This is a genomic window from Polynucleobacter parvulilacunae (assembly GCF_018881715.1).
Lineage (GTDB): Bacteria > Pseudomonadota > Gammaproteobacteria > Burkholderiales > Burkholderiaceae > Polynucleobacter > Polynucleobacter parvulilacunae.
Map to the genome: position 1 here is coordinate 1 of NZ_JACVPW010000001.1, position 56140 is coordinate 56140.

Annotated in this window: 63 protein-coding genes (1 of these 63 cut by a window edge); 22 read left to right on the forward strand and 41 right to left on the reverse strand. The window is 45.7% G+C overall.

Annotated elements, in window-relative coordinates; all coding sequences use genetic code 11:
- Positions 1 to 565 precede the first annotated feature (565 nt).
- Positions 566 to 775, forward strand: coding sequence for a helix-turn-helix transcriptional regulator (locus ICN18_RS00005; RefSeq protein WP_216188518.1), 210 nt, complete (start codon positions 566 to 568; stop codon positions 773 to 775).
- A gap of 346 nt (positions 776 to 1121) precedes the next feature.
- Here the strand turns inward: ICN18_RS00005 and ICN18_RS00010 are convergent, their stop codons facing one another.
- The 8 genes from ICN18_RS00010 to ICN18_RS00045 all read right to left on the reverse strand — a co-directional run bounded on the left by ICN18_RS00010 (position 1122) and on the right by ICN18_RS00045 (position 8308).
- On the reverse strand, positions 1122 to 1304 hold the full coding sequence (locus tag ICN18_RS00010) for a hypothetical protein (protein ID WP_216188519.1): 183 nt from the start codon (positions 1302 to 1304) through the stop codon (positions 1122 to 1124).
- A gap of 270 nt (positions 1305 to 1574) precedes the next feature.
- Complete coding sequence (locus ICN18_RS00015; RefSeq protein ID WP_216188520.1) at positions 1575 to 3653, reverse strand: TonB-dependent receptor family protein; 2079 nt, start codon at positions 3651 to 3653, stop codon at positions 1575 to 1577.
- Positions 3654 to 3737: 84 nt separating this feature from the next.
- Positions 3738 to 3917, reverse strand: a complete 180-nt coding sequence (gene hemP / locus ICN18_RS00020) for a hemin uptake protein HemP (protein ID WP_216188521.1) — start codon at positions 3915 to 3917, stop codon at positions 3738 to 3740.
- 3 nt (positions 3918 to 3920) lie between these two features.
- Positions 3921 to 4307, reverse strand: coding sequence for an energy transducer TonB (locus ICN18_RS00025; protein WP_216188522.1), 387 nt, complete (start codon positions 4305 to 4307; stop codon positions 3921 to 3923).
- Between the two features lie 339 nt (positions 4308 to 4646).
- A complete protein-coding gene (locus tag ICN18_RS00030) occupies positions 4647 to 5819 on the reverse strand; it encodes a methyltransferase (RefSeq protein ID WP_216188523.1) in 1173 nt (390 codons plus the stop codon).
- A complete protein-coding gene (locus ICN18_RS00035) occupies positions 5820 to 6674 on the reverse strand; it encodes a pirin family protein (protein ID WP_216188524.1) in 855 nt (284 codons plus the stop codon). It abuts the gene before it with no gap.
- Positions 6675 to 6695: 21 nt separating this feature from the next.
- Positions 6696 to 7247, reverse strand: coding sequence for a carboxymuconolactone decarboxylase family protein (locus ICN18_RS00040; RefSeq protein ID WP_216188525.1), 552 nt, complete (start codon positions 7245 to 7247; stop codon positions 6696 to 6698).
- Positions 7248 to 7294: 47 nt separating this feature from the next.
- Positions 7295 to 8308 carry a tripartite tricarboxylate transporter substrate binding protein gene (locus tag ICN18_RS00045; protein ID WP_216188526.1) on the reverse strand — a complete coding sequence of 338 codons (1014 nt, stop codon included), beginning with the start codon at positions 8306 to 8308 and terminating at the stop codon, positions 7295 to 7297.
- A gap of 88 nt (positions 8309 to 8396) precedes the next feature.
- On the opposite strand from ICN18_RS00045, the gene ICN18_RS00050 reads away from it, so the two are divergent.
- The 7 genes from ICN18_RS00050 (at position 8397) to ICN18_RS00080 (ending at position 14784) form a co-directional block, all read left to right on the forward strand.
- Positions 8397 to 9173 (forward strand): sulfurtransferase, encoded by a 777-nt coding sequence (locus tag ICN18_RS00050; RefSeq protein WP_216188527.1) that lies wholly within the window; start codon positions 8397 to 8399, stop codon positions 9171 to 9173.
- Between the two features lie 157 nt (positions 9174 to 9330).
- Positions 9331 to 10263 (forward strand): Bug family tripartite tricarboxylate transporter substrate binding protein, encoded by a 933-nt coding sequence (locus ICN18_RS00055; RefSeq protein WP_255532021.1) that lies wholly within the window; start codon positions 9331 to 9333, stop codon positions 10261 to 10263.
- 52 nt (positions 10264 to 10315) lie between these two features.
- Positions 10316 to 11689 carry an MmgE/PrpD family protein gene (locus ICN18_RS00060; protein ID WP_216188529.1) on the forward strand — a complete coding sequence of 458 codons (1374 nt, stop codon included), beginning with the start codon at positions 10316 to 10318 and terminating at the stop codon, positions 11687 to 11689.
- Positions 11690 to 11711: 22 nt separating this feature from the next.
- Complete coding sequence (locus ICN18_RS00065) at positions 11712 to 12689, forward strand: D-2-hydroxyacid dehydrogenase family protein (protein ID WP_216188530.1); 978 nt, start codon at positions 11712 to 11714, stop codon at positions 12687 to 12689.
- Positions 12690 to 12711: 22 nt separating this feature from the next.
- On the forward strand, positions 12712 to 13254 hold the full coding sequence (locus ICN18_RS00070) for a chromate transporter (protein ID WP_216188531.1): 543 nt from the start codon (positions 12712 to 12714) through the stop codon (positions 13252 to 13254).
- Entirely contained in the window at positions 13251 to 13775 is a 525-nt protein-coding gene (locus tag ICN18_RS00075) for a chromate transporter (RefSeq protein WP_216188532.1), read from the forward strand. The genes ICN18_RS00070 and ICN18_RS00075 overlap by 4 nt, the downstream gene beginning before the upstream one ends.
- A 31-nt stretch (positions 13776 to 13806) precedes the next feature.
- Positions 13807 to 14784: a Bug family tripartite tricarboxylate transporter substrate binding protein gene (locus ICN18_RS00080; protein ID WP_216188533.1), complete on the forward strand. Its 978-nt coding sequence runs from the start codon at positions 13807 to 13809 to the stop codon at positions 14782 to 14784.
- Between the two features lie 99 nt (positions 14785 to 14883).
- Here the strand turns inward: ICN18_RS00080 and crcB are convergent, their stop codons facing one another.
- Genes crcB through ICN18_RS00100 form a run of 4 tightly spaced genes read right to left on the reverse strand, consistent with a single transcriptional unit; the run spans position 14884 to position 16410 of the window.
- Positions 14884 to 15261, reverse strand: a complete 378-nt coding sequence (crcB, locus tag ICN18_RS00085) for a fluoride efflux transporter CrcB (protein WP_216188534.1) — start codon at positions 15259 to 15261, stop codon at positions 14884 to 14886.
- Positions 15262 to 15271: 10 nt separating this feature from the next.
- The gene (ygiD, locus tag ICN18_RS00090; protein WP_216188535.1) at positions 15272 to 16051 is read right to left on the reverse strand and encodes a 4,5-DOPA-extradiol-dioxygenase; all 780 of its coding nucleotides are present in this window, start codon (positions 16049 to 16051) and stop codon (positions 15272 to 15274) included.
- Positions 16052 to 16060: 9 nt separating this feature from the next.
- Positions 16061 to 16198, reverse strand: coding sequence for a hypothetical protein (locus ICN18_RS00095; protein ID WP_174221028.1), 138 nt, complete (start codon positions 16196 to 16198; stop codon positions 16061 to 16063).
- A gap of 44 nt (positions 16199 to 16242) precedes the next feature.
- The gene (locus ICN18_RS00100) at positions 16243 to 16410 is read right to left on the reverse strand and encodes a hypothetical protein (RefSeq protein ID WP_161484716.1); all 168 of its coding nucleotides are present in this window, start codon (positions 16408 to 16410) and stop codon (positions 16243 to 16245) included.
- Between the two features lie 28 nt (positions 16411 to 16438).
- Between ICN18_RS00100 and ICN18_RS00105 the strand changes: the two genes are divergently transcribed.
- Together ICN18_RS00105 and ICN18_RS00110 are read left to right on the forward strand one after the other, a co-directional pair.
- A complete protein-coding gene (locus ICN18_RS00105) occupies positions 16439 to 17101 on the forward strand; it encodes a site-2 protease family protein (protein WP_216188536.1) in 663 nt (220 codons plus the stop codon).
- Between the two features lie 69 nt (positions 17102 to 17170).
- Entirely contained in the window at positions 17171 to 17623 is a 453-nt protein-coding gene (locus ICN18_RS00110) for a c-type cytochrome (protein ID WP_216188537.1), read from the forward strand.
- Positions 17624 to 17640: 17 nt separating this feature from the next.
- On the opposite strand, the gene ICN18_RS00115 is transcribed toward ICN18_RS00110, so the two are convergent.
- On the reverse strand, positions 17641 to 18321 hold the full coding sequence (locus ICN18_RS00115) for a cytochrome b/b6 domain-containing protein (RefSeq protein WP_216188538.1): 681 nt from the start codon (positions 18319 to 18321) through the stop codon (positions 17641 to 17643).
- A gap of 43 nt (positions 18322 to 18364) precedes the next feature.
- Between ICN18_RS00115 and ICN18_RS00120 the strand changes: the two genes are divergently transcribed.
- Entirely contained in the window at positions 18365 to 19570 is a 1206-nt protein-coding gene (locus ICN18_RS00120) for an MFS transporter (RefSeq protein ID WP_216188539.1), read from the forward strand.
- 12 nt (positions 19571 to 19582) lie between these two features.
- Here ICN18_RS00120 and ICN18_RS00125 read toward each other — a convergent pair whose 3' ends face one another.
- Positions 19583 to 20524, reverse strand: a complete 942-nt coding sequence (locus tag ICN18_RS00125; RefSeq protein WP_216188540.1) for a 3-hydroxyacyl-CoA dehydrogenase family protein — start codon at positions 20522 to 20524, stop codon at positions 19583 to 19585.
- Positions 20525 to 20609: 85 nt separating this feature from the next.
- Between ICN18_RS00125 and ICN18_RS00130 the strand changes: the two genes are divergently transcribed.
- From ICN18_RS00130 to ICN18_RS00145, 4 genes are all read left to right on the forward strand, one after another.
- On the forward strand, positions 20610 to 21539 hold the full coding sequence (locus ICN18_RS00130) for a 2-hydroxyacid dehydrogenase (RefSeq protein ID WP_216188541.1): 930 nt from the start codon (positions 20610 to 20612) through the stop codon (positions 21537 to 21539).
- A gap of 17 nt (positions 21540 to 21556) precedes the next feature.
- Positions 21557 to 22483: a dihydrodipicolinate synthase family protein gene (locus ICN18_RS00135; RefSeq protein WP_216188542.1), complete on the forward strand. Its 927-nt coding sequence runs from the start codon at positions 21557 to 21559 to the stop codon at positions 22481 to 22483.
- A gap of 34 nt (positions 22484 to 22517) precedes the next feature.
- Entirely contained in the window at positions 22518 to 23468 is a 951-nt protein-coding gene (locus ICN18_RS00140) for a TAXI family TRAP transporter solute-binding subunit (protein ID WP_216188543.1), read from the forward strand.
- Between the two features lie 97 nt (positions 23469 to 23565).
- The gene (locus ICN18_RS00145) at positions 23566 to 25578 is read left to right on the forward strand and encodes a TRAP transporter permease (RefSeq protein ID WP_216188544.1); all 2013 of its coding nucleotides are present in this window, start codon (positions 23566 to 23568) and stop codon (positions 25576 to 25578) included.
- An 84-nt stretch (positions 25579 to 25662) separates the two neighbouring features.
- On the opposite strand, the gene ICN18_RS00150 is transcribed toward ICN18_RS00145, so the two are convergent.
- Positions 25663 to 26796: a mandelate racemase/muconate lactonizing enzyme family protein gene (locus ICN18_RS00150; RefSeq protein WP_216188545.1), complete on the reverse strand. Its 1134-nt coding sequence runs from the start codon at positions 26794 to 26796 to the stop codon at positions 25663 to 25665.
- 24 nt (positions 26797 to 26820) lie between these two features.
- On the opposite strand from ICN18_RS00150, the gene ICN18_RS00155 reads away from it, so the two are divergent.
- Both ICN18_RS00155 and ICN18_RS00160 read left to right on the forward strand, forming a co-directional pair.
- Positions 26821 to 27828 (forward strand): 3-hydroxyacyl-CoA dehydrogenase NAD-binding domain-containing protein, encoded by a 1008-nt coding sequence (locus tag ICN18_RS00155; protein ID WP_255532023.1) that lies wholly within the window; start codon positions 26821 to 26823, stop codon positions 27826 to 27828.
- Between the two features lie 81 nt (positions 27829 to 27909).
- A complete protein-coding gene (locus tag ICN18_RS00160) occupies positions 27910 to 29358 on the forward strand; it encodes a M23 family metallopeptidase (RefSeq protein WP_369411842.1) in 1449 nt (482 codons plus the stop codon).
- 100 nt (positions 29359 to 29458) lie between these two features.
- Here ICN18_RS00160 and ICN18_RS00165 read toward each other — a convergent pair whose 3' ends face one another.
- The gene (locus ICN18_RS00165; protein ID WP_216188547.1) at positions 29459 to 29899 is read right to left on the reverse strand and encodes a universal stress protein; all 441 of its coding nucleotides are present in this window, start codon (positions 29897 to 29899) and stop codon (positions 29459 to 29461) included.
- Between the two features lie 86 nt (positions 29900 to 29985).
- Here ICN18_RS00165 and ICN18_RS00170 point away from each other — a divergent pair, with 86 nt between their 5' ends.
- Positions 29986 to 30387, forward strand: a complete 402-nt coding sequence (locus ICN18_RS00170; RefSeq protein ID WP_216188548.1) for a DUF2177 family protein — start codon at positions 29986 to 29988, stop codon at positions 30385 to 30387.
- Positions 30388 to 30422: 35 nt separating this feature from the next.
- A complete protein-coding gene (locus tag ICN18_RS00175) occupies positions 30423 to 32048 on the forward strand; it encodes a SulP family inorganic anion transporter (RefSeq protein ID WP_216188549.1) in 1626 nt (541 codons plus the stop codon).
- A gap of 7 nt (positions 32049 to 32055) precedes the next feature.
- Here the strand turns inward: ICN18_RS00175 and ICN18_RS00180 are convergent, their stop codons facing one another.
- Positions 32056 to 32775, reverse strand: coding sequence for a sulfite exporter TauE/SafE family protein (locus tag ICN18_RS00180; protein ID WP_216188550.1), 720 nt, complete (start codon positions 32773 to 32775; stop codon positions 32056 to 32058).
- A gap of 76 nt (positions 32776 to 32851) precedes the next feature.
- On the opposite strand from ICN18_RS00180, the gene fnr reads away from it, so the two are divergent.
- Positions 32852 to 33622 (forward strand): fumarate/nitrate reduction transcriptional regulator Fnr, encoded by a 771-nt coding sequence (fnr, locus tag ICN18_RS00185; RefSeq protein WP_216188551.1) that lies wholly within the window; start codon positions 32852 to 32854, stop codon positions 33620 to 33622.
- On the opposite strand, the gene ICN18_RS00190 is transcribed toward fnr, so the two are convergent.
- The 10 genes from ICN18_RS00190 to ICN18_RS00235 all read right to left on the reverse strand — a co-directional run bounded on the left by ICN18_RS00190 (position 33619) and on the right by ICN18_RS00235 (position 42854).
- Positions 33619 to 33879 carry a hypothetical protein gene (locus tag ICN18_RS00190; RefSeq protein WP_216188552.1) on the reverse strand — a complete coding sequence of 87 codons (261 nt, stop codon included), beginning with the start codon at positions 33877 to 33879 and terminating at the stop codon, positions 33619 to 33621. The two genes, fnr and ICN18_RS00190, sit on opposite strands and share 4 nt — an antisense overlap.
- A complete protein-coding gene (locus tag ICN18_RS00195; protein WP_439650800.1) occupies positions 33876 to 34097 on the reverse strand; it encodes a FixH family protein in 222 nt (73 codons plus the stop codon). Before ICN18_RS00195 ends, ICN18_RS00190 begins: the two co-directional genes overlap by 4 nt.
- Positions 34098 to 34116: 19 nt before the next feature.
- Positions 34117 to 35574: a cytochrome c oxidase accessory protein CcoG gene (gene ccoG, locus ICN18_RS00200; protein WP_216188553.1), complete on the reverse strand. Its 1458-nt coding sequence runs from the start codon at positions 35572 to 35574 to the stop codon at positions 34117 to 34119.
- 12 nt (positions 35575 to 35586) lie between these two features.
- Positions 35587 to 36513 (reverse strand): cytochrome-c oxidase, cbb3-type subunit III, encoded by a 927-nt coding sequence (ccoP, locus tag ICN18_RS00205; RefSeq protein WP_216188554.1) that lies wholly within the window; start codon positions 36511 to 36513, stop codon positions 35587 to 35589.
- On the reverse strand, positions 36510 to 36677 hold the full coding sequence (locus ICN18_RS00210; RefSeq protein WP_215358288.1) for a cbb3-type cytochrome oxidase subunit 3: 168 nt from the start codon (positions 36675 to 36677) through the stop codon (positions 36510 to 36512). The genes ccoP and ICN18_RS00210 overlap by 4 nt, the downstream gene beginning before the upstream one ends.
- A gap of 35 nt (positions 36678 to 36712) precedes the next feature.
- Complete coding sequence (ccoO, locus tag ICN18_RS00215) at positions 36713 to 37363, reverse strand: cytochrome-c oxidase, cbb3-type subunit II (RefSeq protein ID WP_216188555.1); 651 nt, start codon at positions 37361 to 37363, stop codon at positions 36713 to 36715.
- Positions 37364 to 37375: 12 nt separating this feature from the next.
- On the reverse strand, positions 37376 to 38815 hold the full coding sequence (ccoN, locus tag ICN18_RS00220) for a cytochrome-c oxidase, cbb3-type subunit I (protein ID WP_216188556.1): 1440 nt from the start codon (positions 38813 to 38815) through the stop codon (positions 37376 to 37378).
- Between the two features lie 190 nt (positions 38816 to 39005).
- A complete protein-coding gene (ccoS, locus tag ICN18_RS00225) occupies positions 39006 to 39161 on the reverse strand; it encodes a cbb3-type cytochrome oxidase assembly protein CcoS (protein WP_216188557.1) in 156 nt (51 codons plus the stop codon).
- A 9-nt stretch (positions 39162 to 39170) separates the two neighbouring features.
- Positions 39171 to 41603, reverse strand: coding sequence for a heavy metal translocating P-type ATPase (locus ICN18_RS00230; protein ID WP_216188558.1), 2433 nt, complete (start codon positions 41601 to 41603; stop codon positions 39171 to 39173).
- A gap of 9 nt (positions 41604 to 41612) precedes the next feature.
- Positions 41613 to 42854 carry an MFS transporter gene (locus ICN18_RS00235; RefSeq protein ID WP_216188559.1) on the reverse strand — a complete coding sequence of 414 codons (1242 nt, stop codon included), beginning with the start codon at positions 42852 to 42854 and terminating at the stop codon, positions 41613 to 41615.
- A gap of 85 nt (positions 42855 to 42939) precedes the next feature.
- Between ICN18_RS00235 and ICN18_RS00240 the strand changes: the two genes are divergently transcribed.
- The gene (locus ICN18_RS00240) at positions 42940 to 43923 is read left to right on the forward strand and encodes a Bug family tripartite tricarboxylate transporter substrate binding protein (protein ID WP_216188560.1); all 984 of its coding nucleotides are present in this window, start codon (positions 42940 to 42942) and stop codon (positions 43921 to 43923) included.
- Positions 43924 to 43933: 10 nt separating this feature from the next.
- Here ICN18_RS00240 and ICN18_RS00245 read toward each other — a convergent pair whose 3' ends face one another.
- From ICN18_RS00245 to ICN18_RS00255, 3 genes are read right to left on the reverse strand one after another with little or no spacing between them, the layout of a single operon-like run.
- Positions 43934 to 44689 (reverse strand): 2OG-Fe dioxygenase family protein, encoded by a 756-nt coding sequence (locus tag ICN18_RS00245; RefSeq protein WP_216188561.1) that lies wholly within the window; start codon positions 44687 to 44689, stop codon positions 43934 to 43936.
- Positions 44690 to 44747: 58 nt separating this feature from the next.
- Positions 44748 to 45713 (reverse strand): Bug family tripartite tricarboxylate transporter substrate binding protein, encoded by a 966-nt coding sequence (locus ICN18_RS00250; protein WP_216188562.1) that lies wholly within the window; start codon positions 45711 to 45713, stop codon positions 44748 to 44750.
- A gap of 12 nt (positions 45714 to 45725) precedes the next feature.
- Positions 45726 to 47027: a TAXI family TRAP transporter solute-binding subunit gene (locus tag ICN18_RS00255; RefSeq protein ID WP_216188563.1), complete on the reverse strand. Its 1302-nt coding sequence runs from the start codon at positions 47025 to 47027 to the stop codon at positions 45726 to 45728.
- Positions 47028 to 47141: 114 nt separating this feature from the next.
- Here ICN18_RS00255 and ICN18_RS00260 point away from each other — a divergent pair, with 114 nt between their 5' ends.
- Positions 47142 to 47903, forward strand: coding sequence for an SDR family oxidoreductase (locus ICN18_RS00260; RefSeq protein ID WP_216188564.1), 762 nt, complete (start codon positions 47142 to 47144; stop codon positions 47901 to 47903).
- Positions 47904 to 47907: 4 nt separating this feature from the next.
- On the opposite strand, the gene ccmI is transcribed toward ICN18_RS00260, so the two are convergent.
- The 11 genes from ccmI to ICN18_RS00315 all read right to left on the reverse strand — a co-directional run.
- Positions 47908 to 49113, reverse strand: a complete 1206-nt coding sequence (ccmI, locus tag ICN18_RS00265) for a c-type cytochrome biogenesis protein CcmI (RefSeq protein ID WP_216188565.1) — start codon at positions 49111 to 49113, stop codon at positions 47908 to 47910.
- Positions 49110 to 49580 (reverse strand): cytochrome c-type biogenesis protein, encoded by a 471-nt coding sequence (locus ICN18_RS00270; RefSeq protein WP_216188566.1) that lies wholly within the window; start codon positions 49578 to 49580, stop codon positions 49110 to 49112. The genes ccmI and ICN18_RS00270 overlap by 4 nt, the downstream gene beginning before the upstream one ends.
- Entirely contained in the window at positions 49577 to 50107 is a 531-nt protein-coding gene (locus ICN18_RS00275; protein WP_216188567.1) for a DsbE family thiol:disulfide interchange protein, read from the reverse strand. The genes ICN18_RS00270 and ICN18_RS00275 overlap by 4 nt, the downstream gene beginning before the upstream one ends.
- Positions 50104 to 52023, reverse strand: coding sequence for a heme lyase CcmF/NrfE family subunit (locus ICN18_RS00280; protein ID WP_216188568.1), 1920 nt, complete (start codon positions 52021 to 52023; stop codon positions 50104 to 50106). Before ICN18_RS00280 ends, ICN18_RS00275 begins: the two co-directional genes overlap by 4 nt.
- Complete coding sequence (gene ccmE / locus ICN18_RS00285) at positions 52020 to 52466, reverse strand: cytochrome c maturation protein CcmE (protein ID WP_216188569.1); 447 nt, start codon at positions 52464 to 52466, stop codon at positions 52020 to 52022. Before ccmE ends, ICN18_RS00280 begins: the two co-directional genes overlap by 4 nt.
- Positions 52463 to 52651 carry a heme exporter protein CcmD gene (gene ccmD / locus ICN18_RS00290; protein ID WP_216188570.1) on the reverse strand — a complete coding sequence of 63 codons (189 nt, stop codon included), beginning with the start codon at positions 52649 to 52651 and terminating at the stop codon, positions 52463 to 52465. Before ccmD ends, ccmE begins: the two co-directional genes overlap by 4 nt.
- Positions 52651 to 53421, reverse strand: a complete 771-nt coding sequence (gene ccmC, locus ICN18_RS00295; protein WP_216188571.1) for a heme ABC transporter permease CcmC — start codon at positions 53419 to 53421, stop codon at positions 52651 to 52653. Before ccmC ends, ccmD begins: the two co-directional genes overlap by 1 nt.
- A complete protein-coding gene (gene ccmB, locus ICN18_RS00300) occupies positions 53418 to 54083 on the reverse strand; it encodes a heme exporter protein CcmB (protein ID WP_216188572.1) in 666 nt (221 codons plus the stop codon). The genes ccmC and ccmB overlap by 4 nt, the downstream gene beginning before the upstream one ends.
- On the reverse strand, positions 54080 to 54727 hold the full coding sequence (gene ccmA, locus ICN18_RS00305; RefSeq protein ID WP_216188573.1) for a cytochrome c biogenesis heme-transporting ATPase CcmA: 648 nt from the start codon (positions 54725 to 54727) through the stop codon (positions 54080 to 54082). The genes ccmB and ccmA overlap by 4 nt, the downstream gene beginning before the upstream one ends.
- A gap of 193 nt (positions 54728 to 54920) precedes the next feature.
- Positions 54921 to 55493, reverse strand: a complete 573-nt coding sequence (locus tag ICN18_RS00310) for a YceI family protein (RefSeq protein ID WP_216188574.1) — start codon at positions 55491 to 55493, stop codon at positions 54921 to 54923.
- A gap of 71 nt (positions 55494 to 55564) precedes the next feature.
- Positions 55565 to 56140, reverse strand: the 3' portion of a protein-coding gene (locus tag ICN18_RS00315) for a YceI family protein (protein WP_216188575.1). Its footprint extends 12 nt past the window's final position; 576 of the gene's 588 nt are visible here — the last part of the coding sequence; the start codon falls outside the window, past its right edge; its stop codon occupies positions 55565 to 55567.

A 56140-nucleotide genomic window follows, 5' to 3' on the forward strand; every position in this document is an offset into this window, starting at 1 on the left:
GAAGTTTGGAGGCAAAAATCACAGCCTATAGCGCCAAGGCAGCTGCAGTTGAGATACGAATAGGCATTGCAGGGATTGTTTTATTGGTCTTTGCTGTTATTCATGATTTTCAAGACGTCTTTGCTACAGTCTTTCGATGAGTAAATTTCGCACTAAAAGATTTAACGGTCTTACTCATCAATTCCCCCATCTCAACTCTATGAGAATTGAGGTCGAGCTAAAAATTCATATACCTCAGAAACTCTTACTGCCTGTATTGACATCAGCTTTAGCCACCATTGCTTCACCGTTGAATTTATAAATGGAGCCCATCAAGATCATCACGCCTACTCTCACGCGGTTGAAAAAATGGCTTTCAGTGTAGATCGATCACACTGTCGCTTCTGCTAATGCTACCGAATCACCAATAGGTTCATCAAACTCGATGATAATTCTTTGGAACCAGTCATGACGGCTTCGAGCTCCGCGATGTTTGACCACGATGCCTACACAGAAATGAGTTTCGCAAAGATGGCTTTGCAGGTTTATCGTAAAAAATATTAACGCGCCCACTAAGGAAATGATCATGAATGACAACACATCTAGAGATATGAACTTTACCTTAAAGAGAATTCCTCTAATTTTGAAAATGATGCCGATTTCTAAATCTAAGTTTAGGTTCATGGTGCAAAAAGGTGAATTTCCAAAACCGATCAAAATTGGTAGGTCATCCTTCTGGACTATTGAGCAAGTTCAGACCTTTATTGGAGGTAGGGCAAGGCAATCCATTAATTGAAAAATGGACATCTCCTGAGGATATGCTGGTAACCCAAATTAACTCTGGAGATAAATATGCAATCAACTAATTTACCCGCTCAATTTACCGTAGGTGTTTTTAATGATCCTAGCTCACCCAGTGTAAGCCCTTGGTCATGTATTAGGGTTTTGCCAGCCTGAATGAAGCCCTCAGTGCCCGTAAGAAGATAGCGGACGAATTTTTAATATTCACCGTTTAACCTCATCAAGCGCTGAAGCGCCGGCTTTCCACTATCAAAGCTATCGGCCAGTACCCTCTATAAATGGTGTCGCAAATCTCGGCTCATTTGATGTTTATAGGTTCTTGGATCAGCGCTGCTTAGAACTCATTCAATAAAGGGCTCTCGAGTCCAATGATCCCGCCCTTCTACCCCGCCTGTGGAGATCTTGGTTTTGCGGTGTGACTGCTCTGACCTTATTGCCTTCTCAAAAGCATCTTGTTTAGCCGCTTCTGCAGCCTTATTTTTTGCCAACTGAGAAGCGGGCACCACGTCCCTGCTCTCAATCATTTGCTAGAGAGTCTTCATACCCTTTATTTTTCCAACAAATTCGAGTTCAGCCATGACTTAATATTAAGGCATGAGCCCGCCGATTGAAGGCAATAAATCTGGGGGTATTTTTGGGGGTACTCTTGGAAATTTGTACCTTTTTGGTAGCGCGTAACCATATGATTTTGAGCTAGAAAGTGGCGTTTAGTTCGATCTCCGCCGACCCACCATTTTGAAGTATGTAACAGTCAAACGCCACCTACTAAGGTGGCGTTTTTCTTTGTTCACACCTTAATTAAATTGATAACTCATCCCTGCTTGAAAATTGAGTGGGGCACCAGCAAAAATTCCATCTGGACTCCGGCTGGAGATATATCTCTTATCAAGGAGGTTATTAATGACCCCAAATAATTTCCAGTCTTTATTGATCGCATAGTTCGCACTCCAATTGATCGTTGTAAATGCGGGTACCTCACCTAAAGTTCCGATCGCATTCTGCGCGACTGTGTTTGCTGAATCTGCATATTGAGTCGATACGTAATTAAGACTAACCAAAGTATTGAAGTTATTCTTTTCATAGCTAACGCCCAAATTAGAGGTGAGTTTAGGCGTATAGGGAATGCGATTGCCATCGCGCCCTAAAGAATTCGTGCCGACAAATTTTGCTACCGGGATATATGTTGCATTGCCATTAATACCCCAGCCACGCCCAATCTCATAAGCTAAGGCCAATTCCGCACCCTGGTGCAAACTTTTCCCACCGTTCGCTTTAGAGATGCCCGCAGCCAAACTTTGATTCACGATTTGATTACTAAAGTTCATACTGAAAACTGCAGAGTCATAAGAAAATGCGCCTGATTTACCCCTCAAACCAAGTTCCATATTGGTTGAGCGCTCTGGCGCTAGCTGCTGATCAACCCCCTTGTCATCAATTGCAGTTGCCAATTGCGCCGGTGCAAACCCCTTATAGATGCTGCCGTAGACCTGAGCCTGTTGCATGAGTTGCCAGGTTGCGCCGATCTGAGGAATAGTCTCGACATTTTTTGCGCTGCCCGCTTTTCCAGTAATCACGTTTGAACGAGTTTGGTTATAGCTTTCTACTCGCACGCCAGGTATCAGAGCAAAATCTTTTGTTAACAATAAGCGGTTTTGAGCATACATCGCAAGCGAGTTCGCTTTATTTTCCTCATGAGAAGAGATTCGACCGGAATAAGCTAATGTTTTGGAGCTTACCAATTGATTAATTTGAGATTCAGTATGCAAACGAACTCCGAACTCCGCTTCGTTAGAAATCCCAAATGCTTTATATGCATGATTGATTCGAGAATCTAAACCTAGCATCTGAAACTCACGATTGCGGCCAACCAAACAATCAGAGCCAACATTACAAGCCTTAAAAATGGTGGAATCCTGGGTTCGCTTCAAAATACTTTGCCGCCAATAATCTCGATTTAACCTACTCCAATACATCAAAGTATTGATTTTGGTATCAGGACTAATTTCAACAGAGTGATTTAGATCAACCGCATTTCTTTGGGTGATAAAGCGATCATTTGGGGCTGGATTGTCTTTTATTCGATTACCGTATTGGGTGGGACGCAGCCCTACATAAGAAGTGTTGATATTGTTATCGTAGTGGGTGTATTTCAGGCTTAGCCACTGGTTCTGGGCAATCTCAATTCCACCCTTCATCAGGATGTCATACATCTTGAAACCATTACCTTGATATCCATTAGATTGGGATTGAATGACATTGATTCCTCCGATCGCACCATTTGAGGAAGATTTACCTCCCGCCTCTATCTCCGCCAAGTGATAACCGTAATTACCCACCTTACCCGTGAGCTTAAAGCCCTGGGTGGGCGTCTTACTGAGGTAATTAACCACCCCACCTATATTGGAGGGGCCGTACTTCAAGCCTGAGGCACCTTTCAGTACCTCAATTCCGCCAATGCGTTCAACCGGTGGGCTGTAATAAGAGGCATTTGAAATAAATAGACTTGGCTGGATGGGAGCACCATCCTCTAGGAGTAGAACTTTTGAGCTGCGGCTCGGGTTTAAGCCACGTATCCCAATATTCGGAATCGACCCTAGGCCACCTTCATCCCCACGAATATTGACGCCGGGAATTGTCTTTAAAACATCTTGGAGTGACTGAGGCTGTAGCTCCTCCATCTTTTTCTGATTGATCACATCGACGGTTCCCGGAATTTTATTGAGCGCATTTTCCTCGCGACCAACAATATCAATTCTAGGCAACACAATGTCTTGAGCTTTAACCCAGCTTGAAAATGAACCCCCATACAACAATGCCAGCGATGAGATCCAGGCAAGCCTATTTCGAGAACAAAAAACTTCTTGATGCTTCATATACTATCTCCAGTGATAAAAACAAAAAATCGCTGGCTATATGCATATGAAAATGCTCTTGCTGGCTAGTAACTTAGTTGATGCTTACTTTGTCAAAATGAGTTTTCCCAACTTAGTAATACGCAATTGATATGAGTGCCCATCGTGCAGAATGAAAATCTGCTTCAGATGCCCCAACAAAACTTCACTAGCAATCGTCTTTGGCAATGTATGAAGGGGGCGAATGCGAGTCAACTCTGAATGCACAGTATTTTTCTTACTCAAGCACTAGCCCTCTAATCTAAATTGCACGGGCATTTGAAAGCACTGCGAAAAGAAATTGGTGGAATTGGAAGTAATTGGGGTAAATCTCCACTGTGACAGCGCCTTGAGGGCAGATTGATCTAGACTCTGGAAACCTGAGCCTTTAGACACGGCAATCTCTCCCACAATGCCTTCTTCATTCACGCAGAGCTTCACAAGCACCAAACCTTGCTCCCTTAACCTCCTGCTTGCCAACGGATAATGTGGTTTGGGGTTATGCACGGCCTGCCTTGCTTTGCCAGCCGCCATTTCACTCACGCCCTCCACTCCAGTTAGCGAAGAATCTCCCTCGGCCTGCATTAAGTTTGGGCTTTCTTTATTTGAGGATGAATTTATTTGGATGGTAGCCATGGATTTTTTCAGTGAGGGCAGGCCTGCACCATCACCCAGCAAATTCACTATGAGAGACTCCTGCGTAGACGATTCTTCGCCGCCCAGAGGCGCTAATAAAAGCCCTAACAAAATCAATAGATGAGAGATTGCTACGCCTGAAATAAGTAAAATATTTCTAGGCAACGCACTACAGAGCAAATGACTTCCTTATGAAATAAACGATAGAGAATCATGTCCGCTTACCGCTAAACCTTGTAGTAAGTTAACTATTGTTCCCAATGATTTTAAGGACGGTGCTGTAGATAAACAACCATGAGCCCAATAAGGGCGGCACTTGTAGGGCTATTAAATGTGCTACTACTTTATTGCCAAACGCAAAAGCGATGTAACTTCTTTTGATCTCGCCGCATGCAATGCATCTGTCTTATCAAATGCTTTTTGATGTGTGGGCTTGGTATCCAACCGTGCGATCACCTTCAGTCCAGCTTGCTCAATCCAATCAAGCAACTCTTGTCTAGATCGCAAACCTAAATGTTCTGCCAAGTCAGAGAGAATTAACCAGCCTTCACCACCTGGAAGTAGATGATCCTTTAAGCTACTCAAGAAACCTTTCAGCATCTGACTCTCAGGGTCATATACCGCATGCTCTAGAGAGGAGCTTGGTCTTGCAGGTAGCCATGGTGGATTGCAAAGAATGAGCGCGGCCTTTGCTTCAGGAAAAAGATTGGCTTTCTGAATTTCAATCTGCGCATTGAGGCCCAATTGATGTATGTTGTCTTGAGCACAAGCAAGAGCTCGGTCGCTTAGGTCGGTTGCAACAATCTTCTGAATGTCTCGCAGAGCTAAAACAACGGCTAAAACACCGGTACCCGTACCTATATCAAAAGCTATAGAGTTTTGTTTTATTACCTCTGGCAGAGGGGCATTCAGCACCAACTTAATATATTCACTACGCACTGGAGAGAAAACGCCGTAGTGGGGATGAATCCGAACCTCTTCATCATCCCTAGTCAGGACTTGCACACCAGTCTTACGCCATTCATGGGCGCTAATGACACCGAGCAGTTCTCGCAGAGAGATGACATAAGGCGCCACTTGTTTTCCGTAAGCCTCTTCGCAGGCTTGAGCAACGTCTGGGGCTCTTCTCAGCAAAATACTGTGATCTGCATTTACCTCTATCAAAATCATCCCCAGAATACGTGCACGCTGAGACTGTGCAAGGCGATGAAGATTGAATGTATCTAGTGGGCTTTTGACCTTATCCTTTGCAACCCTATCGACTCTTGCGGATTTCTTAGAAGGTTTATCTACCCGACGAACTAAAGCCTGTAACAGTTGTCGTGCATTCTGAAAGTCGCCCTTGTAAAGCATTGCCGTGCCTTGACACGCCAGTCGATACGCAATATCGGCAGTTAGCGTGTCGTCAGCGATCTGAATCTTTTTGTGCGGTGCAATCCCATTTTCGGAATGCCAATTAGCCGAGCGTTCTTGCTCGCTCTCCACCCATTGAAGCGTTGTAAGCGGACTCACCTAGGCAATCACAAACCGATTATTTTGATAATCATCAATTGCTTGCTCAATCTCAGCGCGAGTGTTCATCACAAAGGGGCCGTATTGAACAATCGGCTCATGGAGCGGTAAAGCGGCTAGAACAATAAATTGCGCACCAGCTGATCCTGCCTTCACTTTTAAACGATCGCCATCCCCAAGCACAATGGCAGCTTGCTTTGGTGCCGGCATCATTGGTCCACCTATTTCTAGCCCACCTTCATATACATAAACAAATGCATTGAGCTCTTTAGGAATGCGATGTTCGAATTCAGCATTAGGCGTCAAGTGCACATCTAAAAATAAAGGCGAAGTAGTGATTCCCTGAATCGGGCCTTGCACTTCTTTATCATTCTGCTGATAGGTACCGGCAATCACTTTTACCGAGCCGCCATTACTTAATACAATCTTTGGGATGTCATCAACCTGGATATCTTTATACCCAGCAGGTTTCATCTTTTCTTTTGCGGGTAAGTTAATCCACAACTGAAATCCACGCATGGCACCGCTTACTTGCTGAGGCATCTCCGAATGAATAATGCCTCGTCCTGCGGTCATCCATTGCACGCCACCAGTCTTCAGGTGTCCCTGATTACCTAAATGATCTTCATGCAACATATGGCCTTCGAGCATATAGGTCACCGTCTCAAAACCCCGATGGGGATGAGCAGGAAAGCCGGCTACGTAATCATTAGGATCGTTAGAAGAAAACTCATCGAGCATTAAGAAAGGATCTAATCTAACTTGATTTTGACCACCAAGACTACGGCGCAATTTCACACCCGCGCCATCAGAGGTGGCAATGCCAGGAATGATGGTTTGAATATTGCGGATCATCTTGCTTAAATCATTCGTCCGTTAAGCCGGAGGATGGTCTTCAGGATTAACGTCAAGCGCAATCAAAAAGCGAGACACCATGTTGTAAGCAGCAATTACGGTTACTAACTCGACCGTATCCGTACTGCCTAGCGCCTTTTGCAAACGCTTCATCAAGTCAGGGTCGACTTTGATATTACGCGTCATCTGAAAAGTGAGCTCAGCTGCGTCGTTTTCTACCGGAGAGTACAAATCTTTTGGGAAATTTGGCTGACCGATCAAACGTAAGCCCTGAACCTGCTCTTCTGTGCCGCCCGCCTTTTTAAACGGAGGCGCATGATGGAAAAATTCATACTCAGCGCCATTGAGAACAGCTACGCCGCACATTGCCAACTCACGCAATTTAGGATCCAAAGACAAGTTATTACGAATCTCGCCAATGAAATGATTCCAACCCTCTGCAATTGGAACGCTATGCAAAAGCATGCGGTCTAAATTAATGAACTGACCACCACGTCTTTTACGAATAGCGGCCACCAACTCTGCTGGCTCGGCCAAATCCATTGGCTGATAGGGAATTAAACGTTCTGACATAAATATCTCTTGTGAATGCTTCTTAACAATACTGATTACTGAGCTGATTACTGAGCAGTTTCTTTAATGTTGTTTTCAATGACGAACTTGCCCCAGATACCAATTTGTTTGCCAATAAAATCTTGAGCAGCTGCTGGTGTTCCGCCAACAATTTGAATGCCTTGCGCCTTAAACTTTTCAGCAACTGCCGGCGTTTTTAAAGCTTTATTCAAAGCCTTATTCATTGCATCTACAACTGCTGTCGGTGTTTTGCCTGGTGCCAATACTGCCCACCATGCTGGCGCGCTAAAGCCTGGGAAACCGCTCTCCGAAATCGTTGGCACATTAGGCAATGATGGTGAACGCTTAGCAGTAGTAATTACCAATGGGATAACGCCGCCGCTATCAATGTGAGGTTTTACCAAAAACTCTGAACCAACCGCCAACTCAACCTGACCTCCTAAAGCATCCTGCATTAAGGGGCCGCCGCCACGATAAGGAATGTGATTCCAATCAAAACCAGCTTGTTTTGCAAGGCGAGCCATCGCTAAGTGACCGAGACTTCCAATACCGATAGAGCCGTAACTAAATTGCTTACCTGTCTTAGAAAGGTCGACCAATTGCTTAAAACTGGTAATGCCAGATTTTTTGCTAGCAACCAAAACCATTGGAGATGTGCCCACCAAAATTACGGGAGCAATATCCTTAATAGAGTCATAGGGAAGTTTTTCTTTGAGACTGGGATTCACGCCATGGGTATCAAACACCACCGCGAAGGTATAACCATCAGGGTCAGAGCGCGTCATCGCTGAAGTGCCAATCACACCAGAGGCGCCACCGACGTTCTCCACGATCACGTTTTGCTTTAATTCCGACTGCAGAGCGGGGGCTAATACACGAGCTACCTGATCAACTGAACCGCCTGGCGGGAATACGGCAATTAAGCGAATTGGCTTTTGGGTAGGCCATGTGCCCGTACCCGCATTTTGTGCCAAGGCAAAACCACTCACCCCTAAGGCCATCAAAGTAGCTAATATACTGTTTTTAAAGACTTTTTTGGCTATTTTTGCTAAATCCTGCATGGATTTGTCTCCTATAGATAAGGACTCAAGATTAACACTCCCCCAGCCTATTTGCTCGATAATGGTGGTGTAGCCCAGTGAGAGAAAAATGAAGTCGATTCTAAATATTGCCGCCTATTTATTTGTCAGCCTTGATGACCTGCCAGAGCTGCGCGCCAAAATGCTGGATGAATGCAATGCGCGCCAACTCAAGGGCACCATCTTATTGACTGGCGAAGGCATCAATATGTTTCTCGCTGGTAAAACGGATGAGTTACGTGGCTTCCTGGACTGGCTTCGTACAGACCCCCGTTTCACACCGCTTACGGCGAAGGAAAGCTGGTCGGAAGATCAACCTTTCAAAAAAATGCTGATCAAGCTGAAAAATGAAATCATTCGCATGAATCACCCAGCGATTCGTCCAGAGGAAGGCCGCGCTAATTTCATCAGCCCTAAAAAATTGCAGGAGTGGTTAGATCGCGGTACCGATGACCTCGGTCGGCCCGTGGTGATGGTAGATACACGCAACGCCTTTGAAGTTGACTACGGCACCTTTGAAAACGCTCTACATTTCAATATCGAAAAGTTCACAGAATTTCCAGAGGCAATATCTTCACACAAAGATGAGTTAGCGGATAAGACGTTGGTGAGCTTTTGCACTGGCGGCATCCGCTGCGAAAAATCAGGCTTATATATGCGTGAGATTGGGATGCAACACAGCTATCAACTAGAGGGCGGTATTTTGAAGTACTTTGAGGAAGTTGGTTCTGCGCATTACCAAGGCAGCTGCTTTGTCTTTGATGAGCGCGAAGCCCTCGAGCCAAACCTCGATTCCATCCCCGTAGAGCGCTCTATTCGGAAAAAGCTTAAGGCCAGTTCAGTCTGAGCCAATTTAGAGGCAAAAATAGTAGAATTACAAAGTAGTAACTAAGCAGCACAAAATTAATAAAACAATAATTCGGACTCGAGACATGTCTAAAACGATTAATCGGCAAAAGCCGATTTTTTTATCCTCCATTCTCTGTGCATTTCTGGGGGTGGTAATGAATTTCAATGTGCAAGCGCAAAGTGCAGCGCCAGCTTATCCAGTTAAACCCATCAAACTCATTGCACCAGTGGCTGCTGGTGGCGGTCTAGATAATATTGCGCGCGCTGTTGCAGAGAAACTCTCTCGCTCTATCGGACAACCCGTCATTGTTGAAAATATGGGTGGCGGTGGTGGAGCTATAGCATCTCAAGCAACAGCCAAAGCAGCGCCAGATGGGTACACGTTGATGGTGGCTTATGTAGGAACACATGGCACTAATCCAGCAGTGCGTAAATTACCGTATGACGCTATAAAAGATTTCACACCTATTGGCATGATTGGCGCAACACCAAATGTGCTCATCATCAATCCTGAATTACCCATCAAAAACTTAAAAGAGTTTGTCGATTACGCCAAAAAGAATCCAGCCAAATTAAGTTACGGCTCTGCTGGACCTGGCACACTAACTCATCTCGGTATGGAGCAATTTAAGTTGGCAGCCGGGATATTCATGGTGCATGTGCCTTATCGTGGCGTTGGTCCTGCTTACACAGACTTGTTGGCCGGCCAAACTCAGGCCATGTTTCCAACTTTGTTTGCAGGGCTTCCTTATATCAACAGTAATCGTGTCCGAGGTCTTGCTGTTACAGGCTCTAAGCGCAGCTCGGCAGCCCCCAATATTCCGACCTTTAAAGAGCTTGGCTACAACGGCTTTGATGGTCAGCAATGGTACGGCTTAGTAGGGCCCGCAAATTTACCGCCCGCTACGGTTGCTAAGCTCAATGCAGAGCTGAACAAAGTCTTAGCATTGCCTGAGTTCTCTGAAAAGATGACTAGCGAAGCAATGACGCTGATGCCAATGACCCCGTCTCAATTTGCGAACTACATCAAAGAAGATATTGCACGCTGGGCGAAGGTAGCCAAAGATCGCAATATTGAAATTGAATAATTTATTTAAAAAATACTGTACTTAAATTCATTAAATTAATAGGAACTTTTATATGTCAAACGCTATTGCCGCAGCAGCGGATCTCAATGCACCACCAGTCACTAAAATTTTGGCTGAGTTTGTAAATACTCATCCAAGCCAAGGCTGGACTCCTGAGGTCGATCATGAAGCGCATCGTACATTCTTAAACTGGCTGGGCTGCGCTATCGGTGCTGCCAACCATGAGAGCGTTGAATCCTCCTTGGCTGCCATTCGCGAATTTCAACCTGCGCCACAAGCTAGCATTCTTGGCCGTAAAGACAAAGTCGATATGGGTGGCGCTGCACTCATTAATGGCATCAGCTCACATACATTTGACTTTGATGACACCCACCTCAAGACCGTGATTCATCCAGCAGGTCCAGTAGCATCCGCAATCCTAGCCTTGGGCGAACACATTGGCGCGAATGGTCGTCAAATGATTGACTCTCTTGTTTTGGGTATTGATGTTGCCTGTCGCGTTGGTAATGCAATGTATCCAGACCACTACCATCGTGGCTGGCATATCACTGGATCCACTGGCATGCTGGGATCTGCTGCAGCATGTTCACGCTTGATGGGCCTTGATTTACAAAAGACAACGATGGCTTTGGGTATTGCTGCCTCACAACCGGTAGGTATGCGTGAGCAATTTGGCACGATGACTAAACCATTTCATCCAGGTGGGGCTGCGCGTGCCGGTCAACTTTCTGCATTGTTAGCAAAGCATGGCTTTACTGCAAGCCCTAAAGCACTAGAAGCAGGCCGTGGATATATGCAGACCGTTTCTACCAAATGTGATTGGTCAGAAATTGATCGCGCTCTAGGCAAGTCTTTTGAAATCTCCTTAAACACCTATAAGCCTTTTGCTTGTGGCATTGTGATTCACCCAGCCATTGATGCTTGTGCCCAGTTACGCGCCCAAGGCGTTAAGGCAGAAGACGTTGAGCGCATCGAATTACGAGTTCATCCACTTGTGCTTGAGCTCACTGGCAAGAAAACACCTAAAGATGGTTTAGAAGGTAAGTTCAGCGTGTATCACGGCTGTGCTGTTGGCTTAATTTTCGGCCAAGCAGGTGAAGGTGAATATGCTGATGATATCGTGAACCGCCCTGATGTCGTAGCCTTGCGTGCCAAAGTAAACGCCACTACCGATACCTCCATTAGCGAAGCCTCTGTTGACGTTAAGGCATTCCTCAAGGATGGCAAAGAAGTTCACATCTTCGTGAAGAATGCGATCGGCTCAGTAGAAAATCCAATGACTGATACCAACTTGGAACAAAAGTTTACGAGTTTGACCGAACCAGTAATCGGCAAGGAAAAAACCCACAAACTCATTGCCGCACTCTGGAAATTGGGACAAGCGCCTGATCTCAAGCAAATCCTCAATCTTTGTACTCCAGACTAATTTACTGAAAGTTTTTTCATCTATGGCTTTATTACCTAATATCGTTGTTCTTGGAGACTATGAGCGTGCGCTTCGCCGGTTCTCCAACTGGGATAAGTTAGATCAACAAGCAAATCTCACGATTCATCACGAGCCTTTGCGTGATGAAGCCCTATATGAAGCAGTCAAAGACGCTGATGCTATTGCGATAGTGAGGGACCGCTCTCCTTTTAATGAAGCAATGATTGCGCGTTTACCCAAACTGAAGTTTCTCATGTTTACGGGTGAGCGCAATGGCACGCTTGAGGCATCCGCTTTAGTTTCCAGAAATATTCCCATGGGCTGCACACCTGGCGGCCCCTCCAAAGAAACAACTGCAGAACTCACTTGGGCTTTAATTTTGGGCGCTTCGAAACGCCTCATAGAGGAAAATAAACTCATTGCCTCAGGCGGCTGGCGCGATGCCATGTCGCTTTTACCCATGCTCTCCGGCGAACGTTTGGGCATCATGGGTCTTGGCGCTATTGGCAGTCGAGTAGCACGTGTAGGCGCTGCATTTGGTATGGAAGTGGTTGCATGGAGCCCTCGTATGACCCCTGAACGCGCTGCCGCTGAGAATGCAAAAGCAGTCAGTCTTGATGAGCTATTAAAAACCTCCAAGGTAGTATCCATGCACTTGGTGGCTGGTCCTGGAACAAAAGGTTTAATTAGCGCAGATCAGTTGGCACTGATGCGTCCTGACTCTATCTTGATCAATACCTCCCGTGCAGCACTTATTAATATGCCTGACTTGCAAAAAGCATTGGCTGCAGGTAGACCGGGACAAGCTGCAGTAGACGTCTTTGATGTGGAGCCTCTTCCAGAAAAAGACGCGCTTCGTAACACCCCAAATCTTTTGGTAACACCGCATCTTGGATTTATTGCTGAACCTATTTTTGCAACCTTCTCCCAAGGTATTGCTGAAACACTGGAAGCCTGGTTAGAAGATAAACCTGTACCGCACCCCTTCAAACCACAGTAAGCCTTTTATTTAATAAGCCAACATGCCGCCTAAGACACTCACTCCTAAGCAGCTCTTTATTGGGTTTAGCAAAATCGGGATGTCTGGGTTTGGTGGCGTACTACCTTGGGCACGACGCACTATTGTTGAGCAAGAGAAATGGCTCACTTCCGAAGAATTTAGCGCCATGCTTGGCATCTGCCAAATTGTTCCAGGCCCTAATATTGTGAACCTCGGAGTCTGCGTAGGCAGTCGCTTTGCTGGTGTATCAGGAGCTTTTGCGGCAGTCATGGGTCTGATGCTTGGCCCTGTGGCCATCGTCATCCTACTAGGCATCCTTTACGAACATTACAGCTATATGCCGATTGTTCAAGGATTGCTCAGAGGCATCTCTGCGGTAGGAGTAGGCCTCATTGCCAGCACTGGTTTTAAGATGATGCGTACCGAACTGAAGTACCCACCCATGCTCTCAGTGATTTTCTTAACAATCTTGGCTGCAACATATTTTCATTTGGGTTTAGGCTGGGTGGTATTGCTTGCTTCTCCACTGGCATTTTATTTGGCATGGAAGAAGGTTAAAAAATGATGAGCACTCTCATTAGCCTCTTTCTAAAACTCTCCGCTTTTTCCTTGGTGGCATTTGGGGGTATTAATGCTCTCCTTCCTACGCTTTATGATCTGTCTGTAAATCAAGAGCATTGGATTAATAGTCAAACTTTTGCGGATTACTTTGCAATTGCGCAAGCTGCGCCCGGCCCTAATCTAATGACGGTTACGCTCATCGGCTGGAAAGTGGGTGGGGTCATCGGTGCCGCTGTTGCTACCTTAGCAATTGCATGGCCATCCTCCATCATGATTTATTTCTTGCAACGCTCAATTATGAGAATGCAAGATATACAAAAACAGAAAATGATTCAAGCAGCAGCTGGTGCCCTGGCAGTTGGCCTAGTTTTATCAGCCGCCTGGGGCATCGCACTCCAAATTAACAATGGTATTGCCGCTTATTTATTGACGGTTGGCACAATAGCGATTACCTTATTTACACGCTGGCACCCACTCTATCTAATTGCAATTGGTGGTGTCTTGGGTGTTCTAGGATTTATCTAAACGTATAACGAATAACGGATAGCGAAAAAATATGCGACTCATTAAATACTTCACCATGTTGTTTATTGGCCTACTCTCTGTTTTCTGCAACACATCTTTTGCACAGAGCAACTATCCAACTAAACCCATTAACTTCATCGTGCCTTATGGCGCTGGTGGTAGCGCTGACTCTAGAAGCCGTCAGATTGCCCAGAAGATGAGCGTAATTCTCAAGCAGCCGATCGTGGTTGATAACAAGCCAGGAGCAGGCGGCAATATTGGTACCGAAGCGATTGTCCGAGCTGCGCCCGATGGTTACACCATAGGCATGGGCAACTTTGCCCCAATGGCCGTTAATAAAACTCTCTTTGGCAATTTACGTTACGACCCAGAGACCGATTTAACGCCGATCATCTTGATTGAAAAAGGGCCCTTGGTCTTGGTTGTCAACCCCAATTCTCCTTTTAAAACTGTTCAAGACATTGTTGCAGCAGCAAAAGCAAAGCCCGGTGTACTTACTTTTTCATCCGGAGGTATTGGCGGTAGCCACCAACTCTCCGCTGAACTCTTTGAACAGAATGCAGGCATTCAGATGATTCACGTGCCGTATAAAAGTGGCTCTGCGGCACTGACCGACTTGATGGGTGGAAACGTAGATCTCATGTTTGATCAAATGTACTCAGCAGTTCCGAGTATTAAGGCCGATAAGATTCGTCCCATTGCTATCACCAGCAAAAAACGCTCACCTCTTCTACCCAATGTTCCCAGCTTTGCAGAGTTAGGCTATCCAAAAGTAGAGGTTCTTAATTGGCAAGGTTTAATCGCGCCTAAGGGCACGCCTAAGGCCATTATTGATAAATTGAATGCCGCTGCAAATGTGGCGCTCAAAGACCCTCAGTTGCGCGAGCTAATGCTTTCTCAAGGCAATGAGATTGGTGGTGGAAGTCCTGCTGAATTTGCCGCCCTGATTAAGGCTGAGGCTACTAAATGGAGTGCTGTTGTTAAAACAGCCAATATCAAGCCGGAGTAAGAAAGCCTTAGGTTGTTACTGAATTGCTTCAGCAATAAATAAGGGGGGCTTTTAGCCCCCTTATTTATTCTTTATTATTCTCTTAAGTTATCGCTTAATTTATTTAAGCGCTTGGTAAGTCAAGATACCCAAGAAGGTCAGCACCAGCGAACCCACTAGGTTAAGCAAGGCTGTGCCCAAAGCCCAAGTAAATTCACCGCGCTGCATAAAGCCAACTACCTCAGCTGAAAAGCTAGAGAAAGTTGTCAAGCCGCCCAAGAAACCAGTAACAATTAATAACTTCCACTCCGGAGAAAGGTCTGGATTATTACCAAAGAACGCAACCGCAATACCTATCAGGTAACCGCCCACCATATTAGATATAAACGTTCCCAGAGGCAGTGACGAGGCAACCCCTACAGTGAGGAAGTTAAACCCAGCCCTGAGTAAGGCGCCAAAGCCTGCTCCAAAAAAGATTGCGAAGATAGGTAGCCACATAATCTGTTCTTTATTGAATTGAAAAACCCAACATACTAATTGAGCTCATCTCGATTCCATCGGTATAGACTTTAGCTTGCTCACCCTCTTGCTGTAAAGCTAAGGTATATAAAGCGGGCCAATAGTGTTCCGCAGTCGGAATAGCCAGATGTGCTACGTCACCATATTGCTCCCAATCAATTAAAGGATCATGGTGGTTGGCGCGTATTTCGGAAGCAAAAAAATCATTGAATTCTTTTGCCCATGGGTATGGCTCAGCACCCTCTTGCCAATGGATAGTGCGCAAGTTATGCACTACGTTGCCACTGGACAGAATAAGAATATTTTCATCACGCAAAGGGCGTAATTGCTTGGCAAGCTCATAGTGCTCTCGTGCAGACATAGAGCCATCGAGACTTAATTGCACCACCGGCACATCCGCATCTGGATATAGGTATTTAAGAACTGACCAAGCACCGTGATCGATACCCCACTCGTTTTCTTCGAGGACCACAGGGATGTTTAGTAATTCTTGCACGCGATCCGCTAATGCTGGACTGCCAGGCGCGGGATATTGAATATCGAAAAGTGCTTGTGGGAATCCGCCAAAGTCGTGAATTGTTTTTGGCTTAGCCATCGCAGTAACCCAAGTACCTCGAGTTACCCAATGCGCTGAGATTACCAGTACAGCGTCAGGACGCTTTAAAGATTTTCCAAGAGCAGACCATGCCGCTGTATAGCGATTGGGCTCTATGGCGTACATCGGACTGCCATGGCCAGCAAATACTGCAGGTTGGCGATGGCTAGTCATTAATGCCGATTAACCGAATACGTAACCTGTGTGAGCCGCAACCAATGCAAACAAAATAGCCAAGCTAGTAGCTGCTGCCAACATCACGATCAATGTAATGATCTTTTTGTTGATTTCTTCTTTAGATTCGTTATGCCATTCGTTCATGCTAAATCCTCTGTAAACACATTAATCAATGGGGTAATTATCCACTATCGCCCGCGTCCGGCCTTGCGCATCATGCCTTTTCCCCCGCCAAAGCCTGCCTGAGGCCTTCCGGCTGGGCCAGAGGGTCCTTTTGGGACGGGTGGACGTGCTGGCGGCTTAGCTACCACCGCTTTTGCTGGGGTTTTTGAATCGGGTTTCTTTTCGTCAGTCACTTTGAGCTCCTATGGATATCATATTGCCATGATTACTGACTATTCTATCCAAGCTGTCGCAATTAATGCGATTCCCTTGATTTTTGCGATCACCATCCACGAAGCAGCCCATGGCTTTGCTGCCCGCAAGTTTGGCGATAACACCGCCTACATGCTGGGTCGGGTCAGCCTGAACCCAGCCAAACATATAGACCCTGTTGGCACCATCTTGATTCCTCTGGTTTTAATACTGACAGGATCACCATTCTTAGTGGGCTATGCGAAGCCTGTCCCCGTCAATTTTGGTCGCCTCAGAAACCCCAGAATTGACTCGATTTGGGTTGCCCTGGCAGGGCCCGGGTCTAATTTCATCCAGGCGCTGGTCTGGCTCACCCTCTTAATCGTCCTGGTGGGATTTGGAGTCAATGAGAAATTTCTAATCTCCATGTCTCAAGCGGGTATCACTTGGAATTTAGGTTTATTGGTATTTAATCTCTTTCCATTGCCCCCATTAGATGGTGGACGCATTCTTGCTGGTCTACTGCCAGCGCGTCAATCCATCGCGCTTGGGCGACTAGAGCCCTGGGGATTCTTCATCGTCCTTGGCTTGGTATTTACCGGAATCATTGGCAACCTCTGGATGGCGCCCTTAATAAGCTTCTTTGAGTGGCTCATCCTCTTGCTGACCAGCCCGCTCAGGATGCTATTTTAAATCGAGCAAAAAATACTTTTCTGGGATATGCTGAAGTCACGCAGCTCACCTGATTAACGGAGAACCATCATGAAACCACAAAAATTAATTCTTGCGACTACCGCAACTGTTTTGGCGATTGGCGCAGGTGCGGCATATGCTCAATTTCAAAGCGCAGAAAAAGCAGTTGACTATCGCGAGAGTGTTTTTACAGTAATGGGCACCCACTTTGGCCGCATTGGTGCAGTTGTCAAAGGCGAGCAACCTTACAACAAAGATGAGGTTGCAAAAAATGCTGCCATCGTAACTATGATGTCCACACTCCCTTGGCAAGCTTTTGGTCCTGGAACTGAAGGTGGTAAAGCAAAACCTGAGGTGTGGTCAGACAACGCTAAGTTCAAAGCTGCTGCAGACAAAATGCAATTAGCTGTTGTTGATCTCAATAAGGCTACTCAATCAGGCGACTTAGAAAGCATTAAAAAATCTTTTGGTGCAGCAGGCGCAACCTGCAAAGGCTGCCATGACGATTTCAAAAAGAAATAAGCGATCTTTATTGATCGTTATTTCGTAATCAAGTAACCCACTACTAACGCGATCACACTTAAAAGCAGCAAAGCGAAACCGCGCTGTAGCACTCCATCCTTGGAGGCACGACCCAAGTCAGCAGGCAAGTACTTAGCCTCTTCACTTGGGTTGATTTCTTTATCCCCATTGATCATTGGCTTAATCAGATTTTCACCTTTGAATTTCTTGTAATACCAAATCGCTGCGATATGAATTGCAATCAGGGTATAAATCACCACTTGATTGCCTTCGTGAATCTCCGATAAAAATGAAGATATCGAACCAGATACATATTTTGCTAAGGGCCCCTGAAAGGAGACCTCATCATCAACGAATAAGCCAGTGAGTACTTGAACGCTTAAAACAAAAATGAGGGCAAATACAGAAATTGCACCAATGGGGTTGTGTCCAAGAACGCGAGGTGAACTGCCACTTAAGTAATCAAAAATCGCTTTCTTGGTTGGCAAAAAAGAGGTGAAGCGCGCATGGGTAGACCCAACAAAACCCCAGATGATTCTGAAGATCAATAAAATCAAAATGCTGTAACCGAAATAGGCGTGCCATTGAATAAATTCATCACCTAAATTGATAGTTACAAAGCTACCAGTGATACACAGCACCAACAACCAGTGAAATACACGGATTGGCAAATCCCATACGCGAATAATTTTCTTCATACCTTAAGGATAATCCTCTTCTCCTCTAAAATGGAGGCAACTCATGAATCCTGGAAAAGCCTTTAGAACCCTACTGCTGTATCGCGTTGGCGCAACCCTAAGCTACCAAATTACGATGGTGGCGGTAGGTTGGCATCTTTACGAAATCACTAACAGCGTAGTTTCACTTGGGCTGATTGGTCTCGCGGAGCTTGTTCCCTACTTTGCACTAGCCCTATATTCAGGTCACGCGGTTGATCACTACTCCCGTAAATGGATTGCTGCAATCGCCTGCCTCATTCATATTGCGGTCGGGTTATTTTTAACGGTCGTCGCATTGGGCTGGCTTACACCACCGATACCGCTGATTTACACCGCAGTGGCATTTATTGGCATTGCGAGAGCTTTACTAAGGCCCTCTTATCAAGCGCTTTTCGGGCAGATTATTCCGAGAGATCAACTGCCGCGTTACACAGCGTATGCATCTTCGGCTTTTCAGATTTGCGTAGTGGCCGGCCCAGGATTAGGCGGACTGATGATTGGTTTCGCTGGTCTTGAATGGACTTATTTGCTCGCCGCCTTCTGCGGAGCGCTTGGTTTATATGGGATCACTTTCATTACTGCCATCCAAGAGAAATCGAGCATCCTATCTAAACACTTTCTAAAAAGCTTTTTGGAAGGCTTTCATTACGTCAGAAAGCATGAGCTTATTTTGAGCATCATGGCACTTGATATGTTTGCCGTCCTTTTTGGTGGCGCAGTTTCTATTCTTCCAGCTTTTGTTAAAGAAGTCCTGAATGCGGGACCAGAAACCCTAGGGATTCTGCGCGCTGCGCCTGCAGCTGGAGCTGTCATTACTGGCATCTACTTGGCACGGCGCCCAATACTGAATGACTCAGGAAAGCACCTACTTATTTCCGTTGCAGGTTTTGGAGCAGCGATCATTGCCTTTGGCATCTCCAATAATTTATGGATATGCGCTTTCTTTTTATTTGTCTCTGGTTGCTTTGACTCAATATCAGTGGTAATTCGGGGCAGCATCATGCAACTCACCACACCAGATCATATGCGCGGCAGAATTAGCGCCATTAACGGCATCTTCATTGGCTCATCTAATGAATTGGGTGCATTGGAATCCGGTATTGCAGCTAGCATGATGGGCTTAGTGCCATCAATTGCTTTTGGCGGGGCTGCAACGATTTTGATTGTTTTAATTACCTATCGCCTTGCCCCGCACCTTAGAAAACTTCATCTCAAGGATATTTCTTAAGGCTACCTACTGCTATTTAATCTCAGGCAAATCTTTCTGAATAATTTTTAGACCAGCACGCAAAGCTTTTTGATAGCGCTCACGTTCGGCCTTGATAGTTTCAGCAGTCCACTTAAAGAAACCTTCACCAGTCTTCATGCCAAACTTGCCACTGGCAATACGATCACTCAAACACTTCGCAATCGTTGGAGAATTATTTAAAGTCGGATAAATGGTAGCGCCACCAGCACCATGAACCTCCAGACCAGCATGATCTCTCTGCATAGCTGGGCCAGCGGCAATATAGCGAAAGCCAAAGCCAAAGCGAACTGCCTTGTCGATATCCTCTGGCGTACAGATACCTTCATCCACCATGGCAAAAGCCTCACGCGATAAAGCATGTTGTAGGCGATTCGCCAAAAATCCCGGGAGATCTTTCTTAACGGTTACTGGCACCATGCCACATGCAGTCATTAAGCGCGAGAGGCTTTCACCAACCATAGGTGAAGTCTTCGCTCCATAAACTACTTCTACACAAGGGACCAAGTGTGCGGGCATAAAAAAATGTAGACCAATCATGCGCGCTGCTGTTTTAAGTCCGTTTGCAATCTCGCTAATCGGAAAGCTCGTACTATTGCTCGCCAAAACGGCTTCAGGCTTTGCGTATTGCTCTAGCTTTGTAAATAGTTCGCGCTTAATATCCAGCCGCTCTGGGACACACTCAATCGCCAAGTCAATATCAGACCAATCCACTTCTTCCAGCGTACCGGCAACTGTGAGTAAATGAATACGATGCTCGTAACCAAGCTCAGTCATAGTATTAGCGAAGTAATCAGGTAGGAGGGCACGTCGTTCAGTAGTAGGCTCAACTACCTGCACTGCACAGCCACCGCGCGCACAAACGGCTGCAACGTCAGCACCCATAGTGCCGCCACCGACAATGACTACCTTGGTTTCGGCTGGGGTAAATAACATGAATTCTCTCCTAAATGGTGTGGGACTTTTTCTGAAAAATCCTCTTACAATGGGCTCATTATTTCAATAAAAAAGTTAGTGAGACATGATCCCCGTCAATTCGGTGCTACAGGTCGGCCATTTCCCTGAAATTATGCAGGCAGAAATAGATCGACGCCTTACCCCTATTCACCATCTCGATCCACAAGCACCCGCTCCTGCCGGAAACTTTCAGGCAATTTTGATCCGCTCTAATACCAAGCTGCCCGAGGCCCTGGTTAAACAGATCCCCAGCATTCGGATGGTTGCTACCTGTGGAGTTGGCTATGACAACCTGCCATTAAGCTTTCTAAAAGAGCAAGGCATCAAGGCAAGCAATACACCTGGAGTCCTTAACGATGCCGTATGCGAACTGGCAATCGGCATGATGCTCGCCCTACTGCGCCAGCTTCCAGAGGCTCAGGAATACGTCAAAAGCACTGCCTGGTCAAAAGCACCCTTCAGACTCACCACTACTTTGGCTGGTAAACGAGTGGGTATCGCTGGTATGGGTCGCATTGGGCAAGATCTGGCTAAACGTTTAGAGCCCTTTAAAGTAGAAATTGCTTATTCAGGGCCCAATAAAAAATCTCTCCCTTATACCTATTACCCTGATGTTGAAGCGCTGGCGAAGGCCTGCGATATTTTGTTTTTGGCCTGCCCTGCAACTCCAGATACAGACAAAATGATCAATGCCAATGTATTAGAAGCCCTGGGACCATCGGGTTACTTAATTAATATTGCTCGCGGAAGCGTTGTAGATGAGCCTGCCCTTTTATATGCACTGCAGCATAAAAAGATTGCTGGTGCCGCTTTAGATGTTTTTGAGAGCGAACCTAACCCAAGTCATGAATTTTTAACACTCGATAATGTATTGTTAACACCACATATTGGGAGTGCTACCGCGGAAACACGGATAGCCATGACCAATTTAGCTGTGGATAATTTAGAAGCATTCTTTAAGCAACAAATACTTCCATCGGAAGTAAATAACTAAAAAATAACGGAGCCAGTATGACGATTTCCTTGCACCCATCCACCTTACCTGCGGTGTTATCACCAGTAATCACACCATTCAAGGCAGACGGCAGCCCAGACGCTCCTAAATTACTAAAACAATGTCAATGGTTAGAAGCCAATGGTGTTGGACAAGCCATCTTTGGCACGAATTCCGAAGCAAACTCGATGTCTGCTCCACAGAAGATGAGCACCTTAACCGCATTAATTGAAGGTGGCTTGAATCCAGATCACTTGATGCCAGGCACTGGTGCAACTTCTATCGACGCAACCGTCAACATGACACGTCATGCGGTAAATCATCAGTGCGCAGGGGTGCTCATGTTGCCGCCTTTCTATTACAAAGACGTTACCGATGATGGCTTATTTGCTTATTTTTCTGAAGTGATTCAAAAAGTCGGCAGTGCCGCACTACAGATCTATATCTACAACATTCCACCAGTTACCAAAATCAATTTAAGTCTATCTTTGCTTGAGCGTTTAGCAAAAGAGTATCCAAAAACTGTTGTGGGCATGAAAGATAGCTCCGGTGATTGGGCTTATACAGAATCTGTGATCAAGTTGTTAGCCCCTTCAGGCTTCCGCGTATATGCAGGTAGTGAAGTATTCCTCATGCGTGCTTTACGTGCTGGCGGCGTTGGCTGCATCTCTGCTACCGCCAATGTGAACCCAAAAGCGATTGCCGATTTAGCGGCTCATTGGAGGGAATCCAATGCCGATGAACGTCAAGCTAGCCTGGACCAAGTGCGCGGCATTTTTGCCAAGTACCAAATGATTGCTGGCATGAAAACGGCAGTAGCCCATTACACCAAAGATTCTGAGTGGCTCCGCGTACGTCCACCACTGGTGCAGTTAAGTGCCGATCAACAAGCTCAACTACTTGCCGAGTTGAAAGCCATCAACTTCAGTATGCCCGGCCTGTAATCTATAAAACATAAAAAATCATTAGGAGAGAACAATGAAACTACTTAAAGTCATTGCCTTATCACTCAGCTTTCTTTGCGCCAGCGTAAGTGCACAGAATATTTCTATCGCAACTGGTGGTACAGGCGGTGTTTACTACCCTATGGGCGGTGGCCTAGCCTCAGTTCTCTCCAGCAAGGTTCCTGGCATGTCTGCAACAGCAGAAGTAACAGGTGGTTCAGTAGACAACTTGAATCTCATTGGCACAGGTAAGCCATATGTTGGCTTCTCCATGGCTGACGCTGCTAAAGATGCTCAGATTGGCGAAGGTAAGTTTGCTGGCAAAAAAGTAGATCTACGTACTTTAGTTGTTCTGTATCCAAACCTCATGCACGTGGTAACAGTCGATTCCACAGGCATTAAGTCCATGAAAGACCTCAAGGGCAAGCGCATTAGTACTGGCGCCCCTGGTAGCGCAACGGAAGTCATGGCATTTCGCCTACTGGAAGCTGCTGGGATTGATAAAGACAAGGATGTGAAGCGTGAGCGATTGAGCGTTGCCGAATCCGTTAATGCCATTAAAGACCGCAAAATTGATGCATTCTTCTGGGTGGGTGGATTACCAACAGCAGCCGTAACTGACTTAGCCAATACGCCAGGAACCAAGATTGTGATGGTCGACACCGGCGAAGAGGTGGCTGCCATGAATAAAAAATATGGCAACCTTTACTTTGTAACTACTATTCCAAAGGCCACTTATAGCGGCATGGCTAGAGACAATAAAGTCGCAGCAGTTGCCAATATTTTGGTAGTTAATGCCAATATGCCTGATGATCAGGCTTATAAGATTGTTAAGGCAATCTTTGATAACAAATTGGAATTGGTGCGTACTCATCAAGAATTTATGAGCGTCAGCCTAGAAAACCAAAAAACAAAATCAACCCCTGTTGATTTTCATCCAGGCGCACTCAAGTACTTCAAAGAAAAGAACGTCAAACTCAATTAATTTGATACTCTATCGGGGGTGAGCCAGTCTCACCCCTTTCGTTTTACGGTAGTGAATACATAAAGTAGTGCATAAAAATAATTACAGAGGTTGAGACATGAATCAAAACGTTATCGATAACGAAACCCAAGAAAAATTAGACGCCTTTATCAAGCAAGAGGAAGGCGACTCCAATGACTACAAGGGACTGCTAGCGAAGTTCATCACCCTAGTGGCGGTAGGCATGTCACTCTTTCATTTATATGCCGCGTATTCAATCGTTCCCACACAAGAGTTGCGGGTCATTCACGTTGCTCTGGTTTTATTTCTAGTATTTCTAAGCTTCCCCATTGCGGCTCGCTTTAAAAACAGGCTCATGCCTTGGGATATTGTCTGCGCACTTATCTCGGTAGCTATTGCGTATTACATTCTGAGTGGTGGCGATGACTTTATGGACCGTAATACTGCGCCTAACTCTACCGATGTCATGGTGGGTATCGCATTAATTGCCCTCATCTTAGAAAGTGTTCGAAGAACCAATGGCATGATCTTGGTTACAGTAACAGCCCTGTTTCTGCTCTATGCATTATTTGGCAACTACTTACCAGCACCTTGGACTCACAAGGGTTACGATCTTGATCGTCTGGTAGGCTATATGTATATGACACTTGAGGGCATCTATGGCACAGCGGTAGATGTATCTGCAACCCTCATTATTCTCTTCACTATTTTTGGCGCCTTCTTACAATTTACAGGCGCTGGAAAATTCTTCATCGACTTCTCATTTGCTGCCATGGGCGGCAAATCCTCTGGAGTAGGCAGAACGATTGTGATGTCTTCATTCTTATTGGGCGGCCCTTCAGGCTCCGGTGTAGCTACCACCGTTACGGTTGGCTCAGTTGCAGCCCCCATGTTGAATAAAGTAGGTTACGAGAAAAATGCGGCTGGCGGACTGTTGGCAGCGGGTGGTCTTGGCGCCATCATCTCACCTCCTGTGCTGGGCGCAGCTGCATTCTTAATTGCGGATTTTCTCAAGATCTCCTATTTAGATGTGCTGCTCATGGCCACTATCCCAACCATCCTTTTTTATCTTGGCTTATTTGTGATGGTCGAAATTGATGTACGCAAATATGGCATGAAAAATATTCACTTTGAGTCCTCCGAAACAGCTTGGCAGCTCACTAAGAAATATTGGTTTCACTTCTTTTCACTCATCTCCATTGTGGTGTTCATGTTGATGGGCTTCTCTCCGGTGATGTCAGTCTTTTGGGCGACGGTAGTTTCCGCCTTATCTAGCATGTTGCGTGAAGACACTGCCATCATTCCTTGGGCATGGTTCAAGGGCAAAGAACCGATTATTTCTGGTCTCTACAACTCCAACCTCACTAAAGCCCTTGCCTCTGGCTCAACCGGGGTCTTGGCAATCGCCGCCACCTGTGCTGGGGCAGGTCTGATTGTGGGCACAGTCACGCTTACTGGCCTTGGTCTGAAATTTAGTTCGATTGTGATTCAGTATGCTGGCGGATCACTCTTGTTAACAACCATTTTTACAGCGCTAGTAGTTTGGGTTGTTGGTCTCGCTGTTCCAGTAACAGCCTCTTATATTATTTGTGCCGTGATTGCTGCTCCTGCACTGATTAATTTGGGTGTACCTGCTTTTGCTGCGCACATGTTCATTTTCTATTACGCAGTACTTTCTGAAGTATCGCCACCAACCGCGCTGTCTCCATTTGCAGCGGCGGCGATCTGTAAAGGTAACCCCTATAAGACGACGCTACAAACCTGGAAGTATGTGGCTCCAGCAATTCTGGTTCCATTCATGTTTGTTTTAGACAAGTCAGGCGTTAGCTTGTTATTAATGGGCTCAACTAGCGCCCTTGAGCAAGCAGACTGGATGCAAATTGCATGGGTGTCCTTCACAGCTGTTGTTGGCATCATCTGCTTGGCTGGCGGACTACAAGGCTGGTTCATTGAGAAAACCAAGGTATTTGAACGCGTCATCATGGTGATCTCTGGGGTTGCTCTTGCCTATCCCTCCACAGAGGCAGACTTAGTTGGCTTTATTGGTTTTGGACTTGTTCTGGTGACCCAAACTATTGCGCACTTCAAACTTAACCCTAGGTCATCTTAAGGCACGTCTAATAAGAGAGTGTCTCATCCTCAAAACAATAAGGCCCGCTCAAGCGGGCCTTATTGTTTCCAGTGATTGCTTATCTCAAGAGATTTTAGTCCAAGCGGCTTTACCTGCATAATTCTTCACTGCAGCTTCATCGAATTCGAAACCTAAGCCAGGGGTTTTATGCAAAATCAAATCCCCATTTTTAAAGGTGAGTTGTTTATTGATTAGTCTGCGGAAGTTCAGCACTTGATCATCCAGGAAGAACTCAACAAAACGTGCGTTAGGTGTGGCAGCTACCAGTGGAGCATGTAAGTCATGCATCCAATGTGGGCAGACTGTAACGCCTTTCACATCAGCATAAGCAGAAATTCTGCGCCACTCGGTAATGCCACCACAAACTGCAGCATCCGATTGCAGAATGGCAGCGCCACCGGCATCGATTAACTCTCTAAAGCGCCAGCGCCCCGCTTCCATTTCACCGGTAGCCACATTGATCTTGGTTTGCCGCGCTAATGCTGCATGTAAATCAATTGCATCTGGTGAGAAAGGCTCTTCAATCCAGTAAGGGTTATAAGCCTCGAAGCGTCGCACATACTCTAGTGCTGTTGGCAAATCACGCCAGGCGTTATTGGCATCCAGAGTTAGTAGCACATCATCGCCAACCGCTTTGCGAGCAGCCTTCACGCGCGCTTCTTCCTCAGATGGAGATAAACGCCCCACCTTCATCTTGACTGCTTTAAAGCCTTGCTTTACATAGGACTCCATTTCTTTACCAAGCTTGGCTGGAGTTTTACCCTCCAAATAGTAGCCGCCACTGGCATAAGCAGGCACACGATCATCTACGACTGAGCCTAGGTATTGATGCAGGGGTAAGCCAACTGAGCGGGCATTTAAATCCCAAAGGGCCGTATCGAGAATGGAAATGCCGCGCATTACCGCACCAGAACGCCCCTGGAGAATGGATTCGTTGTACATCTCCATCCAGAGACCTTCACTGCGATGACTATTTTGGCCAATCAACTTCGGCGCTAGTAATTGCTCCACAGCAATCTTGGCGATGTCTCCGCCAGCGCTACCAACATAGCAAAAACCGATACCCTCATTGCCATCCTTACCGCGAACTTTCACCAAACAATAGTGGCGTTCAGAAACAGTACGAGTAGAAAATGACGTCACCTTATCTAAAGGCACTGCCACAGAAGCAACTTGGATGGATTCAATAATCGGCATCAAAACTCCTTAATCAAAAAATGATTGTATCTAGAATTTAAATTACCAGCAGGAGCTCGAATAAGGAATAATTCATCTATTCAATCACGTATACACAGGTTAAATATGAGTAAAGTTGTCGTTATCGGAACTGGCATGATGGGCGTCGGAATTGCTGCCAGTTTTTTAGCTAGCGGCGCTAATACCATCATCCTGGGGCGCAGCGCTGAAAAGGCTATCAGTTGCCTTGATGCCATTCGGTTGTGTGCGGATTCGATCAACCCAGTGTGGGCCAAACAGAATCCAGCACTACAAAGCGGGAGTATTGAAGAATGGCAAGACTGGGATGCCGTAAATTTAGTCATTGAAACGGTTTCGGAACAGCTCGAACTTAAAAGGGCAATCTTTGCATTGCTAGACCTGCGAGTACCCACTCATATTCCCATTGGCAGCAATAGCTCTGGCTTTCCAATTAGCGAAATAGCAAAAGATCTATCTACAGCACACCGCATGTTTAACACACACTACTTTATGCCTGCGCATATCGTGCCACTTGTAGAGATTGTTGCTGGGAAACAATCCGATCTCACATTGGCAGAAAAACTCTGTAAGTTTTATCGCGCCCACGGTAAGAAGCCCGTGCTTGTAAGAAAAGATATTCCAGGATTTTTAGCCAATCGCATTCAGCATGCGCTAATGCGTGAAGCGCTTTCACTAGTTGAGGAAGGAATTGCTACGCCTGACGATATCGATACTGCTGTGCGCTTTAGCTTTGGATTTAGATATGCGGCTGTAGGCCCGATGACCCAGAAAGAAATTTCAGGCTGGGAAGGAATGACACTGGCAGCAGAGTTAATTTACCCTTCCCTATCCAATATCACCGCACCGCCAAGTTGCGTGACAAATTTAGTAAAAAGTGGCAAAACTGGCATAGCTAAGGGCGCTGGATTTAAGACTTGGTCTGCTGATGAGGGGGCGACCATGAAGCAAAACTACGAAGAAAGACTGAAAGCAGCCTTTGAAGTTCTTAAGATAGCCCCAGATCTAAACTAAATTTCTAAATCCTTAATTTCATTTTGTTGCGGCACAGCATATTTATTCGGATTCGCCCTCACATTATTAGATAATTGAGGGGTGAATAAAAAAGCATCTATTGGCTCCCTTTTTACTAAGGGGGTAATCATTTTGTCTGGCTGCGCCTTTCTGAGCTCAACATCTGGCTTAGCTTATGCAGCACAACCTCAAAATAATAACCAAAGCCGTCAGAAAGTGATTGTCCAAGCCCCTAAACAAATTGGCTTCAAAGATAAATCTGCTGGCGCCGGTTCAAAAACCAACAGCATGAGCCTAAATCCCTCTCTATTTCAGCGCAAAGCCCCAGACGAGCTCATGCTTGATAGTGACGCCAATCTAGACTATCGAGTTGCTCAAGGTTGTTTACAACGCAACTTCAACGAAGATAAGCTACCCGCTAGCATTGGCATCGATAATCGTCAGTTTTCTGAGTTCTTCAAGAATCAAACCAAAACATTTTTTGAGCATATGCGTGGCGACTGCATCCCCTATGCGGTGGCCTTTGGTAGTCGTAATCGCTTCGATTCCTTAAGCATCATGAATGGCCCCATTCAAGATAGCAAAACGGAAGTATGGACATTCACGCCTTCAGCTGTTGGCGGATTTTTGATTCAGCAAGACTATCTCAAGGATGAATCCAAACGCTTAACTGAGATTCGCATCCCGCTAAGAGAGGTCTTATATGACCAACGTAAAGTAAGCGATCAATTACCGGTTGAGCTCGTTTGGGAATTGAACTCTCTGATCAAGCAGATTTATCCAGAAGAAAATAACTCCCTCGAAAATACTAATAGCATTGTGCGCATGATTGTGGACTTTGGCGATCGAGAAAGATGGGCGCAAATCTGGGCAGTGGAAATTATTGATCCCGCAAGCAAAGAGGTGTACGCCAATGCCTTTTGGATGGAGCGCAACGACATCCCTGGCGGATTCTTTACAAGCACAGGAGAATCCCTTGAGCGCTCCTTCTGGACCAATCCATTAAGCTATCGCCGCATTTCTCGAGGAGTTGGCATGGTAAGAGCAACTTCAGGCAAGCGCAGCAAAAATTCAGCCTCCTCACCCAAAGCCTCTACTCCGAATACAGCGCCAGCAAAGGGGCAGCGCTATCGCGCCCATATGGGTATTGATTACGCCGCCCCAATTGGCACACCCGTGTTTAGCGTTGCCAATGGTCGAGTGGCTCATATTGGCTATAGCGGGGCATTTGGCAATTTGATTGTTCTAGAGCACCCTGGCGGATATCACACCTACTACGCTCACTTAAGTAATTACAACGTAGAGCTTGAATTAGGCAATGAAGTGCGGCGTGGTTTGGAAATTGGCTATGTAGGCTCAACCGGCAGATCAACCGGCCCACATCTGCACTTTGAGTTGAGAAAGAATGGCATTTACGTAGATCCTTATGGCTCCAGGACTCAACTAGATTTATGGTCCATGCGCGATAACGAAAGCGGTCAACTGACTAGAGAGATGCTTCTGCTAGGCAGTCCCATCAAACACAATTAGGCAATGATTTAAATATTGCAAGACGTCCATCAAGAATCTAACTTCTTCTTACAGAAATAAAAAAGGGTCCCGTTGGACCCTTTTTCTTGGTATCGGATAATTACCCCAGCACTAATACTGGTAATGTGGAATGCACAATAACCTCATGAGTTTCGCTACCCAACAAAATCCCCTTGATACCTGTGCGCTTATGTGACGCCATCACAATCACATCCGCTTTAGCCTTTTTTGCGCCAGCCAAAATACCTTCAGATAGATTACTATTTTCAATATGAAGACTTTTTACTTTAGCGCCAGCTCCCAACGCAGTCGTTGACTTCTTAAGGACATCCCGCGCATAAGCAGCGCAAGCCTCTGTGTGCTGTTTCTTCGAAATCCCATAGCCCATAGTGCTATCTGAGTAAACCATCGGAGGCGTAGGATCAGATACATATACAAGGGTAACTGCAGCGCCATCCGATTTGGCTAGTGCGGCAACTTTCTTCAAGGATTTTTTGCTGACATCCGAACCATCTACCGGTACCAATAAATGCTTAAACATGTTGACTCCCTTTAAATTGAACTACTAATCTACTCTTTCCATCATAATGCTTATTATTGGCCTATAAAACCATAAAGGTAACTAAATTGCTCAAGAATTTTGCTATCTACCTCACATTTTTAATCGCCCTCATCGCAATCGATCTGGTATGGCTATTGGGTATTGCGAAAAACCTCTACCGCAACGAGATGGGCGACTTAATGGCCAGCGAACCCAAACTACTTGCTGGGCTCGCGTTTTATCTCCTTTATGCCTTGGGTGTCTGTATTTTCGTAATTGCACCAGCGCTATCAAAACAGTCTTGGCTATATGCACTGCAATATGGAGCTTTGTTTGGCTTTTTTTGCTACATGACGTACGACCTGACCAATTTAGCAGTTATCAGAAACTTTCCAACGCAACTGGCTTTTGTCGATATTGCGTGGGGTAGTTTTGTTACTGCTTTGTGCGCAGGATTTGCTTACTGGGTTGGAGATCGCATCTCTTAAGATTGTCACTCTCACATCATTAAAACAGATCACTGATGTTTTTTCGTCCTCGACTACTAGACTCATTTACAGGCTATAACCGCACCCTTTTCACTAGGGATGTTTTGGCGGGTCTCACGGTTGGCGTAGTTGCACTACCTCTAGCGATGGCTTTTGCAATAGCCAGTGGATTAAAGCCCGAAGCCGGAATCTTCACCGCCATTATTGCTGGCGGATTGATCTCGCTGCTTGGTGGTAGCAAGGTACAGATTGGTGGCCCAGCAGGTGCGTTCATCGTCATTGTCTACGGCATCGTCGAGCGTTATGGCGTTCCCAACCTATTGCTTGCCACTGCCATGTCGGGTGTATTTTTATTTCTGATGGGCGTGTTTCGCCTTGGAACATTAGTGCGCTTTATTCCAATCGCCGTCATTATTGGCTTTACCAATGGCATTGCCTTTCTGATTGGCCTATCTCAAATCAAAGATTTCTTTGGCCTCCAAATTGAAAAAATGCCGGCTCAATTTTTTCAACAAGTGCATATGCTCTATTTAGCGGCAGATACCTTTAATCCAATTGCACTAGGCTTAGCTTGCGGCCGTCTGGCCTTATTGATTCTCTGGAAGCTATTTCAGAATCGCCTAGGCTGGCTCTCGCACTTACCTGGCACAGTGGTAGCTATGGTGGTGGCAACGATTATTACTAGCGCTCTCAACTTGCCGGTAGATACCATTGGAAGCCGCTTTGGCGGTATCCCATTTGGGCTCCCCTCTTTTGAATGGATTCATATCAGCTGGGATAGCGCTCAATACATGGTGGCACCTGCATTAACGCTTGCCCTCTTAGGTGCAATCGAATCCTTGCTCTGCGCACGTATTGCCGATGGTCTTATTCATGATCGCCATGAATCCAATCAAGAGCTTATGGCTCAAGGTATTGCCAATTTCACGATTCCATTTTTTGGTGGCATGCCCGCTACTGGGACAATTGCCCGCACCGTTACGAACATAGAGAGTGGTGGAACTACACCCATTGCCGGACTTGTGCATGCGGCGACTTTATTGATCATCGTATTGTTTGCAGCGCCCCTTGCTAAAAATATTCCTCTGGCTAGTCTGGCTGCTATCTTGATGTATGTTGCCTGGAATATGGGTGAGTGGCAAAAGTTTATTGACCTCAAGCAGTTCCGCCTACCCTATCGCATCACTATCTTAAGCGTCTTTATTCTGACTGTTGTATTGGATCTCACTATTGCCGTTGAGGTAGGTTTATTGCTTGCCTTTATCACCTTCATTTATCGTATCTCCAGTCTGTCACGTTGTGAACCAGCTTCAGCTAGTGATTTTCCTGGGTTAAGCAATCAACAAGGTCGTATTGATGCCTATCGCATTCATGGCGCTATCTTCTTTGGCGCAGTAAAACTCCTAGAAAAGATTGAGGCGAACCTACCGTCACAAACTCTCTTACTCGATTTGAAGAATGTAATTTATATCGATACTTCAGGCATGGATACCATCATGGAGCTGGCCCACTTATGCAAGATTCGTAATATTCGCCTGATTATTTGCGGCTTAGCGCATCAACCATTAGAGATGGCAGAGCGCAGTGAGTTTATTGTTTCACTACCGCAAAACTCTCTATATCCAGATCTCATTTCTGGAATAGAAGCTGCAGTAGCTTAAAGGCTACCTAAGAAATACAGAAGCCGCCTTTTAATAAGGCTTCTGGCAAAACCCAAGCGCGATACAAACCAAAGCCACCTGCAATCAACAGCAGGGAGGCCGCCAAATACCGCACCCAAATATATTGTCCAAATTGAGTAAGCACTGCAGAAAATTTGGAGATCAGTAAGAGATTTGGCAATGTTCCTAAACCAAACGCCAACATCAGAGCAGCGCCAGTGAGTACATCACCAGATAAAAATGCGAGCGGCAAAACGCTGTAAACCAATCCACAAGGCACCAAACCCCACAGCATGCCGCTAAACCAACGTGATGGACCGCTAGCCATACGACCCAAATATTTAGCCCAGTAAGCTGCAATTTTGGAGCTCAGCCATTTACCGCCAAGCAAACCTTCCGACTTACCAAGCCTGAGTAGTCGCATACCCATCAGAATCAAGATCAAGGATGTCAAAGCAAACAGGGGGCGCTGAATAGGAACGAGATTTTGCTGCCAAACTACTACCCCCACGGCTGCAGCTAAGGCGCCCAATAAAACATAGGTAGTTATGCGACCCAAATGCATGATCAATTGCAGGTAAAAAAGCTCAGATCTGGCTCTTAAAGGGGTCTCCAAGGCGACGGGTCGCTCAATGGCAGCAGCTATCCCGCCGCACATCAAAGCGCAGTGCCAGCCGCTCACCAGGGCCCCCAGAAAGACTGCCAGGAGTAGACTTGTTGTTAGCATGAAATCGACAAAAAATAGGTGAAAGCGATAATTTTCATATTAATAGAATAAACTCCTCTTATAGATCCACTCAAATATGAATTACAAGCCAACCGACACCTCAACCAGCAAATGCTCAGTCTGCGTACTGGGCCAGTTTTGCCTTCCGGTAGGCCTTAATAGTAGTGAAGTTTCCAAAATAGACACCTTAGTCAAAGAGCGTGTTCACTTACAAAAAGGTGAGAGCCTCTACCGCCATGGTGACCAACTTAGCTCTGTCTATAGTGTTCGCTTTGGCACCCTCAAAACAGAGTTCTGCCTTCAAGATGGCCGCCAACAAGTGATCGGCTTTCATCTTCCCGGTGAAATCTTGGGTCTCGATGGCATTGGCGAAGGCCACTATCAATCCGATGCAATTGCGCTTGAAGAAAGTGAAGTCTGCATTATTCGTTACGATGCATTTGAAGATTTGGCACGCCAGATTCCAGTTCTACAAAATCAGTTCCATAAAATCATGAGTCGTGAACTGACTCAAGATCAACGCCACCTACTCTCTCTTGGCACAATGCGTGCGGAAGAAAGATTGGCTGCATTTTTATTAAGTCTTTCACAACGCTTAGCAGCACGTGGCTACCTCAATAATGAATTTGATCTGCGGATGAGCCGCAACGACATCGGCAGTTATCTCGGCATCCAAATTGAAACTGTGAGTCGCATGCTGTCACGTTTCGCAGAATCAGGTCTCATTCAAATCAAACAACGTCATATCAAACTCATTGATATGAATGGCTTATACGAACTAGCCGGCATCCCCAATCCAGATAGATCGGCCTGCGTCAGTGCAGACATCCCTGTAAAACACGCCTAAAGTAAGCCGCGGTCGATTTCTTTGCTGTCTGGCGACTCAATACCAGGCAGGATATAGGCTGTAAGTGCACTAGAGATCGCACAAAAAGTCCAAATTGCAAAGAATCCAATAGTGTAGATACCCTCATCAGCAATGTCAGGATGATGGCCAAAAAATAAGAGATCTTGAGGATGAATTACAGTAAACAGCAAGCCTTCTGCCATGCCAGCCACCAAAAAGGAAGGCCACAATATCCAGATCAGCAGGCGGTACTTCATTTTTGCGCCTGTGTATCTGATTGTGCATCTTTAATCTGCTCAACTTTTAAACCCTGCTTCACAACACCATCACGCAATGGTTTATCGGCATATAGATTAATAGCCAAGTAAATCGTAATAGCGCAGCCAATCATCGCAACCGCAGGGCCGCTGATTAATAACCATGGCCACAATTGCTTGAACCAAGGTTTGGTAGTTTGCTGTTCTGTCATATGCATTCTCTCCATTGCTCCTTGTTTAACGAGGAATAATAAAAGTCGATTTCTCATCGCGGGATCTCGTAATTAACTCGTCACCTGCCATCTCATGGGCAACTACATCAAAATGAATTGGGTAGTTACCAGCCTCATTCGCTCCAACATCGGCGCTCACCTTGATCGGCATCAGAAGATTGCTAGCTGGCCCAACCTCAATCTCGGTAACAATCTGCCCTTGTGAATTAAGCACTTTTAATCCATCCAAACCAAGCGCCTTCACTTGCACATTCATATTATTTTCAGATGCATTCATGATCTGGATTCGATAAATATTCTCGATACGGACGCCCTCAACTTCACGAGCCAAGGCGCCGCGATCGCGCATTACATCCACCCGCAATGGGTTACGCGTTGCTAAGGAAAAGAGGAAAGCTGAAGTAAGAACAGTAATAAAAGCGGTGTAAATCAGCACTCGCGGACGCAAGATATGGCGAATCGCACTTTGATTAGACTCCTTATCCTCAATAGCACGCTCTGTCGTATAGCGAATCAATCCCTTTGGATAATCGACTTTCTCCATCACCTGATCACAGGCGTCAATACAAGCGCCACATCCAATACACATGTATTGCAAGCCATCACGAATATCAATTCCAGTTGGGCAAACCTGCACACAAATACTGCAATCAACGCAATCACCTAAACCTAATGAAGCATGATCCGTAGACTTACTACGACTACCTCTTGGCTCACCACGCACTTTGTCGTATGTAACCAAGAATGTATCTTTATCTACCATCGCACTTTGGAAGCGTGCATAGGGACACATATATTTACAAACCTGCTCACGCATAAAGCCTGCGTTACCCCAAGTTGCAAAACTATAGAAGCACAACCAGAAGGTTTGCCATGGGCCCAGCGAGAGATGTAATAAGGATGCGCCTAAGGTCTCAATTGGCGTGAAGTAACCAATAAAAGTAAATCCCGTCCAGAAGGCGATCAATAACCATAGGAAATGCTTCGTGATCTTGAGGCGCCATTTTCTAAAGCCCCAAGGCCACTCTTCACCATCTAAACGAATACGAGCAAAACGGTCACCCTCTACCTTGCGCTCAATCCACATGAAGATTTCGGTATAGACGGTCTGCGGACAGGCATACCCACAAAATAAACGCCCGGCAACTGCAGTAAATAGAAATAAAGCGAGCGCGGAAAGAATCAATAACAGGGTAAGATAAATCACGTCTTGTGGCCATAACACGAGGCCAAAGATGTAAAACTTACGCTGAATTAAATCAAAAAGAACTGCTTGACGACCATTCCAGCTCACCCATGGCAAACCATAAAATAGTAACTGGGTTGCAAATACCAAGATGAAGCGCCAGCGGGCAAAGAGCCCTGATACTGAACGCGGATAAATCTTTCGCCGAACCTCGTAAAGAGACTCCTCAATAACTTCTATCGGAACAGGTTTCCCACCCGGCGAAATATATGGCACTAATTGCTATTCTTACTTAGCTGTTGCTGGTTGTTTATTGTTAGATAAACCCCAGACATAAGCTGCTAACAAATGAATCTTCTCAGGACTCAATACCTTATCTTGAGCAGGCATCATAGCCATACGACCCTTAGTTACCGTTTCAATAATCGTCGCTTCTGAGCCACCATATAACCAAGTTTTATCGGTTAAATTTGGTGCGCCAATAGCAATATTTCCTTTGGCATCAGGACCATGACAGGCTACGCAGTTTGCAGCGAATACTTGTGCGCCACGGGCTGCTTTAGCATCATCTGCTGATAAACCTGAGAGGCTACGTACATAGTTAGCGACATCCGCAATTTGATTGCTATCCAGTTGTGGGAATGGAGGCATCACACCGCCACGACCATAGGTAATGGATGCCTTGATATTTTCTGGTGAACCTCCATAGAGCCAGTCACCATCAGTCAAATTAGGGAAGCCTTTAGCACCTCCAGCATCAGAGCCATGACACTGCGCACAAGAATTCAGGAAGAGGCGTTGCCCCATTTCGCGGGCCTTAGGATCGGCCGCCACTTGCTCAATGTCCATCTTGACGTATTTCGCATAAACAGGCTTTAGCTCATCATTTGCTTCAGTCATAGAGCTCATCAAAGCACCATCAGTGGTGTAGCCCATAATCCCCGGAAATGATCCCAAACCTGGAAATAACACTAAGTAGACCAATGCAAAGATGCAAGAGAGCAAGAACATCCACATCCACCAACGTGGCAATGGATTGTTCAGCTCACGTAAATCACCATCCCAAACATGGCCAGTATCAGCAACTGCACCATCTGCCGTATGCACAACCTTAGCTTTCCTTTGGGAGAACAAAAGCCAGATACACCAGAAAATTCCAACTAATGCAACTAAGGCGATGTAAGCACTCCAACCGCTGCTAAAAAAGTCACTCATGATTTGTCCTTACTAAATTCATCCGGAAGATCAAATGGAAGTTCTGCTGATTCCTGATTTGCTTTCTTGCGACCAGGAGACCAAGCCCACAAAACAATTCCTACAAAAAAGACAAGGCCTATTACTGTAGAAAATGCCGAGAGGTAGGGAGTAATCTGTTCCATTTGATTTAGGTAGTTTTAATTAATAACCTTGTTAATTACTTCGCTACAACTTCTTCGACAGTAATATAGCGACGCGTAATACCTAAGCCTTGCAGGTAAGAAACTAATGCATCTAACTCAGTCTTGCCCTCTAATTCCTTAGGTGCGTTAGCGATATCCTCATCGGTATAAGGGACACCTAAGCGGCGCATGGCAACCATATGCGATTGAATAGATCCTGCGTCAGCAGCATTTTTTGCTAACCAAGGATATGCAGGCATATTGGACTCAGGCACAACATCACGAGGATTATTCAAGTGAATTTGATGCCAAGCATCTGAATAGCGCCCACCTACACGAGCTAAGTCTGGTCCAGTTCGCTTACTACCCCAGAGAAATGGATGATCAAAAACAGATTCACCAGCCAAAGAGTAAGGGCCATAACGCTCCACTTCAGAACGTAGTGTACGAATCTGTTGAGAATGACAGCCAACGCATCCTTCGCGCTGATAGATATCGCGACCAGCTAAACGCAAAGCTGTGTATGGAACAACGCCAGGACTAGGTTCAGTCGTAGTGTGTTGGAAAAAGAGCGGAACGATTTGAACTAAACCTGCAATCGACACAACTACGATCGTTGCAATAATTAACCAACCAACGTTTTTCTCAAGCGTTCCGTGGGAAAAGAATTTATTTTCGCTAGACATTTTCTTCTCCTTTTAGTGTTCAGCAACGGCCATTGGAATAGGCGCATTTACAAAAGTTTTACCTTGTACAGTTTTGAAGACGTTGAACGCCATCAAGAACATGCCACTCAGGTAGCACAAGCCGCCCATTAAACGAATGACATAAAAAGGATAGGTTGCTTTAACAGACTCAACAAAGCTATATGTCAATGTTCCATCCGGCTCAAAAGCTCTCCACATCAAGCCTTGCATTACACCGGCAATCCACATTGCGGCAATGTATAAAACCACGCCGATAGTAGCAATCCAGAAATGCAATTCAATCCACTTAGTGCTGTACATTTCTTTTTGACCAACCAAACGCGGGATCAAGTAGTAGAGGGAGCCAATAGTAATCATGGCAACCCAACCCAAAGCACCAGAGTGAACGTGTCCAATGGTCCAGTCAGTGTAGTGAGACAAGCTATTCACCGTCTTAATGGACATCATGGAACCTTCAAAGGTAGACATACCGTAGAAGGACAAAGCCACTACCAAGAATTTCAAGATTGGGTCACGGCGCAATTTATGCCATGCACCAGACAAAGTCATGATGCCGTTGATCATGCCGCCCCATGAAGGCGCTAACAAGATTAAAGAAAATACCGTACCAAGAGACTGTGTCCAGTCTGGCAAAGAAGTGTGTTGCAAGTGGTGAGGACCCGCCCACATATAAGTAAAGTTCAAAGCCCAGAAGTGAACGATAGACAAACGATATGAGTAAATTGGGCGCTCAGCTTGCTTTGGAATGAAGTAGTACATCATGCCTAAGAAGCTGGTTGTCAAGAAGAAGCCAACAGCATTATGGCCATACCACCACTGCACCATCGCATCTTGAACACCAGCATATGCAGAGTAAGACTTCCACATTGATGCAGGCATTTCCAAGTTATTAAAAATATGCAGAATAGCAATTGTCAGAATATATGCACCGAAAAACCAGTTAGAAACATAAATATGTTTCGTTTTACGCTTCATGATGGTTCCGAAGAACACCACTGCATAAGCTACCCAAACTACAGTAATCAACAAATCGATTGGCCACTCTAGCTCGGCGTACTCTTTAGAAGTAGAGATGCCTAATGGCAAAGTCACAGCCGCCAAAACAATTACTGCTTGCCAACCCCAAAAGGTAAAGGCTGCTAGCTTGTCACAAAATAAGCGTGCTTGGCATGTGCGCTGCACAATGTAGTACGAAGTCGCAAATAGCGCAGACCCGCCAAAAGCAAAAATCACCGCATTGGTATGCAAGGGACGCAAACGACCATAGCTAAGCCAAGGAATATTAAAAGTGATTTCAGGCCAGATCAGCTGGGCTGCGAGGATAACTCCCACGAGCATGCCAACAATTCCCCAAAGCACAGTAACGATGGCAAATTGGCTGACAACCTTGTAATTGAAGGTATCTTGATTACTCCCCACGGTAAGTCCCATGGTTTCTCCTTTTTTGTGACCAAACAGCGACATAATCCAAATAGACTGGATTGATTATCAAAGTAAGACTGACAAGGCAGTTTGATCTACATCAAAAAGGGTGGGGCAAATTCAGGCTGTACTTTTAAGGTAAACCCTGGATTTCAATAGCCATTTAGATATCAGGCTAATATTGATAGTGTTTACTAACTTATTTGGGTTCTGGGGTGTCATCATCCATCAAAATCGCGTGACCAGGACCATCCAAATCATCAAATTGGCCACTTTTAATGGACCAACGCAAAATCCAGACTAAGACGCCAACTAGGACCAGCGATAAAGGGATGAGAAGAAATAGACTTTCCATCCCTATAGTCTAAGCTTTTCGCAAACGCCAAGCATTCAAAGTGACGGCAAGCGAAGAAAGTGACATGCCAATACCAGCAACCCAAGGATTTACTAAACCCATCATTGCAGCAGGTATAGCCAATAAGTTATATGCCAAGGCCCACCATAAATTTTCCTTAATGATGGTTTGAGTCTTATCTGCTAAGCGTAAAGTTTTAGCCAGTGGTTCTAGCGAGACAGCCGTCAAAATTGCATCAGCTCCTGCAGCAGCCAGGGGTGCACCCGCACCAACGGCGATCGAGATATCGGCACGAGCAAGCAAAGGCGCATCATTCACGCCATCACCTATTGCCCAGACAAAACGATTTTCTTTTTGCAGGCGCTCGATGTAATCATATTTTTCTTCAGGCGTGCATCCGCCTTGATAGTGGTCGATACCAACATGCTTAGCCCACCATGCAACAGTGGCAAGATCATCGCCAGAAACTAAATGCACAGCAATGTTTCTGGACTTCACCACTTTTAAAAACTGCTCTAGTCCTGGCCTCGGAGTATCCAAGAAAACAAAACTGGCTATTAACCCTTGTGCATCTGCTAAATGCACTTGACCGTATTGCCCCAACTGAGCGCCCCGCTCTATACCCAGCCATGAGGCACTTCCCAAGCGATACGCGCCTGAACTTAAGCCTTTTCCCAACTGATTAATCACTGGCTCACTTAATAAGGGCAATGAAATATTCTCTACTTCAGCCGCCCGCATCAAAGAAAGTGCAAGAGGATGTCTTTGCCCCGCCTCCAAGGCTGCAGCTAAAGCCAACGCATCTTCACGACGATAGCCTGCGCGTAAATTGATGATCTCTTGTAGCTCAGGCTGGCCCATGGTTAATGTGCCAGTTTTATCGAGCACTAAGTCGGTAGCTTTAACCAAGCCCTCCATCACATGACCACGGACGATGAGCAAACCCAATTTAGTGACGGCACCTTGTGCAGCTGCCATCGCAGTAGGAACTGCTAACGATAAAGCGCACGGGCAACTAGCAACCAATACAGAAACTAAAACAGTCCAAGCACGGCCGGGGTCGAAGTATAACCAAAGAGCCGAAGAAGCAAACGCACCCAACAATAAGAAAGCAACAAAGTACGCCGTCCACTTTTCTGCAAGACCCACCATTACCGGCTTAGCTAGCAAGGCTTGATCTAATAAGGAGGCGATACCAGCAATACGCGTTGACTGACCTACTGCTTCAATTCTCATGAATAATGGATTGAGAATGTTGTGTGTTCCCGCGTAAATGCGATCGCCAATCTTTTTTTCGACAGGCTTCGATTCACCGGTTAACAGGGACTCATCTAAAGCGCTAGCGTTCTCAATCAAGAACCCATCGGCCGGCACTACTTCACCAGGGGAAACGCGCAATACCTGACCTGGGTTGCAATTAACTACAGGCACGACTTCAACCTCTTGTGAGGCCGGGTAGTTCAATGCGCGCTCACACGTTGCAGGCAATTGCTTTGCCAGAGCTTCTGCGCCACCTTGCGCATCTTGCCTTGCCAATAGCTCTACATATCTCGCCGCCAAGATAAACGCGACAAACATCGTGATGGAATCAAAATAACTATGGCCTGCGCCCGATATCAAATTGATGGTGCCTGCAATAAATGCCAAAGCAAGAGCCAAGGCAATGGGCACATCCATGCCCAACATATGCGTTTGCTTGAATGACTGAACGCTACGCCAAGCTGCCTGGAATATTGGTCCTGCTGAATACACCATCACTGGGACAGTCAAAGCCCAACTAGTCCATCCGAGAAGAATTTCAAACTCAGGAGTGATATCGGCACCGACATAAGTAGGCCAGGCATACATCATCACCTGCATCATGCCGAGCATAGCCACGCCTAGACGCAATAGAAGGCTACGTCTTTCCTTTTTAGCTAGATCTAAGGATTGAGATGGCTCAAATGGCCAGGCCTCATATCCAATACGCTCAATTTCAAAGAGCAATCTGGCTAGACTTGTTTTGTCTGGCGAAAAGCGCACCATCACTTTTTGGGTGACATAGTTAATTTGTACATCTTGGACACCCGCGTTACGACGTAAGTGTTGTTCGCACAACCAAACACATGCCGCACATCGAATTTTCTCTAAACGTAGAGTTGTCTCAAGATCACCAGTCTCACCATGAGGACGAGTAAAGCGACCTCGTAATGATGGATCATCATAAGGCTTCAGTTTTTCAGGAATTTCATTACTAGCAAGATAGGCTGCAGGCTTGTCGCCAGTCTGTGAGCGTCTGGCATAAAAGACTTCTAGACCTTCACCATGAATTGTTTGCGCAATCGCCATACAGCCCGGACAACAAAATGCTCGGGGCTCACCGCCTAATTTCGCCTCGATTAATTCACCCGGGAGAATCTTGCTCGAGCAGTGATAGCAAGCTAAAGAATGTTTCTGATCCATCTCATTCATTTAATTACTAGCAGACACTTTACTGCCCCAGCCCCTGCGACGCTCGTAAATGACAAATAGCACTCCCCATACCACTATGGCGGCATAAGCCCATACCCATGCCACTCGTGAAGTTTGGGAACCTGAGATGTCCAAGACAAAACCAAAAATAGCTGGGCCCAATAATCCTCCACCAAACCCCATTAATGAGTGCAAGCCCATCGCTGCACCTTTGATATTTTCTTGCGCGCTTATCACCAAGCCTGCAGTGAGCGTTGAAGAATCTGCCATGATGAATATGGCATGTCCGATAGCTAGAGCAACAATCAGCCACCAAGAGTGGCCTGTTGAGCAAGCAAATGCAACACCTAAAACCGCGCTTGCCAACATCACAATACACACCCATTTTTGACGCCCAATTCTTAAAGCAATTTCATTACCCAAAATTGAAGAAGGTACGCCAAAGAAATTAATCACCCCAGCTAAAGTCGTAGCTGTTAGCAAAAAATCTTCGCCGGAAGCAACTGCGCAAAAACCAAAGAAAGCAACAATCCAGCTTCTGGAGGCAAAGAGCTCTAGTGTGTGAGCGGTATATCCAAAAATAAATCCCGCGGCATTTTTGTCCTGCAAAACCAATTTCCACTTACCCACCGGGAAGATGTCATGCAGGCGAATATTGATTGGCCCCTTCCACTTCTCATGCCGTAAAGCCGGGATCAATAGCAAGACAATCAGAAATGCACAAAATGGCCCTAAGGCAATCAGACCAAATACATGCCGCCATCCAAACGCATTCAAAATCCAGCCAGAGCATAAGTAAGAAAAGCCCGTGCCGATGCCGAAAAAAGCGGTATAGAACGCAATGTGTCTTGTTAACTCACCAGACCGAATGCGATCAGACAAAATTTTGAGCCCAGGCATATAAGTCCCAGCAAGGCCAGCACCATTTAAAGCCATAAAGAAGAGCGCCGTCCAAAAGTTATAAGCCAATAAGCTCATACCCAAAAGACCACATGTAGCAGTGAGGCCACCTATTAAATAGACTTTACGAGCATCAACTCGGTCAGTTAATGCAGTAGCTAAAGGCACAGCAAGCATGTAACCAAAGAAAAATGCGCTGGCGATCAAACCCGATTGCAAATTACTCAAATGCCACTCTTCTTGCAACGTAGTTAAGACAACTGCGTAACAAGCAAAGCCCAATAAAGCACAGGTTTGTGCCATGAGCATGAGAGGGGTGTAGCCAACAGTACGAAAGCGCATAAGTAGTCAGTAGAAACGTGAATCCATTCTACTCGCCCAAAGGTGGTCAGACCCGCTACACTAATAGAAAAAAGACGGAGACACCATGAAAAGCAATTCTTTGGCAGTTCACTTATTGCAGATCGGGGCTAGCCTATTCCTTGGCTTTGCAAGCCCCCTAGTTATTGCCGATAACTATCCCTCTAAACCCATCAAAGCAATTGTTCCCTTTGCCCCCGGAAGTACAACCGATCAAATTGGACGTGCTTTTGCAGCCAAAATGTCAGAGTCCTTGGGCCAACCCGTTGTTATCGAAAATCGCCCCGGAGCAAACGGCCTCATTGGCGCAGATTTTGTAGCTAAGGCCCCCGCAGATGGATACACGATTTTAATTGGCACAAACAGCACTAACGCTGCTCTAAAAAGCTTGGTCAAAAATTTGCCTTATAACCAAGATACCGCTTTTACGCCGATTGGATTTTTTGGTTCAGCTCCATTAATCGTTGCTATTAATAATGATGTACCCGCCAAATCTCTGAATGGATTTGTATCTCTGGCAAAAGCCAATCCAGGAAAAATGACGTTTGCTTATGCGAGTACGTCGCAACGCGTTTCTTCTGAAATGTTGGCAAGCTTTGCTGACATCAAAATGATTGGCGTTTCATACAAGAGCGGACCCAATGCGATGACAGATTTGATTGGCGGACAAGTCAATATGTTTACGTCAGACTTTGGCGTTTCATTACCGCAGGTGCAGGCCGGTAAGATTCGCGGCCTTGCCGTCACTTCATTGAAGCGCTCACCGGTTATTCCAGAATTGCCTACCGTGAATGAAGCTTTAGGCATCAAAGGCTACGAACTGATTGCCTTCTTTGCGGCGTTTGGACCTGCAGGCATGCCCAAAGATGCCATTCTTAAACTGAATCAAGCCATTAACAATGCTGCTAAATCAAAAGATTTGGTTGAAAGACTCTCTGCAAATGGTTTTGAAACTCAACCGGGAACGCCTGAGGCTCTTGGTCAAAAAATCAAACTAGAAACTGCTAAGTGGGCAAAAGCCATTAAAGAAGCGGGGATGGAGCCAGAATAATTCAGCCGACTTATTGCTGACTAATGTTGGGAGAATCTTGGAAACCACTAGAGCGGTAAGTGAGAACTAAAGTATCGCGATAGCCATACTTTGCCAAAGGTTGAATCGGCGTAGATTCATGAATCATGCGCTGATCATTCATCAGCAATAGTGACCAAGGTTGCGTAAGGGTAAAGCGCAGACCTGCAGAACCAGAAGCATCAAAAATTCTGGTCTCGCCACCCTTAATACCAGATCGATCCAATAAGAAGACTGCCACAAAATCAACGCCATCTCGATGAGCGCCTTCAGGTGTGGGTCGTCCGATACCGTCAGTAGTATCTATCCGAAATTGATGGGCTTCCACAAACCAAGTATTGACAGGTTTAAGTCCATTCAAAATATGGGCAAGTCCAAGTAAGACAGATTGCCAGGCTGGATTGCTTAATAGCTCACCCTGAATAGGTTCAAACCAACGTTCAATACCACCATGCAGTGCGTTGTAATCCAGTGACTGCCAGTGGGCACGATGGGGAACCAAAGAAAGATCGTCGCCCTTGATCTGATAACTGGCATGACGACGGAAACGATAGCGACCGCCGTCCTTTAAATAAGGGTCACGCGGTAAATTACCCCAGAACTGATTGAGGTCCTGAAGGCTAGATAGCGCAACATGACTAAATTCTGCAACGGTTTCAGCAGAGACTACCGCATAACCATCATTACGCAAAGCCTCATCAATCTGCTTTAGGGGAGTCAGTGGAGGCGCAAGGCCGACAGTTGTCATGAGTCTATTTTAGGCGATACCGCAGAACTTGGCTTACTCGTTGGTGTACTCGACCGAGTTAATCCAGCTGAGCACCAGACGCCTTCACAATCTTTGCCCACTTTGCTAGCTCATCTTTTAATAAAGAACCTAATTTATTTGTTGGTACCGGAGCAAGATCCAAACCTTGTGCAATTAACTTGTCTCGCACGTCCGCTTTAGACATGGTCTTATCCATAGCCGTCTGAACCTTCTTCACAACTTCTGCATTGACACCAATGGGGGCAAAGATCGCTACCCAGACTTCACCCACACAATCAGGATAAGTTTCTGCAATAGTTGGAATTTCTGGGGCAGCGCTAGATCTCTTTGCAGAGCTAATGGCGATAGCCTGTAACTTTCCTGCCTTAATGTAATTCAGCGCCGATGGCAAGCTGGCAAATGCCAAAGGCACTTGACCACCCAAGACATCATTGATCGCCGGAGCTACGCCCTTATAGGGAATATGCTGCATATCAATGCCGGCACTAGCGTTTAGCATCGCGCCTAGTAAGTGACTGATAGTGCCATTACCAGCCGATGCATAAGACAGCTCACCTGGCTTCTTCTTGGCCGCTGCCACAACATCTGCGAGTGTTTTGTATGGTGAACCCGGCGGAGAAACGAATACATAAGGTGTGGCGCCAATGTAATACAAAGGCACAAAATCATTCACCGGATCAAAGCCAGGATTTTTATACAGAGAAGGATTAATCGCTTGCGCACTATTAATCGTCAGCAATAAGGTGTACCCATCCTTTGATGAACGGGCAACGCTTTGTGTACCAATATTACCGCCAGCTCCAGGCCTATTTTCCACCACAACGGAGGCGCCAATAGACTCGCCAAATGCAGGCGCAATGAGACGCCCAACAATGTCATTCGTGCCGCCTGCCGCTTGTGGAACCACTAGGGATATTGGCTTATTTGGATATGCTTGCGCCTGAACCCCGGCAGATAACATCAGACCCAAAGCTAGCAAGAGATGGTGCATATGCCTGCTCATATATTGACCTTTTTAGCGAACCAGATTTAAACGGTGACGAACTTCGCCCACATGTCCCTTGAGGTCATATAGCTCCTTAGCATCCAACATGGATACCTTAATGTTTCCAACTCGTCTTTCAATATCCTCAAGGTCTTTGAAGTTTCTCTCTTTTAGAGCGGGGTTTTGAGCATTTCTCTCGATCACTTTGAGCTCCTCATAAACCTGCGCCAACTTTAGCCGTAAGAAGAAATTCTTAGCCGATGGAATGTAGGTAAACAATGGGATCAAAATTACCAACAAAGGAATCACAATCTTCACAAAACGTCCCGCCCAAACTGCAGTCCAGAATGGTAGGTGGCGATGTAAGAAGGAAGGACCATCTTTTAAATAGATTTCAGCATCAACATGCAAAGGAAAATCTAAGCCAGAACTAGAGGGAAACTCACCTACTTTTTGCAAGCGGGAATAAGATTTCAAGATATCGTACGAAGCACCGAGCAAGAGTGAGACCAATGCTGGACTTACATCGTCATGAGCTACCAAAGTAGCAGTAGCAGCCATTACTTGAATATCCTGACGTGGCTGATCATGTTGAATACTTAATAGACCCCTAGGTACGGTGACCTTAGATAAATAAGTCAGGTTTCGAGTGTATGCATCTGCCTGGCCAAAATCCATCAATCGAATGCCGGGAATAGAGTAAAACTTTCTCAAAATAGGCGCCTCTGCGGCCGCAACAATAAATACCGCATCTAATTCACCATTACTTAACTTTGCTATGGCTTCATCAGGCTTTAACTTCTCCGCGCCAATCTCTTTGTCCGTAATGCCGCTAGTCTGCAATAAATTCTGAGCCAGAACTAATGTACCGCTCCCTTCATTACCAATAGATACACGTTTACCTTTTAACTGACTCAGTATCGTGAGTTGGCCAGCATTATTTTTGAAAGCACCATCTCGATACCAGACCCAAATCGGCTCATAAAACATTCCCGCTATTGATACCAAATTTGGGTATTCGTCAACATTAGCAACCCCACCCTGCACCATTGCAAAACCTACCCCAGATTGAGGATCATTCAAAAGCTTCAAGTTATCCAAAGTTCCACCGGTAGAACGCACCTGAAGATCCACGCCATCCTTAGATACCTCCGCCTTTAACCGCTCTCCGAACTGGTAGTAAAGCCCGGTAGGAAAACCTGTGGCCATTTCTATTGACTTTGGAGGGGGTGGAACCAAAATCCATAGAACACCAAAGAGGATAGTTAACACGGCGAAAAAGGCCACAACCAAAGCAATGGGATTGTAAATTTGTTTTTTGATGAAGTTCATGAAAGTCTCTATTGTTTTTTGCATTATGCCCCGAGCATAGCGTTTGGAAAAGGTTTCAAAACCAGACGTCTAAATCGAGATAAGATGGGGCTTTTAGATGCCTCAAAGGTCATTATGAATTCAACAAAAACCAAGGTAGCCCTAGTCACCGGCGCAGGAACCGGCATTGGCAAAGCTGCAGCTAAAGCCCTTCTTAAAGGTGGCTATCAAGTTGTCCTAACGGGTCGTAGCTTAGATAAGCTAGAAAAGGCCATTGCTGACATTGGTGGCACTAAAAATAACTGTCTTGCGGTAACTTGCGATGTAGGTAAACCTGATGAGGTAAAGAAGCTATTTGCAGCACTGAAGACTCAATTTGGTCGGATTGATGTGCTATTCAATAATGCTGGAATGGGCGCCCCCGCCATTCCGATGGAAGACCTCAGCTACGAACAATGGATGAATGTCGTCAATGCCAATCTCTGTGGCGCATTCTTATGCTCACAAGAAGCCATTCGTATGATGAAAGCGCAATCCCCGCAAGGCGGCAGAATTATTAATAATGGCTCAATTTCTGCACATGCTCCAAGACCAATGTCGGCGCCCTATACCGCTACAAAGCATGCTATCAGCGGCCTGACCAAGACGATTGCATTAGATGGTCGTCCTTTTAACATTGCCTGCGGTCAAATCGATATTGGCAATGCGGCTACAGAAATGACTGAACGAATGGCCGCTGGAATCATGCAAGCCGATCAATCGATCAAAGTAGAGCCACGCATGGATGTTGATCATGTAGGAGAGGCCGTACTGCATATGGCGCAGCTCCCACTGGAAAGCAATATTCTCTCGATGACGATTATGGCAACGAATATGCCATTTGTGGGTAGAGGCTAAAACCTTACTGATGCACCAGATTTACCAAAAGTCGAACATCTTTAGCGCCAACCTTAATGGTTTGCGCGGAAGAGATTAAATCTCCGGCTTCTGGCTTGGCCATGCCAGTCTTAGAGATCCGCACTTCGACACTGACCTCAGTTAATTGCGAGAGCGGCACACTTGGATTCATAGCCAAGGAATCATTCAGAGTAAAACTCATCGGAAAATCACTTACAGGCACTTTCAAGACCGCTACCGGCATACGCTCCCCAGGCTTGCGAGCAATCACCATCACAATGTCGCCGGGCTTTATTTTGGAATTCAGCTCGGCAGATAACGCAATCTTGCCGCTGATGTCTTTTCCAGAGGAAGCGATAGGAGTTGGAGTGGCTGCAGCCAAACCACCTTTAGAACGCGCCTCAGCAATCGATCCCTGAATAGCTCGCGCCTCATCGGTATCCGGTGGTATTTGTTTTGCTAGCTTTTCCCAAGTTTGAACTGCTGCCTTGTAATTATTTGCGTTATAAGAAGCAGTTCCAGATAGCCACAGCGCCATCAAGTTGTCAGGGTCTAGCTTTAAGGCTTGATTAATTAATTGCAGGGGCTTGCCAACAAAACTGCCATTTGCGTTTGTAGCCAAGACATCCGCGTAATCTGCTAATAACTGTGGATCAGAGTCAATAAAGTTGCCGGCGCGGGCATACGCCTTAGCAGCATCTTCATTGCGACCCAAGATACGATAAGAGCGCGCGAGCATCGCCCAACCTTTTAAGTTGCTCGGATCTTTTTCCATTTTGATGGCAAATTCCGCCACCATTTTTTCGACGCCCTCTTGCGTCACCGGCTTCTCAGAGCTTCTTTGGGCGATACGAACTACATCACCCAAAGAAAAATATAGTGCCGAGGAAAGCAAAACGATGAAGATGCAAAGTCCGATTGCTGTTTTCTTTGTCGAACCTGCGACTTCTTGGTCATCCTCTTCAATCGTGTCTTGGAAAAGACGTTGACGCATTTCTGCATGAGAAATCTCATAATCAGTAGATGAAATAATGCCAGCTGTATGCTCAGCCTCCAATTTATCTAACTCTTCTCGGTAAATGACGGCATTCATCTGGCGACGCGATGTAGATTTACCCTTCGCCGGAAAAATAAAAGGACGTAGCAGCAATACTAAGACCAATACCAAGAGCAAGAAAGCAGGAATCAAGAAGCTAGTCACTAAATTCATCCTTCTTTCTGATTGCTTGAGTTAAGTAATGCATCAATTTTCTGATTATCCGAATCAGTCAAGGTCACACTGGGAACACTATGATTTCTACGGCGCAAATAAGTTAATAGGCCTGCAATACCAATGCCCAAAATAACAAATGGCCCAATCCAAAGCAACCATGTTACTGGCTTGACTGGCGGACGATAGAGCACAAAGTCACCGTAGCGCTCAACCATAAAGTTTCGAATCTGATCATCACTCTTACCCTCTTTAATCAGAATCCGAATTTCACGACGCAAATCATTTGCTAGATCTGAACGTGAGCCAGCTAAAGATTCGTTTTGACATACCAAGCAACGCATTTCTTCAGAAATACTAATCAGGCGCTGTTCTGTTACGGGATCATCTGCCAAAGGAGCGGCCTCATTGGCAAAGGCGCCGCCAAGACTCAAAACACAAATAGTAGTTAAGAAAAGCTTTCTCATGATTTCTTCAGATCGCTCAACATGGGATAAATTTTTTGATTCAATAAATCCATGGTTAGAGGACCAATATGCTTAAAGCGTATTACTCCTGCCTTATCAATAATGTAGGTCTCCGGCACACCATAGACACCATAGTCGATACCTACTCGGCCATTGCCATCAAAAGCAGACAACATATAAGGATTGCCTTGTTTAGCCAACATCGCCAGTGCATCTTCACGCTTATCTTTGTAGTCCAAACCAATCACTGGTGCCATTTGAGATTTAGCAAGCTCAACCAATACAGGATGCTCTTCACGGCATGCTACACACCAGGATGCCCAAACATTCAGAATCCATACCTGGCCCTTCATGCTTGCTGGTGAAAATGTTTTACCAGCTTCAGCCAATTGAGGAACTTCAAATGATGGTGCTGCTTTGTTAATCAATGGAGAAGGCACTTCATGCGGATCACGATTTAATCCGATAGCCAAGAAGACTACTAAGCCAATAAACAATGCCAGTGGAATTAAAAATTTGGCTTTCATGAGAATTTGCTCTTCAACTTCAAGCGATAACGCTTATCTGACATGGCCAATACGCCGCCTAAAGCCATTAACAAGCAACCACCCCAAATCCAATCAACAAAAGGCTTGTAGTAAACACGTACAGCCCATGATTGGTCGCCCAATTCTTCGCCCAGAGAAACATAAATATCTCGTGTTAGGCCCGCATCAATCGCTGCCTCAGTCATGGGCATTGTTGATGAGAAGTAACTTCTCTTCTCGGGATAAAGGCTAATCTGATTGCTGCCATTTTTTGATAACAGGAATGTCCCGCGCATGGCTTGGTAGTTCGGGCCACGAGCAGCACTTACACCCTGCAGCTGAATTTGATAACCGCCAACACTGACCGTATCGCCCGCTGACATACGAACATCTTTTTCTTCTTGGTAAGCGCCCACCATCGTGACGCCAATAACAAATACTGCAATACCCAAATGCGCTACCTGCATGCCAATGAAAGAACGTGTTGGTTTGCCGGCTTTAGCCTGGCGAACGATTTGCATGCAACCAGAAGCGATCACCCAAAAAGCCAGCATGAAACCCATGCCTGCTAACCAGGTAAATTGACCCATAACAAGTGGAATGGATACACCCGCAACCATGGCAACTAAGCCGGCAAGCCACAAGCGCTTGATGATGGCGAGTAAATTACTCTGTTTCCAGCTCGCCCATGGCCCGATCCCCATGAGCACTAATAGAGGAACCATGATGGGAACAAAGACGCTATTGAAGTAAGGGGGGCCTACAGAAATCTTACCTAGGTGAAGCGCATCGATTAGCAACGGATAGAGCGTCCCTAACAAAACAGATCCAGCAGAGACAACGAGAAAGACATTGCCAAGCAAAATAAATGTTTCCCTTGAGCTTAAGCTGAATTTTCCACCCATTGAACTCTTCGGTGCGCGCCATGCGTAAAGCAAGAGTGATGAACCAACCACCAGTGATAAGAAGATCAATATAAAAATGCCGCGTCGTGGGTCAGTTGCAAACGCATGCACTGATGTCAATACACCAGAGCGAACTAAAAAAGTTCCTAGTAATGATAAGGAGAATGCTGTAATCGCCAAAAGCACAGTCCAACTCTTAAAGCCGCCACGCTTCTCAGTGACTGCTAAAGAATGTAATAAAGCAGTGCCGACTAGCCAGGGAATGAATGAGGCGTTCTCGACAGGGTCCCAGAACCACCAACCACCCCAACCTAATTCGTAGTAGGCCCACCAAGAACCCAGTGCAATACCCAAAGTCAGGAAGACCCACGCTGCAGTAGTCCAAGGACGCGACCAACGCGCCCAAGCAGCATCTAACCTACCAGACAATAGCGAGGCAATAGCAAAAGCGAATGCAACCGAGAAACCAACATAGCCCATGTACAGCATCGGAGGATGAAACACCAAGCCTGGATCTTGCAGCAATGGATTTAAGGAACGGCCATCTTGCGCAGCAGGCAATAAACGCTCAAATGGATTGGAGGTTGTTAAAACAAATAACAACAAACCACTAGTAACCAATCCCAATATGCCAATGACTCGCGCAACCATGAAATCATCTAATGCCTTAGAGAGCTGAGCAACCAAAATTGTCCAGGTTGCTAGCAAGAAAATCCATAACAAGAGTGAACCTTCGTGCCCACCCCATACAGCACCTAAGCGATAGATCATCGGCAGCTGTGAATTCGAGTGCTCGGCTACATAGAGCACAGAAAAATCATTGGCGTAAAAACTCCACGCCAATATCCCAAAGGCAATAGCAAGCAATAAGAAAACAGTTTGCGCAGCAGGCCGCGCCAAGACCAACCAGTCACGGCGACCGTAGTGTGCGCCCAACAAAGGCAATGCCCCTTGAATCAAAGCAATACAAAGTGCCAGAACTAATGCGTAATGCCCAAACTCAGGAATCATTTAGCGCTTCCATTGTTGCTGCCATTTTTTTGAGCTTGATCTAAAGCATGTTTAGCCTCAGGAGGCATGTAATTCTCATCATGTTTCGCAAGCACTTCACTAGCAATAAATTCGCCATTCGCATTCATGCGACCTTGAATCACTGCGCCCTTACCTTCTTTAAATAAATCAGGAAGAATGCCGGTGTATGCAACCGGAATATCTTTAGCGAGATCGGTAATCACAAAATGGACTGTTAAACCATCGCGCTTTAAAGAGCCGTCTTTAACCATGCCCCCAATTCGAAAGGCCTGACCCTGAGGGGCCTTTCCTGCTACCACCTCGCTTGGGGTCACATATAAAGCAATATTGCTATTGAGCGCATTCAAAATTAAGAGTGCAGCCACCCCAATAGCGATGAGTGCGGCAACAATAATCAATGCGCGTTTATGTCTAGGCTTCACTTACTAATCTCTTTATCAAACTGCTCTGCCAATTGCTCTTGCTTTAATCTGCGCACGATTGCCTTGAAACGAGCGCGCACTAGCAATGGCTCCAATATCAAAACCAAGGCACAAATACCAAAACTACTCCACACATAGAGTGCGTAGCCACCCATGGCAAAAAACTCGGAAGGGCTATTCCACATCAGCTTTTCACCTCAATTGATTGTCTCACCCAATCAGCATGGGCCTCACGCTCCAAAATAATTGCCCTTACTCGCATTAAGGTGACAGCAATGGTGTACATCCATAAGCACAAAGCCATCAAGAGCATTCCACAGAGCATGGTCTGAGCCATTGCCGGCGCTTTGGTCAATGAAACAGAAGCGCCTTGATGCAAGGTATTCCACCACTTCACTGAAAAATAAATAATGGGCACGTTCACAACACCTACCAAAGCCAAAATAGCGCTGGCTTTATCAGCACGGCGCGGATCATCAATAGAAGCCCTTAAAGCAATGAAACCCAAATACAGAAATAAGAGGATCAACTCTGAAGTGAGGCGCGCATCCCAAACCCACCAAGCACCCCACATTGGCTTGCCCCAGAATGCGCCAGTCCACAGAGATAAAAATGCCATCCATGCGCCGATTGGAGCAAGTGCTTGAGCCATCATGGCAGATAAGCGGGTATTAAAAATTAAACCCAGCCCTGCCCAAGTAGCCATCACCAAATAAATGAACATCGACATCCAAGAGGCGGGCACATGAATAAAGATAATGCGATAGCCCTGCCCTTGAACAGCATCTATAGGCGCAACAAAGAAGCTAACCCATAAACCAGCAGCGCCAAACACAAAAGTAAGAACCCAGAAGAATGGGATGAGCTTACCCGCCACCGGATAAAAGGTGCTCGGGCTAGATAACTTAAACCAGTTAACTACGCGGTGATTAGAAAAATTATTTATCTGACTCATTCAATTGCAATCTTTACAGCGGCACTACTTACCCAAGGGACAAATGCTAAAGCCAAAATCAATAATGCGCCAAGTAGTGAAAAATGACCTGATGCATCCAAGCCCACACTATTTGCATAAACAGCACCAGCACCAAAAATGAGTACGGGGATGTACAACGGCAGAATCAACAAGCTTAACAACACGCTTCCGCCTCTCACCCCCAGGGTCAATGCTGCCCCTATAGAGCCTACCAAGGATAGCACTGGTGTACCCAATAAAAGGGTTCCTATCAACACATACAAAGAGCTGATATCCAGATCAAACTGAATACCAATGATAGGAGCCAAAAGCACAAGGGGTAATCCGCACACAATCCAGTGAGCAATAATTTTTCCAGTAACAAGCAACACCATTGGCTGAGGCGATAAAGCAAGCTGCTCCAAAGAGCCATCTTGGTAGTCGGCAGCAAACATACGATGCAAGCCCAACAAAGTCGATAACAAAGCTGCAACCCAAAGAACGCCTGGTGCAATTTTGCGCAGCAAAGCAGCATCTGCACCAATACCCAATGGAAATAGACTGGTCACCACCACAAAAAAGAAGAGGGCCGTAAGTACTTCGCTCTTGCGTCGCAAAACCAAGAGCAAGTCACGACGAATAATTGCTAGCAAGGCATTCATAGATCTAGCACCCTTACCTGCGGAAGACTTACTTCTTGATGGCTCGTTAAGACCACCAACCCACCTTGCTCTGCATGCTCTGCAATGAGTCCCTGCAAAGCTTGTACTGCATGAGTATCCAGCGCATTGAATGGCTCATCCAAGATCCACAGTTTTGCTTGACGCGTCAGCATCCGGGCCATTAGTACGCGACGCTTTTGTCCGGCCGATAAGCAACTAACCGGCAAGTGCTCGCGCCCACGCAAACCAAAACGCCAGAGAGCAGCTAAAGCTTTATCTTCAGGTAATTGAATATCATCCAAGGCTGCATAAAGCTGTAAATTTTCTAGCGCTGTTAAGTCTTCTTTCAAGGCATCGCGATGTCCCAGAAATAAAAGTTCGCGATGATAGTGAGCTGGCTCTCGAGAAATAGCTAAGCCATTCCAAAGCACCTCTCCTAACTCAGGCTTAGATAATCCAGTTAAGAGTCTCAATAAGCTAGTCTTGCCAACGCCATTTTGACCGCGTACATGCAAACACTCGCCAGCAGAGACCGCTAGATTTAACCCAAAAAACAACTGCTTTTCACCCCGAATACAAGTTAGCTCACGAGCTTCGAGTGTCAAGAGCGGCTTATTGAAGGAGGAGTAAGTATCAGCAGTCATGAGGGTTTGTGGCTTGAATCACCACCCCTGGCATTGTCCAAGAGCCCCTGTGAGCTGTCAAACTAGCTAAAGTGGAATTTTGGGAATATTCTCTTTTAATTCAATTACTTATGTGATTATAAACCGAGATGACCGACAAAGAAAAAACCACCCGTAGGTGGTTTTTCAGACTAGATCGATCTAAGCGAGGGATTTACTCCTTTTTAGATGCCTCAATGGCGATCAAGATGGTTACGTCGTCACCTACGTGTGGCGCGTATTTACCCATATTGAATTCCGTACGCTTTACTTTAGTTTCTGCGTTAGCGCCGCAATAATCTACGCCAGACATTGGGTGTTTTTTGCACTCAAAGTTAGTAATTTTTAAAGTTACTGGCTTGCTTACACCCTTCAGAGTCAACACACCCTTCAAAGCAACTGGCTTATCGCCTTTGAAAATCATGTCGTTAGATTGAAAGCTGGCAGTTGGAAATTGTGTGGTTGATAAAAAATCTTCACCTTGGATATGCGTATTAAATAATGCAGATCCTGTATCAACAGATTTTGTATCAATCGTAATGTCCACACTACCTTTTTTAGCAGTTTGATCAATTGTTACGGTACCAGTAACGTTATTGAAACGGCTAGTTTGATTTGAAAAACCTAAGTGGTTGTATTCAAACTGTGCAAAAGTATGATTTGCATCTGTTGTATAGGTAGCTGGAGCAGCGAGAGCAGAGCTCAAACCAATTGCTGCAAATAAAGCGATAAGTAATTTTGATTTCATGTAATTCTCCTAATTAAAAATTGAATAAGTAAGTTAAGTTAAGTTAAGTAATGCTAAATAAATTTGTAAAGCTATTTTTGATTTAAGACCAAATGCACATTGACCGGAACCTCATTAGCGACTGCAGAGGTATCGGCCCAATTTCCAGCGCCCAAGCCAAAATCTAATCTCAACATCTGAAAGCTCGCATCAAAAACCATCTGCTTACCTTGAGACTGGTACTTCACGGCCATCAATAGCGGCACGGCTTTGCCTTTGATCGTCAGCGTTCCGCGGACATCTAGGCTATTCGGCCCAGTAGCCTTAACGGTTTCTGTTACATAACTAGCCGTAGGGAAAAGTTTGGCGCTAAACCAGTCCTTACCCTTTGCCTCTTCTTGCAACTCGTCGCCACCAGCATTGAAACTAGAAATTTCAATAACAAGATTGGCTTTGGCTTTTTCTGGCTCTTCTGGATTAAATGAAATCTTTCCGGAGAATTTTCCAAAACCTCCAGAAATCTTCGAGCCCATCAACTTGCTTGTAAAAGTTATCTTACTTTTAGTGGCATCAATAGAAGAGTACTCTGTAGCATAGGAGGAACTAGCAACACTCATTACAAAAGCAACAAACAGCACTCTTAATAGTGTTGGCATTTGAACCAAGGA

Bases quoted from the DNA above. Each gene is read 5' to 3' on its own strand.
- ICN18_RS00005 (WP_216188518.1), top strand. From the start codon at position 566: ATGAATGACAACACATCTAGAGATATGAACTTTACCTTAAAGAGAATT.
- ICN18_RS00010 (WP_216188519.1), bottom strand. From the start codon at position 1,304: ATGATTGAGAGCAGGGACGTGGTGCCCGCTTCTCAGTTGGCAAAAAAT.
- ICN18_RS00015 (WP_216188520.1), bottom strand. From the start codon at position 3,653: ATGAAGCATCAAGAAGTTTTTTGTTCTCGAAATAGGCTTGCCTGGATC.
- ICN18_RS00025 (WP_216188522.1), bottom strand. From the start codon at position 4,307: ATGGCTACCATCCAAATAAATTCATCCTCAAATAAAGAAAGCCCAAAC.
- ICN18_RS00035 (WP_216188524.1), bottom strand. From the start codon at position 6,674: ATGATCCGCAATATTCAAACCATCATTCCTGGCATTGCCACCTCTGAT.
- ICN18_RS00040 (WP_216188525.1), bottom strand. From the start codon at position 7,247: ATGTCAGAACGTTTAATTCCCTATCAGCCAATGGATTTGGCCGAGCCA.
- ICN18_RS00045 (WP_216188526.1), bottom strand. From the start codon at position 8,308: ATGCAGGATTTAGCAAAAATAGCCAAAAAAGTCTTTAAAAACAGTATA.
- ICN18_RS00050 (WP_216188527.1), top strand. From the start codon at position 8,397: ATGAAGTCGATTCTAAATATTGCCGCCTATTTATTTGTCAGCCTTGAT.
- ICN18_RS00055 (WP_255532021.1), top strand. From the start codon at position 9,331: ATGAATTTCAATGTGCAAGCGCAAAGTGCAGCGCCAGCTTATCCAGTT.
- ICN18_RS00060 (WP_216188529.1), top strand. From the start codon at position 10,316: ATGTCAAACGCTATTGCCGCAGCAGCGGATCTCAATGCACCACCAGTC.
- ICN18_RS00065 (WP_216188530.1), top strand. From the start codon at position 11,712: ATGGCTTTATTACCTAATATCGTTGTTCTTGGAGACTATGAGCGTGCG.
- ICN18_RS00070 (WP_216188531.1), top strand. From the start codon at position 12,712: ATGCCGCCTAAGACACTCACTCCTAAGCAGCTCTTTATTGGGTTTAGC.
- ICN18_RS00075 (WP_216188532.1), top strand. From the start codon at position 13,251: ATGATGAGCACTCTCATTAGCCTCTTTCTAAAACTCTCCGCTTTTTCC.
- ICN18_RS00080 (WP_216188533.1), top strand. From the start codon at position 13,807: ATGCGACTCATTAAATACTTCACCATGTTGTTTATTGGCCTACTCTCT.
- crcB (WP_216188534.1), bottom strand. From the start codon at position 15,261: ATGTGGCTACCTATCTTCGCAATCTTTTTTGGAGCAGGCTTTGGCGCC.
- ygiD (WP_216188535.1), bottom strand. From the start codon at position 16,051: ATGACTAGCCATCGCCAACCTGCAGTATTTGCTGGCCATGGCAGTCCG.
- ICN18_RS00095 (WP_174221028.1), bottom strand. From the start codon at position 16,198: ATGAACGAATGGCATAACGAATCTAAAGAAGAAATCAACAAAAAGATC.
- ICN18_RS00105 (WP_216188536.1), top strand. From the start codon at position 16,439: ATGATTACTGACTATTCTATCCAAGCTGTCGCAATTAATGCGATTCCC.
- ICN18_RS00110 (WP_216188537.1), top strand. From the start codon at position 17,171: ATGAAACCACAAAAATTAATTCTTGCGACTACCGCAACTGTTTTGGCG.
- ICN18_RS00115 (WP_216188538.1), bottom strand. From the start codon at position 18,321: ATGAAGAAAATTATTCGCGTATGGGATTTGCCAATCCGTGTATTTCAC.
- ICN18_RS00120 (WP_216188539.1), top strand. From the start codon at position 18,365: ATGAATCCTGGAAAAGCCTTTAGAACCCTACTGCTGTATCGCGTTGGC.
- ICN18_RS00125 (WP_216188540.1), bottom strand. From the start codon at position 20,524: ATGTTATTTACCCCAGCCGAAACCAAGGTAGTCATTGTCGGTGGCGGC.
- ICN18_RS00130 (WP_216188541.1), top strand. From the start codon at position 20,610: ATGATCCCCGTCAATTCGGTGCTACAGGTCGGCCATTTCCCTGAAATT.
- ICN18_RS00135 (WP_216188542.1), top strand. From the start codon at position 21,557: ATGACGATTTCCTTGCACCCATCCACCTTACCTGCGGTGTTATCACCA.
- ICN18_RS00140 (WP_216188543.1), top strand. From the start codon at position 22,518: ATGAAACTACTTAAAGTCATTGCCTTATCACTCAGCTTTCTTTGCGCC.
- ICN18_RS00145 (WP_216188544.1), top strand. From the start codon at position 23,566: ATGAATCAAAACGTTATCGATAACGAAACCCAAGAAAAATTAGACGCC.
- ICN18_RS00150 (WP_216188545.1), bottom strand. From the start codon at position 26,796: ATGCCGATTATTGAATCCATCCAAGTTGCTTCTGTGGCAGTGCCTTTA.
- ICN18_RS00165 (WP_216188547.1), bottom strand. From the start codon at position 29,899: ATGTTTAAGCATTTATTGGTACCGGTAGATGGTTCGGATGTCAGCAAA.
- ICN18_RS00175 (WP_216188549.1), top strand. From the start codon at position 30,423: ATGTTTTTTCGTCCTCGACTACTAGACTCATTTACAGGCTATAACCGC.
- ICN18_RS00180 (WP_216188550.1), bottom strand. From the start codon at position 32,775: ATGCTAACAACAAGTCTACTCCTGGCAGTCTTTCTGGGGGCCCTGGTG.
- fnr (WP_216188551.1), top strand. From the start codon at position 32,852: ATGAATTACAAGCCAACCGACACCTCAACCAGCAAATGCTCAGTCTGC.
- ICN18_RS00190 (WP_216188552.1), bottom strand. From the start codon at position 33,879: ATGAAGTACCGCCTGCTGATCTGGATATTGTGGCCTTCCTTTTTGGTG.
- ICN18_RS00195 (WP_439650800.1), bottom strand. From the start codon at position 34,097: ATGCATATGACAGAACAGCAAACTACCAAACCTTGGTTCAAGCAATTG.
- ccoP (WP_216188554.1), bottom strand. From the start codon at position 36,513: ATGAGTGACTTTTTTAGCAGCGGTTGGAGTGCTTACATCGCCTTAGTT.
- ICN18_RS00210 (WP_215358288.1), bottom strand. From the start codon at position 36,677: ATGGAACAGATTACTCCCTACCTCTCGGCATTTTCTACAGTAATAGGC.
- ccoO (WP_216188555.1), bottom strand. From the start codon at position 37,363: ATGTCTAGCGAAAATAAATTCTTTTCCCACGGAACGCTTGAGAAAAAC.
- ccoN (WP_216188556.1), bottom strand. From the start codon at position 38,815: ATGGGACTTACCGTGGGGAGTAATCAAGATACCTTCAATTACAAGGTT.
- ccoS (WP_216188557.1), bottom strand. From the start codon at position 39,161: ATGGAAAGTCTATTTCTTCTCATCCCTTTATCGCTGGTCCTAGTTGGC.
- ICN18_RS00230 (WP_216188558.1), bottom strand. From the start codon at position 41,603: ATGGATCAGAAACATTCTTTAGCTTGCTATCACTGCTCGAGCAAGATT.
- ICN18_RS00235 (WP_216188559.1), bottom strand. From the start codon at position 42,854: ATGCGCTTTCGTACTGTTGGCTACACCCCTCTCATGCTCATGGCACAA.
- ICN18_RS00240 (WP_216188560.1), top strand. From the start codon at position 42,940: ATGAAAAGCAATTCTTTGGCAGTTCACTTATTGCAGATCGGGGCTAGC.
- ICN18_RS00245 (WP_216188561.1), bottom strand. From the start codon at position 44,689: ATGACAACTGTCGGCCTTGCGCCTCCACTGACTCCCCTAAAGCAGATT.
- ICN18_RS00250 (WP_216188562.1), bottom strand. From the start codon at position 45,713: ATGAGCAGGCATATGCACCATCTCTTGCTAGCTTTGGGTCTGATGTTA.
- ICN18_RS00255 (WP_216188563.1), bottom strand. From the start codon at position 47,027: ATGAACTTCATCAAAAAACAAATTTACAATCCCATTGCTTTGGTTGTG.
- ICN18_RS00260 (WP_216188564.1), top strand. From the start codon at position 47,142: ATGAATTCAACAAAAACCAAGGTAGCCCTAGTCACCGGCGCAGGAACC.
- ccmI (WP_216188565.1), bottom strand. From the start codon at position 49,113: ATGAATTTAGTGACTAGCTTCTTGATTCCTGCTTTCTTGCTCTTGGTA.
- ICN18_RS00270 (WP_216188566.1), bottom strand. From the start codon at position 49,580: ATGAGAAAGCTTTTCTTAACTACTATTTGTGTTTTGAGTCTTGGCGGC.
- ICN18_RS00275 (WP_216188567.1), bottom strand. From the start codon at position 50,107: ATGAAAGCCAAATTTTTAATTCCACTGGCATTGTTTATTGGCTTAGTA.
- ICN18_RS00280 (WP_216188568.1), bottom strand. From the start codon at position 52,023: ATGATTCCTGAGTTTGGGCATTACGCATTAGTTCTGGCACTTTGTATT.
- ccmD (WP_216188570.1), bottom strand. From the start codon at position 52,651: ATGTGGAATAGCCCTTCCGAGTTTTTTGCCATGGGTGGCTACGCACTC.
- ccmC (WP_216188571.1), bottom strand. From the start codon at position 53,421: ATGAGTCAGATAAATAATTTTTCTAATCACCGCGTAGTTAACTGGTTT.
- ccmB (WP_216188572.1), bottom strand. From the start codon at position 54,083: ATGAATGCCTTGCTAGCAATTATTCGTCGTGACTTGCTCTTGGTTTTG.
- ccmA (WP_216188573.1), bottom strand. From the start codon at position 54,727: ATGACTGCTGATACTTACTCCTCCTTCAATAAGCCGCTCTTGACACTC.
- ICN18_RS00310 (WP_216188574.1), bottom strand. From the start codon at position 55,493: ATGAAATCAAAATTACTTATCGCTTTATTTGCAGCAATTGGTTTGAGC.